Source organism: Alishewanella sp. WH16-1, from assembly GCF_001441695.1.
GTDB lineage: Bacteria > Pseudomonadota > Gammaproteobacteria > Enterobacterales > Alteromonadaceae > Alishewanella > Alishewanella agri.
Genome location: NZ_LCWL01000047.1, coordinates 1 through 45,979 on the forward strand (window position 1 = coordinate 1; position 45,979 = coordinate 45,979).

40 protein-coding genes are annotated in these 45,979 nt (G+C 48.6%); 28 read left to right on the forward strand and 12 right to left on the reverse strand.

Annotated features, from left to right (window positions below):
• Positions 1-296 precede the first annotated feature (296 nt).
• Complete coding sequence (locus AAY72_RS17030) at positions 297-509, reverse strand: antitoxin Xre/MbcA/ParS toxin-binding domain-containing protein (protein ID WP_057785794.1); 213 nt, start codon at positions 507-509, stop codon at positions 297-299.
• 335 nt (positions 510-844) lie between these two features.
• Complete coding sequence (msrA, locus tag AAY72_RS04785) at positions 845-1,975, reverse strand: peptide-methionine (S)-S-oxide reductase MsrA (RefSeq protein ID WP_231728897.1); 1,131 nt, start codon at positions 1,973-1,975, stop codon at positions 845-847.
• 175 nt (positions 1,976-2,150) lie between these two features.
• On the opposite strand from msrA, the gene AAY72_RS04790 reads away from it, so the two are divergent.
• From AAY72_RS04790 to AAY72_RS04800, 3 genes are read left to right on the forward strand one after another with little or no spacing between them, the layout of a single operon-like run.
• Positions 2,151-2,897 carry a hypothetical protein gene (locus tag AAY72_RS04790; protein ID WP_008984962.1) on the forward strand — a complete coding sequence of 249 codons (747 nt, stop codon included), beginning with the start codon at positions 2,151-2,153 and terminating at the stop codon, positions 2,895-2,897.
• 59 nt (positions 2,898-2,956) lie between these two features.
• The gene (locus AAY72_RS04795) at positions 2,957-4,006 is read left to right on the forward strand and encodes a sensor histidine kinase (RefSeq protein ID WP_057785795.1); all 1,050 of its coding nucleotides are present in this window, start codon (positions 2,957-2,959) and stop codon (positions 4,004-4,006) included.
• Positions 3,993-4,781: a LytTR family DNA-binding domain-containing protein gene (locus AAY72_RS04800; protein ID WP_057785796.1), complete on the forward strand. Its 789-nt coding sequence runs from the start codon at positions 3,993-3,995 to the stop codon at positions 4,779-4,781. Before AAY72_RS04795 ends, AAY72_RS04800 begins: the two co-directional genes overlap by 14 nt.
• Positions 4,782-4,785: 4 nt before the next feature.
• Here the strand turns inward: AAY72_RS04800 and AAY72_RS04805 are convergent, their stop codons facing one another.
• Positions 4,786-6,093, reverse strand: a complete 1,308-nt coding sequence (locus tag AAY72_RS04805) for a short-chain fatty acid transporter (RefSeq protein WP_057785797.1) — start codon at positions 6,091-6,093, stop codon at positions 4,786-4,788.
• Positions 6,094-6,271: 178 nt separating this feature from the next.
• On the opposite strand from AAY72_RS04805, the gene AAY72_RS04810 reads away from it, so the two are divergent.
• From AAY72_RS04810 to AAY72_RS04830, 5 genes are all read left to right on the forward strand, one after another.
• A complete protein-coding gene (locus tag AAY72_RS04810; RefSeq protein ID WP_008984958.1) occupies positions 6,272-7,066 on the forward strand; it encodes a peptidylprolyl isomerase in 795 nt (264 codons plus the stop codon).
• A 42-nt stretch (positions 7,067-7,108) separates the two neighbouring features.
• Positions 7,109-7,945, forward strand: coding sequence for a kinase (locus AAY72_RS04815; RefSeq protein WP_057785798.1), 837 nt, complete (start codon positions 7,109-7,111; stop codon positions 7,943-7,945).
• A gap of 11 nt (positions 7,946-7,956) precedes the next feature.
• The gene (locus tag AAY72_RS04820; protein WP_057785823.1) at positions 7,957-8,457 is read left to right on the forward strand and encodes a GNAT family N-acetyltransferase; all 501 of its coding nucleotides are present in this window, start codon (positions 7,957-7,959) and stop codon (positions 8,455-8,457) included.
• Between the two features lie 24 nt (positions 8,458-8,481).
• Positions 8,482-9,585: an SLC13 family permease gene (locus AAY72_RS04825; protein WP_057785799.1), complete on the forward strand. Its 1,104-nt coding sequence runs from the start codon at positions 8,482-8,484 to the stop codon at positions 9,583-9,585.
• A 129-nt stretch (positions 9,586-9,714) separates the two neighbouring features.
• Positions 9,715-10,608, forward strand: a complete 894-nt coding sequence (locus AAY72_RS04830; RefSeq protein ID WP_057785800.1) for a hypothetical protein — start codon at positions 9,715-9,717, stop codon at positions 10,606-10,608.
• Between the two features lie 12 nt (positions 10,609-10,620).
• On the opposite strand, the gene AAY72_RS04835 is transcribed toward AAY72_RS04830, so the two are convergent.
• Positions 10,621-12,366: a hypothetical protein gene (locus AAY72_RS04835; RefSeq protein WP_057785801.1), complete on the reverse strand. Its 1,746-nt coding sequence runs from the start codon at positions 12,364-12,366 to the stop codon at positions 10,621-10,623.
• A 340-nt stretch (positions 12,367-12,706) separates the two neighbouring features.
• Here AAY72_RS04835 and AAY72_RS04840 point away from each other — a divergent pair, with 340 nt between their 5' ends.
• From AAY72_RS04840 to AAY72_RS04850, 3 genes are all read left to right on the forward strand, one after another.
• Positions 12,707-14,686 carry a DNA topoisomerase III gene (locus tag AAY72_RS04840; RefSeq protein WP_057785802.1) on the forward strand — a complete coding sequence of 660 codons (1,980 nt, stop codon included), beginning with the start codon at positions 12,707-12,709 and terminating at the stop codon, positions 14,684-14,686.
• A 165-nt stretch (positions 14,687-14,851) separates the two neighbouring features.
• A complete protein-coding gene (locus tag AAY72_RS04845; protein ID WP_008984952.1) occupies positions 14,852-15,550 on the forward strand; it encodes an AAA family ATPase in 699 nt (232 codons plus the stop codon).
• Positions 15,537-15,854, forward strand: coding sequence for a hypothetical protein (locus tag AAY72_RS04850; protein ID WP_008984951.1), 318 nt, complete (start codon positions 15,537-15,539; stop codon positions 15,852-15,854). The genes AAY72_RS04845 and AAY72_RS04850 overlap by 14 nt, the downstream gene beginning before the upstream one ends.
• Before the next feature lie 12 nt (positions 15,855-15,866).
• Here the strand turns inward: AAY72_RS04850 and AAY72_RS04855 are convergent, their stop codons facing one another.
• Together AAY72_RS04855 and AAY72_RS04860 are read right to left on the reverse strand one after the other, a co-directional pair.
• Positions 15,867-16,289: a DUF3010 family protein gene (locus tag AAY72_RS04855; protein ID WP_008984950.1), complete on the reverse strand. Its 423-nt coding sequence runs from the start codon at positions 16,287-16,289 to the stop codon at positions 15,867-15,869.
• A gap of 12 nt (positions 16,290-16,301) precedes the next feature.
• Entirely contained in the window at positions 16,302-16,664 is a 363-nt protein-coding gene (locus AAY72_RS04860) for a hypothetical protein (RefSeq protein WP_057785803.1), read from the reverse strand.
• Positions 16,665-16,822: 158 nt separating this feature from the next.
• On the opposite strand from AAY72_RS04860, the gene ccoG reads away from it, so the two are divergent.
• Genes ccoG through AAY72_RS04875 form a run of 3 tightly spaced genes read left to right on the forward strand, consistent with a single transcriptional unit; the run spans position 16,823 to position 19,938 of the window.
• Entirely contained in the window at positions 16,823-18,256 is a 1,434-nt protein-coding gene (gene ccoG / locus AAY72_RS04865; RefSeq protein ID WP_057785804.1) for a cytochrome c oxidase accessory protein CcoG, read from the forward strand.
• Positions 18,243-19,256 (forward strand): serine/threonine protein kinase, encoded by a 1,014-nt coding sequence (locus AAY72_RS04870; protein WP_057785805.1) that lies wholly within the window; start codon positions 18,243-18,245, stop codon positions 19,254-19,256. The genes ccoG and AAY72_RS04870 overlap by 14 nt, the downstream gene beginning before the upstream one ends.
• 46 nt (positions 19,257-19,302) lie before the next feature.
• Entirely contained in the window at positions 19,303-19,938 is a 636-nt protein-coding gene (locus AAY72_RS04875) for a thiol:disulfide interchange protein DsbA/DsbL (RefSeq protein ID WP_057785806.1), read from the forward strand.
• A 49-nt stretch (positions 19,939-19,987) separates the two neighbouring features.
• Here the strand turns inward: AAY72_RS04875 and AAY72_RS04880 are convergent, their stop codons facing one another.
• Positions 19,988-20,386: a DUF4920 domain-containing protein gene (locus AAY72_RS04880; RefSeq protein WP_057785807.1), complete on the reverse strand. Its 399-nt coding sequence runs from the start codon at positions 20,384-20,386 to the stop codon at positions 19,988-19,990.
• A gap of 115 nt (positions 20,387-20,501) precedes the next feature.
• On the reverse strand, positions 20,502-22,529 hold the full coding sequence (locus tag AAY72_RS04885; protein ID WP_057785808.1) for a S9 family peptidase: 2,028 nt from the start codon (positions 22,527-22,529) through the stop codon (positions 20,502-20,504).
• 249 nt (positions 22,530-22,778) lie between these two features.
• Between AAY72_RS04885 and AAY72_RS04890 the strand changes: the two genes are divergently transcribed.
• The 5 genes from AAY72_RS04890 (at position 22,779) to AAY72_RS04910 (ending at position 28,077) form a co-directional block, all read left to right on the forward strand.
• Positions 22,779-23,336 carry a hypothetical protein gene (locus AAY72_RS04890; protein WP_057785824.1) on the forward strand — a complete coding sequence of 186 codons (558 nt, stop codon included), beginning with the start codon at positions 22,779-22,781 and terminating at the stop codon, positions 23,334-23,336.
• A complete protein-coding gene (locus tag AAY72_RS04895; protein WP_057785809.1) occupies positions 23,336-23,791 on the forward strand; it encodes a hypothetical protein in 456 nt (151 codons plus the stop codon). The genes AAY72_RS04890 and AAY72_RS04895 overlap by 1 nt, the downstream gene beginning before the upstream one ends.
• Positions 23,792-23,859: 68 nt before the next feature.
• Entirely contained in the window at positions 23,860-24,618 is a 759-nt protein-coding gene (locus tag AAY72_RS04900) for an HNH endonuclease (protein ID WP_057785810.1), read from the forward strand.
• A 236-nt stretch (positions 24,619-24,854) separates the two neighbouring features.
• Positions 24,855-25,328, forward strand: a complete 474-nt coding sequence (locus AAY72_RS04905; protein WP_057785811.1) for an isoprenylcysteine carboxylmethyltransferase family protein — start codon at positions 24,855-24,857, stop codon at positions 25,326-25,328.
• Positions 25,329-25,488: 160 nt separating this feature from the next.
• Complete coding sequence (locus AAY72_RS04910; RefSeq protein WP_057785812.1) at positions 25,489-28,077, forward strand: TonB-dependent receptor; 2,589 nt, start codon at positions 25,489-25,491, stop codon at positions 28,075-28,077.
• Positions 28,078-28,152: 75 nt separating this feature from the next.
• Here the strand turns inward: AAY72_RS04910 and AAY72_RS04915 are convergent, their stop codons facing one another.
• From AAY72_RS04915 to uvrA, 3 genes are all read right to left on the reverse strand, one after another.
• Positions 28,153-28,524, reverse strand: coding sequence for a type II toxin-antitoxin system HigA family antitoxin (locus tag AAY72_RS04915; RefSeq protein WP_008984931.1), 372 nt, complete (start codon positions 28,522-28,524; stop codon positions 28,153-28,155).
• A 17-nt stretch (positions 28,525-28,541) separates the two neighbouring features.
• On the reverse strand, positions 28,542-28,844 hold the full coding sequence (locus tag AAY72_RS04920; protein WP_057785813.1) for a type II toxin-antitoxin system HigB family toxin: 303 nt from the start codon (positions 28,842-28,844) through the stop codon (positions 28,542-28,544).
• Positions 28,845-28,912: 68 nt separating this feature from the next.
• Positions 28,913-31,735, reverse strand: a complete 2,823-nt coding sequence (uvrA, locus tag AAY72_RS04925) for an excinuclease ABC subunit UvrA (protein ID WP_057785814.1) — start codon at positions 31,733-31,735, stop codon at positions 28,913-28,915.
• 232 nt (positions 31,736-31,967) lie between these two features.
• On the opposite strand from uvrA, the gene AAY72_RS04930 reads away from it, so the two are divergent.
• The 9 genes from AAY72_RS04930 to hsdR all read left to right on the forward strand — a co-directional run bounded on the left by AAY72_RS04930 (position 31,968) and on the right by hsdR (position 45,348).
• Positions 31,968-33,332 carry an MFS transporter gene (locus AAY72_RS04930; RefSeq protein ID WP_156411280.1) on the forward strand — a complete coding sequence of 455 codons (1,365 nt, stop codon included), beginning with the start codon at positions 31,968-31,970 and terminating at the stop codon, positions 33,330-33,332.
• A gap of 22 nt (positions 33,333-33,354) precedes the next feature.
• Complete coding sequence (gene ssb / locus AAY72_RS04935) at positions 33,355-33,939, forward strand: single-stranded DNA-binding protein (RefSeq protein ID WP_008606349.1); 585 nt, start codon at positions 33,355-33,357, stop codon at positions 33,937-33,939.
• 162 nt (positions 33,940-34,101) lie between these two features.
• Positions 34,102-35,445, forward strand: coding sequence for a tyrosine-type recombinase/integrase (locus tag AAY72_RS04940; RefSeq protein ID WP_057785815.1), 1,344 nt, complete (start codon positions 34,102-34,104; stop codon positions 35,443-35,445).
• On the forward strand, positions 35,435-37,036 hold the full coding sequence (locus AAY72_RS04945) for a site-specific integrase (RefSeq protein ID WP_057785816.1): 1,602 nt from the start codon (positions 35,435-35,437) through the stop codon (positions 37,034-37,036). Before AAY72_RS04940 ends, AAY72_RS04945 begins: the two co-directional genes overlap by 11 nt.
• Positions 37,029-39,257, forward strand: coding sequence for a hypothetical protein (locus tag AAY72_RS04950; protein ID WP_057785817.1), 2,229 nt, complete (start codon positions 37,029-37,031; stop codon positions 39,255-39,257). The genes AAY72_RS04945 and AAY72_RS04950 overlap by 8 nt, the downstream gene beginning before the upstream one ends.
• Positions 39,257-39,751: a hypothetical protein gene (locus tag AAY72_RS04955; protein WP_057785818.1), complete on the forward strand. Its 495-nt coding sequence runs from the start codon at positions 39,257-39,259 to the stop codon at positions 39,749-39,751. The genes AAY72_RS04950 and AAY72_RS04955 overlap by 1 nt, the downstream gene beginning before the upstream one ends.
• A 451-nt stretch (positions 39,752-40,202) precedes the next feature.
• Positions 40,203-41,669 carry an N-6 DNA methylase gene (locus AAY72_RS04960; protein ID WP_057785819.1) on the forward strand — a complete coding sequence of 489 codons (1,467 nt, stop codon included), beginning with the start codon at positions 40,203-40,205 and terminating at the stop codon, positions 41,667-41,669.
• A complete protein-coding gene (locus AAY72_RS16810) occupies positions 41,669-42,811 on the forward strand; it encodes a restriction endonuclease subunit S (protein WP_057785820.1) in 1,143 nt (380 codons plus the stop codon). The genes AAY72_RS04960 and AAY72_RS16810 overlap by 1 nt, the downstream gene beginning before the upstream one ends.
• Positions 42,808-45,348: an EcoAI/FtnUII family type I restriction enzme subunit R gene (gene hsdR, locus AAY72_RS04970; RefSeq protein ID WP_057785821.1), complete on the forward strand. Its 2,541-nt coding sequence runs from the start codon at positions 42,808-42,810 to the stop codon at positions 45,346-45,348. The genes AAY72_RS16810 and hsdR overlap by 4 nt, the downstream gene beginning before the upstream one ends.
• 9 nt (positions 45,349-45,357) lie before the next feature.
• Here hsdR and AAY72_RS04975 read toward each other — a convergent pair whose 3' ends face one another.
• A complete protein-coding gene (locus AAY72_RS04975; RefSeq protein WP_057785822.1) occupies positions 45,358-45,921 on the reverse strand; it encodes a recombinase family protein in 564 nt (187 codons plus the stop codon).
• Positions 45,922-45,979: the final 58 nt, after the last annotated feature.

Below are 45,979 nucleotides of genomic sequence, written 5' to 3' on the forward strand. Positions count from 1 at the left end.
CTCACAAAGGTCATACGTATGTGGCGTTGCTGCCTCAGCTGCCACAGTTAATAAATAACCAGCCATTATGAGTTTTACAGTTTTTTGTAGCATATCCTACCCTAACTTATTTCATGATTATCTAATTAAATATAGGACATACATTGTAAAAATTGCAAAATAAGTTGTCCAAGTTGGTATAGCCTGCCCAGTTAATGACAAAAGCAACGAATGTCTCATAAAGGTGATAAAGCCGACATTCGCTAACATATTATTGTTTAGTCTTGAAATTCTGGTTTTCGCTCATACCAGTCAAATCAGGCCGTTTCACCAAACCTCATCTCTTGTAGAACGGTTAACAGCTCACTGCGTCCTTCCTCAATGAAAAGTAGGGCTCGAGGGCATTGACCATTAAGCCTCGGGATTGGCGTATCAAGCCATTCATCTAACTGAGCTTTATCATTATTGAAGAACATGTTTAGCTCATGCTCAAGTTGCAATTCTGAACAACAAATATGATTTATTTGCATGCACTTGCCTTAAATGCTTTTGCTGTGATACGTCACATTTAAATGTTTAAAATAAAAATCGATTTATGTATGGTCGTTAATGATCCAACGTTGTTGGGTGTAATGGGTTTCCGAGGCGCCTTTAATCGCATATTGTAAAGAAAATGTACATAGTGAAATAATCGCCGCCTCCTACGGAAGCTTCTCTCCAGCGCCGCACTGTGTAACTTTATTACAGTTTTGAAAGCCGGGTTACAATGAGGAGCTTTGAATTCGTCATGTTGCGATGTTATTGAGCTATGGTTTATAACTTCTAAGATATTGATTTAAAAAAACTTAAATTATTAATCTATGATTTAAACGACACCCGTCACCGGTTTACGAAACGATAACCAGCCGGTACCCGAGTTAAAGCGGTCACGGGTATCAAATAACGGTGCGCCACTTAACGCATCGATAAAAACCCCATCCGGCGTATTACGAAATTGCTCATATTGCTGGCAAAACGGCCTGTCGGTGCCACTGTTAAAGGCCACTTTATAGGCTTCGCTTTGCTCTCCCAGCTGAAAATGCCCCAGCACCCGGTAGAAGTCTGCCGGCGCCAGATAGCCCTGAATACCCAGCGCCTCAACCCCATCCTGCAAAAAGTACAGTGTAGGTGTGGCAAAGGTCGGGGTTTTCAGCTGCAGTTGTTGTAGCTGGCTGGCGCGGCGCAAATGCAGCGGAATGGCGCCCTGATAGTGCTTAACCACATCAGCTTTAAACTTTTCACAGTACGGACAGTCCGGCGCATCTAACAGCACAATATGTTTACCGGTCAGCAGTGCGCTGTTATCTACCGCAGCGATCACAGGCTCAGGGCTATCGGCAAAGCGTACGCCGGTGGCGTGGTCCGGGCAGTAGCCATTCGGGTTTTTCGCCAGATAATCCTGATGATAGTCCTCGGCCGGATAAAACTGCGGTAGCGGGATAATTTGTGTTTGAATGGTTCCGTAGCCGGCCGTAGTGAGTAAGGCCTGATATTCTGCGGTCACCTCACGCGCCAGCGCGGCCTGCGCCTCATTCTGATAAAAAATAACCGAGCGGTATTGAGTGCCAACATCGTTACCCTGGCGGTTTTGCTGGGTTGGGTCGTGCATTTCATAGAATTGTTGCAGCAATTGCCTGGCACTAATCAGCTCTGGCTGAAACTGAATTTGTACCACTTCGGCGTGATTATTCGGGTTAAATTGATGCCGGCGTTGGGTAATTTCACGGTAAACCGGCCTGACTCCTTTACCACCGGCGTAACCGGCCTGCACATCCAACACTCCTGGCATCGCCTCAAAGCGCTTTTCCACCCCCCAAAAACAACCGGCACCCAGCACCAGGGTTTCGGTGTGCAGCGTCAGCTGGGTTTGCTCAGCGGTTGCTTTGGCAACTGCTGCACTGCAGTTAGCGATAGCTGCTAACCAAAGAAGATGGAACAAAAATCGCCGTAACATCATTAGTACCCTCTCGCACCTGGCGTTGTAACACTGTGCTTTGTACGAACAACGTGTTGCTTAAGACCAGTTATCCTTAGTTTAGACGATAATTTCCTTAGCTTATCCAAACTGGCTGGCCGCGTAAAAGCGGGCCAGCAATACTGATTCCCGTACTCAAACATAAGGAATCAGCAACATGAAAATCGAAAAAGAATTAAAGTTACTGCGCGTTGCCGTATTAGCCAGCCTCAGTTTGTCAGCAGTGATCCTGACTACAGGCATGAAAGCCAATAATGACGCCCGGTTTGAAACCCTGTCGGTCGAGCGGTTAAATATTATTGAAGCAGACGGCACCGTGAAAATGCTCCTGACTAACACAGCCCGTTTCCCGACTACTGAAGAGGTAAATGGCCGGGTATTAAATGAAGATCGGAAAAAGCGTGCCGGGATGCTGTTTTTCAATGAAGAGGGGATCGAAGCGGGTGGCTTTATTTATGATGGCAGTAAAAATGAGCAAGGCCATAGCGCCGGTATGTCATTAACCTTTGATAAGTACGACGGTGATCAGGTGATGCAGCTGCTGACCGTGGATGAGAAGCGCGGTGATAAACGTGTTATCCGCTCCGGACTGGCGTTTAATGACCGGCCACAATTCGAAACCCAGCAAGGTACCCGCGACATTATGCGCGAGCTGGCGCAAATTACCGATCGGGCGGAGCGACGGAAAAAAATTAACGAATATCAAGAGCAGGGTTTAATTGGTGGCGCGCCACGGATCCTGATCGGCAAAACTGCGGAACAGAATAATGGTTTGTTTTTGTTCGCAAAAGACGGTTCACCCCGGGCCATGTTTTATGTAGACGAGCATGACCAGGTGCAGTTACAGTTCTTAAATAGCAAAGGCGAGGTGACGCACACCTGGTCGGGTAGCGAGAGCAACTAAAGCTGAAACTGTGCCGGCGCCAGACGCCGGCACCTTACTCTTAACAAGGACGACCTTTTATGTGGCAAGCTTTCCTCAGATATTTACAGGTTGACCGCACTTTTCTGCTACTGGTATTCGTATTCAGTTATCTGCTGGTAATCAGCAACCGGGTGCGGGCCGGTATGATGTCCTGGTATGTGCTGACACCCGAGGGGCCGCTGGCCAGCTTTGCCGCCGCACTGCTGATTTTTGTGCTGTTAAGGTTTTGGTTAAATCGGCAAGCGGAAGTGGCGCCATCCGGTAACCGCCATTCAATATATCTGCGTAGCTTTGCGCTGGGGCTTGGTGCCTACCTGTTGTTTACTAATGCTCTGGGTCTGCTGATTGCCGCGCTGTTTGGTAATCTGGCCCGAAATTTTAATCCAGAAACGCTGCTGCATAGCAATCTCAGTCAGGTCGTGGATTTTTTGTTGTATGCGGGGCTCTATCTCGCCTATCACCATAGTCAGCAGGCCGCAGCGTACCGCCAGCAGCTGGCCGACTATCAGCAGCAGCTGGCCGCTTTACAATTACAGCAATTAAAGGCGCAAATGAACCCGCATTTTGTGTTTAATGCGCTGAATACTCTCGATGAGTTGATTGCGGTGGCGCCGGAGCAGGCCAGCAGTTATTTGCAACACTTTGCCAGTTTATACCGGATGTCATTGCGCTATGCAGAGCAGCAACTGGTGCCACTGAGCGATGAGCTTAATTTCGCCCGTCATTATTTTCAGTTAATGCAGCTGAGGCTGGGTGACGGCTATCAGCTCGAGATTAAGGCTGATGACCAGGCCGCAACCTACTGGTTGCCCCCCTTTAGTTTGCAACTGTTGTTAGAGAATGCGCTGTTGCATAATCAGGGTTCAGCTGCGCAGCCATTACGGGTAGCGGTAGTGGTGCGGGATGGCCGGTTGGAGATCAGTAATCCGCTGCAACCCAAGCCGGTACCGGTAACAGGCAATGGTGTTGGTCTGGCGAATCTGGCGAAGCAGTGGTTATTTTTATCGGGTGAAAATATCCGCATCAGCCGTGATACGCAGCAGTTCAGCGTCAGTCTGCCCTTATTGGAAGAACATGCTCATGTTTAATGTCGTCATTATTGAAGATGAACCGCTGGCGCGCAGTAAGCTAAAGCGTTTACTGCAGCAAATCGCGGAACCGATACAGGTTATCGCAGAGCTTAGCAGCGTCAGCGAAACGCAGGCCTGGCTGAGCAGCGGCGGGCACGCCGATCTGATTTTTTCAGATATTGAATTGCTCGATGGCAATGTTTTTCAATGTTATCAACAGCAGACGCCGCCCTGCCCGGTTATTTTTATCACCGCTTATGATGACTTTATGTTGGCGGCGTTTGACTCACTGGGGATTGCTTATCTGCTAAAGCCATACGATCTGACTAAGCTGCAACAAGCCTGGCAGAAATTCCGGCTGTTAACCGCGAAACCAGAACACGGCAACAACGCCCTGGCGCAGCAGTTACAAACGCTGCTACAACATTTGCCCATTCCCCAGCCGTCCTATGTCACACGGATCCCAATCCGGCAGCAGCAACAGATCTACTTTCTGGAGGTGGCACAGATTCTGTATCTGCAGGCCGATGGCAACCTGGTGATGGCCTTTGATCAGGCTGGGAAACGACATTTTCTGCCCTATGCTTCGTTACAGGCAGCAGAGGCGGCACTGGATCCGGCGCGCTTTTTCCGGATTAACCGCAGTGAGCTGGTGCAGGGGCTACATATTCAGCGCTTAGAGCGTTATTGTAAAAACACTCTGACGCTCTATATGCCGGCTGGTATCCAGCTGAAAACCAGCCAGAGCCGTACCAGCGAATTTAATCGCTGGTTAGGGCTAAGCACCGGTTAAAGCCTTAGGCAAAGGTCAGCACCAGACTGATAATGACACCACTGATCAGTAGTTGCATCAGACAAAAGCCCATAATGTCCTTCGCTTTTAACCCGGCAATTGCCAGTACCGGTAGCGCCCAGAACGGCTGAATCATATTGGTCCAGGCATCGCCCCAGGCCACCGCCATCGCGACCCGATTAACATCGGCGCCCAGCTCTAGTGCTGCAGGCAACATTACCGGTGCCTGCACCGCCCATTGACCACCACCCGAGGGCACAAAGATATTGACGATACCAGCACTGATAAAACTCCAGAACGGTAAGCTGTGGGCACTGGCGAAACTAACAAACCACTCTGACATACTCTGCGCCAGCCCGGATTGAATCATGACTGCCATAATGCCGGCATAAAACGGGAACTGGATTACAATACCGGCACCGCCCTGAATTGCTTGTTGCAAGCTGTGCAGTAAACGGCGCGGCGTGCCGTGTAGCACTATGGCAAGAAAGATAAACAAATAGTTGACGATATTCAGATTTAAACTGCCGCCTTTGACAAAATACTGCACCAGATAGGCGATACCGACAAAGCCTACTAACAGCGCCAGCAACATACTGTTTTCCAGTTTATCGGCCGGCCGCTCATTACTGCCAACTGGCGCGGGTTGGTCCTGCAATTTAGCCGGGTCGACATAGATGCTGTCAGCGGCTTTGGGCAGCATCAAGCGGTTAACCAGCGGCACCGCGATAAACAGAATGGCGACCAACAGCAGATTAAAGTTGGCAAAGATGGTGTCAGTCGTTGGAATCAAACCAATCAGGTTTTCACTAAAGTGTCCGGGTGTGGCAATAGTCAGTGGCACTGAACCGGCTAAGCCGCCATGCCAGACAATAAAGCCAGAATAGGCACTGGCTACCAGCAAGCGGTAATCGACCTGAATTTGCCGTGCCAGCGCTTTCGCAAATAAGGCGCCAACCACCAACCCAAAGCCCCAGTTCAGCCAGCTGGCCAATAGTGAAATCAGTGTCACCAGTATAATGGCCTGGCCCGGACTTTTCGCCAGCGCGGCCAGACGATTCAGTAAGCCGGTCACCAGTGGCGTACTGGCCAGCATATAACCTGCTACCAGCACCAGTAACATCTGCATCGAAAAGCTGAGCAGACCCCAGAAACCATCGCCCCACTGTGTGACAACCGCCAGCGGGCTTTGTTGTTCAAACAGCATGGCGGCAGCAAACACCACCAACGTCAGTAACAACACAAAGATATAAGGGTCTGGCAGATAACGCTCCACCAGCCTCACAAAGGGTTTAGCAGCGGTATTTAGCATAACAGGCTCTTTTTATTACTTATTGTGATTAGGGATACCTTAAAGCATTCACAGCGTTAGCACTAGCTAACAGCAAGGTGCTTGGACCACTTCTGGTTAGCTTTCCACCTTTTATGGCTGGCCTCGGGGCTTGGATCTGCAGTATGCTAGGGGCTTCGGGACAGAAACGGATACCAAGATGCAATTTACAAAAAAACTTATCGCCGGTGCGGCATTATTAGTCGGCAGTGCGCTGTCATTCTCTTCTCAGGCGACGATTGTTGAGTTCAGAACCTCACTCGGTAATTTTGAGGTCAATTTATTTGATGAGACTACACCGGAAACGGTGGCTAACTTTCTGAAATATGTTGAAGCAGAACGTTACAACAATTCAGTTATTCACCGTATGGTGCCAGATTTCGTGGTGCAGGGCGGCGGTTTGTACTACCCCGGTGAATTACCGTTAAAATCGATCCGTACTTTTCCTGCGGTAAAGAATGAGAAAAAATGGTCGAACCGCCGTGGCACTATCGCTATGGCTAAATTAGACGGGCAACCTGACAGTGCAACCAGCCAATGGTTTTTTAATTTAAAAGACAACCATGCTGGTGACGCGCGTCTGGATTCTCAAAACGGTGGTTTTACCGTTTTTGGTCAAATTTCTGCACAAGGCTTAGAAATTCTGGACCAAATTGCCGAATTAAAGCGCTTTAATATGGGCGGAGCGGCAACCAGTATTCCATTACGCGACTACACCGCAGCCGATGCTGCTGCCGGTAAGACTGTTACACCGGATAATCTGGTGATGATAGAGAGTATCGTAGTGGTAGATGATCGGCCAGATACCGCAGCCGGCTTGTCACCTGTTGCCAATGAAGCCCAGGTTGATGCACCAGTACAGGAAGAAGACAACTCCAGCTCTGGTGGTGCCGTCAATTTCCTGTTGTTACTGCTACTACCGCTGGCATGGTTACGCCGTCGCGTTAAAAATTAACTCGCGCAGCCCTGCCAATGGTGCTTGGCAGGGCGTCTGTAAATGCCGCTTTCTACTGATACACTGCAACAATTATCCAAACTGGCGCTGGCTGAGCCGGCCAGTGCAGCCTATCAACAGGTACTCCTTAGTTTAGCCTTGCCCCTGACTGCAATGTCCAAGCCCACTGTAATTGGGATTAGTGGTGCCCAGGGTACGGGTAAAAGTACCTTGGCAGCGCTGTTAGCAACGGAGCTGCAATATCGGGGGATCCGCTGCACCAGTGTCTCACTGGACGATTATTACTTGCCAAAGACAGGGCGCGCAGCGCTGGCTGAGCAAGTGCATCCGCTACTGGCACAACGAGGTGTGCCCGGCACACATGACATTCATAAGGCGCTTGCCGATGTGCAGCAAGTTATGGCCGGGCAGCCAGTCGCGCTGCCGGTATTCGATAAAGCACTGGATGAGCGGCGACCAGACCGACCTGCTGTAACGCTGGATCTATTGCTTGTTGAAGGTTGGTGTCTGGGATTACAAGCGCAATCTGCAGCCGAGTTGGTGCGGCCAGTGAATACACTGGAAGTCGCGGAGGATCCGCAGGCTCACTGGCGCAAATATGTTAATCAGCAGCTGGCAGGTGCCTATCATGACTACTTCTGTTTACTCAAACCGCTGATTTGGTTAAAAGCGCCGGATTGGCAAAGTATTTGTCGCTGGCGCCAGCGGCAAGAACAACAACTGTGGCAGCAACGTGGCGCCGGCATGAGTGATGCACAGTTACAACGTTTTATGTTGTTTTTTCAGCGTCTGACCGAACTGAGTTATCAGCAGTTACCGGCACGGGCAAACTATACTGTGGTGCTGGACGTGCTACAGCAGCCATATCTTAGGAGTTAACCGTGGCAGCTATGATTTATACTCAGCGCTTAATGATGCGGCCGCTGACCCTGACTGATGCCCCCTTTATGTTGCAACTGCTGAATGACAGCGCCTTTATCGCCAATATTGGTGATCGTGGCGTCAGAACGGTCGCAGAAGCAGAGGCGTATCTTAGCAACGGTCCATTAGCCAGTTATCAGCAATACGGTTTTGGTCTCAGAGCGTTGGAATTGCAGCATAATGGCCAATTAATCGGGATCTGCGGTCTTATCCAGCGCGATACTTTGGATGCACCTGATCTGGGCTTCGCCCTGCTACCCGATTTTACGGGGCTGGGTTATGCCTATGAAGCCGCAAAGGCTGCATTGCAGTGGGCTGTGGCATTAAAGATCGCACGGCTTTATGCAATCGTCAGCTTACAGAATGCGCCTTCACAGCGCTTACTGGCTAAACTGGGTTTTAGTAATCAGGGTGTGATTAACTGGCAACAGCACGAAGTTTTGCTGTATCAGCTGGTTTTACCGGGCTAATTACAACAGGAGTTCCGTCAAACGATGCCGATGCTGCGCCTGGTGTTATCCCGTCTGACAGAAGACTACCTGTTGCTAACCTTAGTGTTACTGCTACCGCTTCTGCTCTGGCTGCAGCCTGTTACACCCGGCGTCATGCTGGCGCTGGTAGACTGGCAGACGGTTTCTGCTCTTGCCGGTTTAATGTTGCTCAGCCGCGCTTTAGAGGACAGCGGCTATCTGGCACGTTTTGCCGCCTGGCTGGTGGCGCGCTGTCATGTGGAGTGGCTGTTGGCGGCCCTGTTGTTATTATTTGCTGCCCTGTTGGCTGCCGTGGTAACCAATGATGTGGCCTTGTTTATTTTGGTGCCGATTGCGTTAAGTCTGGGCCGTTTAACCGGCCTGGCCAGTGGCCGGCTAATTATCTTTCTGGCACTGGCGGTCAACGCTGGTTCAGCCTTAACACCGATCGGTAATCCGCAAAATTTATTGTTATGGCAAGCTTCTGGTTACAGTTTCTGGCAGTTTACGCTAATGATGGCACCGCTGGCGTTTAGCTTGCTGCTTTTGATCATACTGCTTAGTTACCCGGCATTTAGTGCTCGCCGCTTGAGTATTAAGGTACCTCACAACACCAGCCTGGATAACCGGCGTTTGCTGTATTGGGCCTTGCCGGGGTATCCGTTGTTTATTCTGGCAATGGAATATCAATTAGCGCCTTATGCTGCCGCTGCGGTGCTGGCTGCATTTCTAATCGCTAAACGCTGTGTCGTCTTCGGGATTGATTGGTTATTACTACTGGTATTCGGCCTGATGTTTATCGATCTCGGTTTATTGGCACAACTACCTTTAATGCAACAGCTGGCAACGGCACTGCTGGCATTACCGCATGGCAGCTACACCGGAGCTGCCATGTTATCGCAACTGATTTCCAATGTACCTGCAGCGATTTTTTTACAGCATTTTACTGATGATTGGCAGGCCTTAAGCTGGGGAGTCAGTGTTGGTGGCTTCGGGCTCGCTATAGGTTCGCTGGCCAACCTGATTGCCCTGCGGCTGAGTAAGCAGCAGGGTTTATGGCGTGAGTTTCATTATTGGTCGCTGCCGGTATTTATACTGAGTCTGGCGTTGGGTTGGGCGCTGATATAGATCGTCGTTATCATTCGTCAGCTTTTATATTCTGCAGCAGCAGTCTAAGATGGTGATAAGAACAGCAGGAGCTGCCCCGAGAGCAGGTGTTAAGCAGGTTCGGCATTAGGTTCGGACAGAGGGATCCGTATGCGTTTATTTTGCTCATGGTTATTAACCTTAAGTTGCCTGGCATTGCAGCATCCAGCGGTAGGCGCCGCTACGCCGATAATTGCCGCCGATTATCTGGAAACCTCACCTCACCGCGAACTAATTGAATATGCGTTAAAAGTGACCGAAGCAGAGTATGGTCCAGCAACGCTGACCTTTAGTGGTGAAATGGTACAGGGGCGGGCCGAGCAACTATTGAAGGATGGCAAGCTGCTGCATTTGGTGGTGTTTGCGCCATCGCCGGAGCGCGAGCGCGACCTGTTACCGGTCTATTTTCCATTGAGTCAGGGCTTATTGGGTTATCGCTTATGTATCATTAATAGCGGACAACAATATAAGTTTGATGCGATTCAAAATCTGCAAGACTGGCAGAAAGCCGACCTGAGTATTGGCCAGGGTACACACTGGCCAGATGTGGCGATACTGCGCCATAATAATCTGACCGTTGTCACCAATCCTTTGTATAGTTTGCTGTTCGAGATGGTGCGACAACAGCGCTTTGATTGTTTCGCCCGCAGCGTCGACGAACTAGTGCGTGATTTGCAAAATGAGCATGCCAGCGGTTTAGTTGCCGAACAGCAGTTACTGCTACATTACCCACAGTTATCGATGATTTTTGTCTCGAAGAGCTTCCCACAGCTGGCTGAGCGGTTACAAAAGGGCCTGGAGCGCGCTCATGCCGAGGGCATGGTGCAACGGCATTTTCGTCGCCACTATGGCGATATCGTTAACCGGCTACGTTGCGAACGGCGCCGGGTGCTGCAGCTGGAAAATCCAAATTTAAGCGAAGCCAGCCGTAAGGCGTTACAGCGTTTTGCTTATACATCGGAGCAGTTGCTGGCTGCTCCGGCTAAAGCTTGCCCGCCGCAATAAACATTACCTGGTTTAACAACATTCCTGCAACTTGCGCTCCAGTTGCTCAATCCGCTCCTGCGCCTGTTCACGATAACGGGTTAAGCGTTCAATAGTGGCAGCAGAGTTAGATTTAACAAAGTTAACCTGCTCTTCTAACTGCAACTTTTGTTTTGACCACTGATAACGCTCAGCCTGGATTTGTATGGCCTGATCGCGCTGCTGCTGCAGTTCGTCCCGCAATTGTTTAATGGTTTCGCGCTGTTCCGCCTGGTGATTCGCGGTCAAAGCGCTCTGATGTTTCAGTAAGGCGATCGCGGCTCTTAACTGCTCAACATTATCCGTGTGCTCATTCGCCGGTGCACTTAACATAGCTTTAAGTTGTTGCAGCTCGTGCTGTAATTCCGCTACCTGATCTGCCTGGCGCGCCGCCGCCGCAATAGCTTCGTCGCGTTCAGCTTCAAGTGCTTCCCGTGTTACTGAATCCTGTTTTACCGCCTGAGCCGCTGCCAGCTGAGCTTGCAGTTGCTGAATTTGCTGTTGCGCCGCCTGCAGGGCTGCTGTGGCTGCGCTTTGCTCTGCCTGCTGGGTGTGCAGCAGCGTACTGTTGTGTTGTTGTAACGATGCAATTTGTTGCTGCAGCTCTGTAACGATAGCCGGATCGGGCTGCGCAGGCTGTTCAGACAAGACAGCTAACTGTTGCTGTAGTTGCTGGTTTTGTTGTTGCAGATTATCTATTTGCTGACTCAGTGCCGTATCGGCGGCGTTAGCACTACCGGTTTTTAAGCTTGCCAGGATCTGATCGCGCTCAGCGGTGAGCTCGGCGCACTGTTCGGCATAATCTGCCAATTGCTGATGGATTTGTTTTTTAGACTCGAAATACTGGCGCTGTTGCTCGGCATTTTTTCTACGCAGGCTCTCGTGTTCTTCAGTCAGCGTCAGAGCTTTTTGTTGCTCCAGTTGCAGTTGTTGCTGCAGCTGCAGCAACTGATCTTGCTGTGCGGTAGCAGCTTCATTCGCCACAGTTAATTGCTGCTGCAACGCGACCAGCTGCTGTTCAGTGTGCAGCAGTTGCTGTTGCGCCTGCTCAGCTGCATTAACCGCGTGCTGCAACTCGCTAATTTGTTGCTGAGCACTTTGATACTGCTGCTGCAGTTGGTTTAACTGCTGCTCTTGTTCGGCCAAATTTTGTTGAGCGGCCAACAGTTGTTGCTGTAACTGTTGCGCTTGTTCAGCATGCTCGCCGCTGGCGGCAACTGCTGCTGTCAGTTCAAGCTGCAGCTGCTGAAAATGCTGTTGTTGGGTGTTCAGCTGTTGTTGCAGCTGTTGCATCTCTTGCGCTAACTGGTCACGCTCGGCACTGACAATAGCAAAATTGTCGGCCTGGGTTGCCAATTGTTGCTGTTGTGCCGTTAGCGCCTGTTCCAGTTCCGTTCTGCGTTGCTCGGTTTGCCGCATTTGCTGTTGCAGTGCCTGCACTTGTTCCACGGCTTTCACTTCGGCTTGTAACGCCTCTGCCAGCTGTTTCGTCAGCTGATCAGTTTGCCACTGCGTTTGTTTTTGTGCTTCGCGCTGAAACGCAGCAATAAAATCTTCACTAAAGCCGGACAGGTTGTCCTGCTGCCGCTGCTGCCCTTGCTCGGTGCGCCACTTTTTATAATGTGACACAACACTGGCTTGAGCATCTGATACTTTAGACAGCAAGTAATCCAGAGATACCGCTTTGCCGGAACTCTCTAAATCATCACAAATCCTTTTCACATCAGTATATTGCGACATGATTATGTACCTTTAACGCTAATAATTGGAGGCGCGGCGATTAACGACTGGCCCGGAATGAAAGCTTACGTAATAGCAGGTAGGACAGCAAACGCTGATTGCACAAAATTTACACAACGCAAGGGCTGTTTGATTGAAATTTACTAAAGCTTTGATAGATATCATTATTAATTTTTTGTTGGTAAATTCTTCAACAGAAAACACCGGCTCTACGCCGATCAAAATAACCCGAAGGTATTAGCACTCAAGGTACACCGTCAGATTGTTTTGCTATCACGGCATTTTCTGGCTAAAGTAACTGATTATTTATACAGTTATCTTAAGGCCTGTTGATCTGGTTATGATTCTCTATATCGCCGAAAAGCCCAGCCTGGCGCGTGCAATAGCCGCCGTTTTACCTAAACCACAGCAGAAGCAAGCGGGGTGCATCAGGCTGGCTAATGGCGATGTCGTCAGCTGGTGTGTCGGCCACTTGCTGGAGCAGGCTGAGCCGGAAGACTATGATCCCCGCTACAAAAAGTGGCAGACAGCGGATTTGCCAATAGTGCCTCAGCAATGGCAACTTAAAGCGCGTCAGGGTTGCGCTACACAATTACGTTTATTGAAACAACTGATCAAAGCAGCGGATACGCTGGTGCATGCCGGCGATCCGGACCGTGAGGGTCAGCTGTTGGTGGATGAAGTGCTGAATTGGGCCGGCACGGCGAAAAGTAAATTGGCCGCGACCCGGCGCTTACTGATTAATGATTTAAACCCGGCTGCCGTGACCAAAGCGTTACAGCAACTCAGAGCTAATAGCGATTTCGCTGCCCTATCGGCTTCTGCCCTGGCTCGCAGCAGAGCCGATTGGTTGTACGGTATTAACCTGACCCGGGCTTACACCCTGCAAGGCCAAAAAAGTGGTTATCGCGGTGTACTCTCGGTGGGGCGGGTACAAACGCCGGTGTTGGGTTTGGTGGTGCGGCGTGATGCCGAGATCGCTAATTTTGTCAGTACCACGCATTATCAGGTGCAGGCTCAACTGCAAACCGCCGCCGGGGAAAGTTTTAGTGCACTGTGGCAACCCAGTGCTGCCTGTGAACCCTATCAGGATAGTGAGGGTAGAGTGTTATCGCGGCAGTTAGCGGAGCTGGTACAGCGCAAAGTCTCTCAGCAGCCGGCAAAGGTGGAACAGCTAACGCGGCGGCAGAAGACATTAGCACCGCCGTTACCTCTGAATTTATCGACCCTACAGATTGAAGCAGCTAAACGTTATGGTTTGAGTGCGCAGCAAGTGTTGGATATCTGCCAGCAACTTTACGAGCAACAGCAGCTGATCACCTATCCACGCTCGGATAACCGCTATTTGCCGCAGACTCACCATCAGGATGCGCCGGCAGTGACGGCGGCTATTTTGCAGCAACTTCCAACGTTGGCAACGGCCGTCCGGCACGCGGATTTAAACTTACGCTCTAAAGCCTGGGATGATACTAAGGTTGAAGCGCATCATGCGATTATTCCTACCGCAAATAAGGTTGCACCAGGCCGCCTGGCGGCCAGTGCGCAAAAAATCTATCAGCTGATTGCCCACTATTATCTGGCGCAGTTTTATCCCGCTGCGCTGCAGGATGAACAAAAGGTCAACATCAGTATCAATGGCGGTCATTTTATCGCCACGGCGACAACCGAGCGGCAAGCAGGTTGGAAACAGTTGTTCCGGGCCGATCCCGACAAAGGTAGAGAAAATCCGCAGGCCGTCGCTGCGGAACCCGTTACGGCAACGGCTTTACCCACGCTCTCTGAGGGCCAGCTATTACACAGTGCCGATGCCCTGGTGTTGGAGAAACAGACGCAGCCACCGGCAGCCTTTACCGATGCCACCTTATTGGCGGCGATGACCGGGATTAGCCGCTATGTAAAAGATCCGGCGGTACGGCAGATCCTGAAAGACACCGATGGTCTTGGCACCGAAGCGACCCGTGCCGGCATTATCGAATTATTATTTAAACGGGGCTATCTGCTGCGGCAGGGTAAAACGATTCTGGCCACCGACACCGGCAAAGCGTTAATCGCGGCGCTACCGGAGCGCCTGACCTTACCGGATTTGACAGCACAATGGGAAGCTGCACTGGCCGGGATAAGTCAGCGCCAGCAGAGCTATCAACAATTTATGCTGCCGCTGCAGCAACAGTTGCAGCAATTGGTACAGGATGCAGCAACAACGGCGCACTTGCAATTAACGGCCAGTGCACCGGTTCGTTCCCGTAAACTAACCCAAAAGAATTATAAAAGGCGTGCAGCAACCAGCGCTAAGGGGCGCCGGACAAGGCCTGCCACTTGAAAATACAAAGCTTCCTTTTTTCTACCCCACTTTGCTTTATGCTGAATATAGGATGGTGAATTTTCGGTCAAAAGCTGGAGATAGCCATAACTTCGCCTACACTTAACGGTGTGTAACATCAGAGCAGACAGCCAGCGCTGTTTTTATCCAGAGAAGGTGCACAAAATGATATTGCTTGTTGGTGGTGAAAAAGGTGGTAGCGGCAAAAGCTGTCTGGCGCAAAATATTGCCGTCTACTTTTCGCGGGAAAAGAATGCCAATGTCATGCTGGTAGACTGCGATCCGCAACGCACAACGTCGGACTGGGTGCAGGAGCGGCATATGAATCCGGAACTGCCCTGGATTAACTGTGTGCAGATGTACGGTAAGATCCGCTATGAACTAAAAAGTCTGGAAATGCATTATGATGTGGTGGTGGTTGACTGCGGTGGTCAGGATAGCGTTGCGTTGCGCTCTGCCATGGTGGTTGCCAGTCATGTGTTATTTCCACTGCGGCCTAAGCGGCGCGACCTGAAAACACTGGAACACTTAGAAGACTTGGTCAGTGCCTGTAATGTGGTTAACCCGGAAATGATAGTGGGTTGTGTATTAACCCAGTGCCCGGCCTTACCCAATCAGGCTAACCGTATTCTGGACGCCAAAGAAGTATGCAAAAGTTTTAATTTGCGGGTATTAGACAATATCACTTATAGTCGTAATATCTATGATGACAGTGAAGAAAAAGGTCTGTCGGTAATGGATGTGGATAACGAGGGCAAAGCCGCCAGCGAAATCCGGGCGATTATTGAAGAACTGCTGTCGATGAAGGCGATACAAGAAGATGGCGCTAAGCGACCTGAAGAAAAAGTCTTTGCAGTCAAATAAACCCAGCTTTACCGTAGATGAGTTTATTGATGATGCACACAATTATGCGCTAGGGCTGCCACAAATTGTCAGCCTTAGACAGTTATTGCCCGACGAAGATGACCAGCCGCGTTTGCCGATGCGTCATGCTACCTTTACGTTGAGTGAAGAAGCCATTAGTGCGCTGAACGAATTAAGTGCGTTAACTGGCGAGCCAAAATCAAAGTTAATTCGCAAATTGATTTTACGTGCCACGCAATCAGTACAATTTGATTTATCAGAGTTGAAAACGGCCAAAGCTAAACTGCCGCCTGGCGGCAGCTAGCATACTGCGGCTTTAGCGGGCTAAAAACGCATAAGCGGTGAGAAAAGCGGTTTCCTGAAATGCTTTTAAACCTGTGGCTTTAAAGTCTACCGGAATGGGGAAACGTTTGATTTTCTCTTTTAGCTCGGTAGCAGACATTAGGGTGGTGTCGCAATTATCCAGTAGCTGCAAAGCGGCTTCGATTTTAAAGCCGACAGCACCACCGGCGAATTTACCTTTCTGCGGTCTTTCTTTAATGATTAATTGTTGAATTTTGTAATCTTCTACCAGTTTACGCATCGCAAACTGAAACTTACGTACGTTCTCTGCCTGCTGATCCTGGCTTAACGCCAGACGGATCTGCCGGCAGTCGGGTAAGTTATACAAACCATTCTGATATTCCATTAAACATAAAATGGCTTCACTGCCTTTAATTTCTACGCCACATACTCGCATGGTTGATCCTGTTTAGTTGCCGGTTAGGCGATCATAGTACTTATCAATAATGCTGCAGCTGCGCTGCAAGGGCTCACCGAACAGTACCGGATTAAAATCTTTATTTACACAGTAATTTTGCCGAAAACTCAGGATACTGTCTTTGTCGGCGGCGGCGGTGGCCAGAAACTCCTGTTGCCGTAAGCCCAGAGTCTGAGCATAAGCATTGAGATCGCGCTGAATGGAGGCAACTGCCTGGCTATCGCTCTGCCACTCAGCCGGCACCAGACTCAAGGCATAATCGATGATTTTATCGCGATACGGTTTCAGAGGTGGTTCCCCGGAAAATGTCAGTAACAACAAAAATAGCACGACAAACCAAAAGATTTTTTTCATTACTGCACTCCGCCAGTTCACTGCAACCTAGTTTAACGGAAATCCACGGTTGTCGCATTAGGCCAGCTTAGTACTTTTCCCGCTGCGCGGTTATTTTATATCAATTATTTGCCAGCGGTTACTGATATACTTAACCCGCTGTAAGTCATAGCTGGGGAATGATGGTGGACAAGCAAAAAATTGATGTAAAAAATATTCCGGCCGAGGTGAAAATTCACCGCCCTCCGGAAAGTAACAACGCTAAATATGCCTCCCGGGATCGGATTTATGTGCGGGCGGTAAAGGGGTTACACCAAAGTCTGCGCCGCAATATTGGTTTTGTGTTTATGGCGCTGTTTTTTGTGTTGCCCTGGATCCAGTACAACGGCCATCAAGCCATTTTACTGGATATTTTCGAGCAAAAATTCAACATCTTCGGTTTAACGCTCTGGCCACAGGATTTTACCTTACTGGCCTGGATCTTTATGATCGCCGCCTATGCGCTGTTCTTTGTTACCACCTTTTATGGCCGGGTTTGGTGTGGCTATCTGTGTCCGCAAACGGTCTGGACCTTTATCTTTATGTGGTTTGAAGAAAAGATCCAAGGCACCCGCAACCAACGGATGAAGCTTGATCAGGAGCCGATGAGCTTTAATAAGTTTTGGCGTAAAGCCCTGACCCATTTTTGCTGGCTGGCCTTTGCGCTGCTTACCGCCCTGATTTTTGTCGGATACTTCACCCCTATAGGCCCGCTGTTTATTGATTTCTTTACCTGGCAAGCCGGGTTTTGGTCAACGCTGTCGGTATTGTTTTTTGCGGCTTGTACCTATGGTAATGCTGGTTGGATGCGCGAAATTATGTGTACCCACATCTGCCCTTACGCCCGCTTCCAATCCGCGATGTTTGATAAAGATACCTACACCGTGACTTACGATGCTGCCCGTGGCGAAAGCCGTGGCCCGCGCGCGCGCAAAGATACAGATTACAAAGAAAAAGGCCTCGGCGATTGTATCGATTGTAACCTCTGCGTACATGTTTGCCCGACCGGGATCGATATTCGTAATGGCTTGCAGTATGAGTGTATCAACTGCGGTGCCTGTATTGATGCCTGTGACGATACCATGGAAAAAATGGGTTATCCGAAAGGTCTGATTAGCTATACCACTGAACATACGCTGCAAGGTCGGCCAGCAAAAGTATTCCGGCCCAAGCTGCTCGGTTACTTTCTGGTATTACTGGTGGTATGTGGTGCCTTTATGGTGAACCTGGCGATCCGTAAACCGCTGGAGCTGGATATTATCCGTGACCGCGGTGCCCTGTATCGGGAAACGCCGGAAGGCCTGATTGAAAACACCTATACCCTGGGGATTATCAATAAATCGCAGCAGGAAAAAACCTTTGTGCTGGAAGTCAGTGGCATTGAAAACCTGAACTGGATTGGCCCAACTGAAGTGACGCTGGCTGGCGGAGAAAGCCGGAATGTCGTCGTCAGTTTGTCTCTCGACCCGTACGAGGTGCGGCGGCCGGTGCTGGATTTGACCTTTAGCATCAGCCATAAAGATGCGCCGGACGTGCGGGTATCACAGGAGAATAAATTCTTTGCCGGCCGTTGATATCGGGCAACGTTTTGATTTCTCGACGCTGCAGCCGGATCTGATTCTGGATGCGCTGCAGCATTATGGCCTGGATGTCAGTTCAGGCCTGCTCGCTTTAAACAGTTATGAAAACCGGGTCTATCAGTTTAATGCTTACCGCGATGCAGCGGTACGCCCGGAAAAAATGGTGGTGAAGTTTTACCGGCCACAGCGCTGGACGTCGGCGCAAATCCAGGAAGAACATCAATTTGCGTTTGAACTGGCGGCGGCGGAGATCCCGGTAGTGGCACCTTTGCTATTTGCCGGTGAGAGCCTACTTGGTTATCAGGGGTTTTATTTTGCGGTCTTTCCCAGTCGTGGTGGCCGCACGCTGGAGATCGATAACGACGATCAACTCGTGATGCTGGGCCGGTTTTTGGGGCGGATGCATCAGGTCGGCCGCAAGCACGTCTTTACGGAACGCCCTGAGCTCAGTGTGCAAAGCCATTTACAGCATAGCCAGCAAGTGCTGGCAGAGCTGGAATTGATTCCGGGCTATCTGCGACCGGCTTTTGATAGTGCGCTGCAGCAAGTTATCGCGGAAGCGACCCGGCAGTATCAACCGAAAAAGCTGATCCGGCTGCATGGCGATTGTCATGCCGGCAACTTGTTTTACACCGGCGAGAGCCCGTTTTTTGTCGACCTGGATGATTGTCGCAGCGGCCCTGCGATGCAGGATATCTGGATGATGTTATCCGGCGATCGGCGACAGCAGCGCGAAACGCTGGAGCTGATGTTGGAAGAGTATGAGCAGTACTGCGATTTTGACCCGGCCGAACTAAAACTGATCGAACCATTACGCGCGATGCGTATGATTCATTATATGGCCTGGTTGGCCAGGCGCTGGCAGGATCAGGCCTTTGTAATGAACTTTCCCTGGTTTGCCACAGACAAATACTGGGAACAGCAATGCCTGGCATTAAAAGAGCAGCTGGCCTTATTGCAACAACCCCCACTCAGTCTGGTGCCAGACTACTGAGAATTTGATAAGCTTGGACAAACTCCGACTAACCAGAGGTTAAAGAATGAAAAAGTGGTTTGTAGCTGCTGCTGCAGCTGTGTTGTTACCCTTATCTGCCATGGCCAGTAATTTTCAGGCCGGCAAACATTATGAAGTGATTGCGGAACAGAAAACTGCCAGCCCGGAAGTAAAAGAATATTTCTCTTTTTACTGTGGTGGTTGTTACGCTTTTGAGCCAATAGCACAAAGTCTGGCGCAAAACCTGCCGCAAGGTGTCGAGTTTAAGAAATCACACGTCGATTTTATTCGTGCAGCAGCGCCAGAAATTCAAAATGCTTTAGCCAGAGCTTATGTCGTGGCTAAAAATTTAGGCAAAGGTGACCAGGTGTCTACGGCGATCTTTAATCAAATCCACCAAAGCCGGGTACCTTTTCGCTCTGAGAACGACATCCGCAGTTTGGTTCTGATTCATGATATCGATGGTGAAACCTATGACAAAGCGATGCGCAGCTTTGGTGTGCGTGGTGCAGTAAACCAAATGATGAAAGAGCAGCAGGAGCTAAGCGAGCGCAAGGCCCTGACGGGCGTTCCAACACTTATCGTAAATGGTAAGTATAAGATTAATAATGAAAGCCTTAGTCAGCGTGCTTACCAACAGGAAATGCAACAACTGATCGAGTATCTGCTAAGCAAAGAGTAAGTCTGAGTTTAGGTTGGGGGCCGGCAATCGCCGGCCTTTTTACATTTTATTATTCAGCAATCTCGACAGCGCTGGGCACTAACTGATAGGCATCCGGTTGCCCTTCACCTTGTGGCCAAACCTTAATCACGCCAGTGGCGTAAGCGGTTTTACCCTTAGCACTTAATGGAAACACCATCTCGCCATCGCGAACCTTGATCCGGAAGCGCGGCTCGTTTTCGGCGGTGGCCAGTGTCATCCAGCAATGTTGTTTGCTGCAAACCCCAGTGACTTCTCCTACTACTGTAACCTGTTGTTCCAGATACGCTGCTGGTTTCGCCAGAATGCTGGCGACAGCCGTCACCTGCTGTTTATTTACTGCGTCACCAAAGGTGACAGCGGTATCGGCCTGCACCACGGCTGAGCTGGCAAAGGCCAGGCTGAGGGCACAAATTAATGGTTTTAACATCGTGATCTCCTATTCAGTTGTCTGATTGTTATGCAGCGGCGGCTGAAAAACAAGCCGTTTGGCAGCATAAAAAAACGCAGCCGAAGCTGCGTCTCTGACAAAAATTACGCTGGGCTTAACGGGCGCCCGGCTCGGCAAAGCGGGTCATCCAGTCTTTCACCTGGTTATACCAATAAATTGAATTATTAGGCTTTAAGATCCAGTGGTTCTCATCCGGGAAATAGATCATGCGTGACTCGACACCACGGCTTTGCAGGGTACGGAACAACTCAAAGCCCTGGCCAACCGGTACCCGGTAATCTAACTGACCGTGGATCACCAGCGTTGGCGTATTAAAGTTGCCGGCAGCATAGTGTGGTGAAATCGATTTATAAATTTCGGGGTTATCCCAGAAATTGCCAAAACGGGTAGAGTGCACCGCAAAGTCAGCTGCCATCTGTGAGTACATATTGTACACCGCAGCATGGATCAGCAAGGCTTTAAACGGATGCTCGGTACCCAGCAAAATGGAAGTCAGATAACCGCCATAGCTGGCGCCACCTGCTACCATACGTTCGGTATCAATCCAGGGCTGATTCTGGAACCAGGCTGTGGCGGCCTGAATATCAGCCAATGGCTTGGTGCGCCAATCCGGGTTAATCGCATCGGCAAAATTCTGGCCAAAACCGCTGGAACCATGGAAGTTAGGCCAGGCGGTAACATAACCCCAGGAAGAGAAGGTTTGCGCATTCCAGCGGTAGCTAAAACTGTCGGTGATCGCATTATGCGGGCCGCCATGGATTAGCAGGAACAGCGGATACTTTTTCGACTTATCAAAGCCGGCCGGGTAATGTACCCACATCTGAATATCATTACCATCAGCACCTTTATAGGTTACGGATTCGTAACTACCGAACTCAGTTTTTGCCAGCAGCTCATCATTAAAGCTGTCCAGACGGGTAGTGCGACCGTTACGGATATCTACCTTCACCAGCCGTGCCGGGTATAGGAAGCTTTCGTTAGTCGCCACCAGCATATTGCCGGCCAGAGCCGGGCTGTTAAAGCTGGTATCTTTGGTAATGGCGCGCTCTTTGCCACTGCGGGCATCAATTTGATACAAACGGCTGGTACCGGCGTCGTCAATACTGGCGAAGAAGCTGCGGCTATCGTTGCTCCAGACAAAATTGCTGACTGAGCGATCCCAGTTGCTGGTCAGTTCGCGGCTGGTTTTTGCTGCCAAATCGTAAACCATCAACCGCGCCGTATCGGCATAAAAACCGTGAATTTTTTGCCGGCTAAAGGCCAGACTCTTGCCATCCGGGCTAAAAGTCGGGCTGCTGTCCGGCGCCTGGTTATCCGGGGTAATATTTTCCGCGTTATCGCTGCCAATTGTGGCCAGGAAAATATCAATTTTCGGATCAACGCTGTTCTCCGAGCCATTGGCATTAAAGGCAATCAAACGCTCTTGCGGGTGCACGTCGTAGCTGCTGGCACTCTGGCTGGAACGCGGCAGCTCGCGGCCAAATTTCTGGGTTACCGGCTCAACATCACCACCCTTGGCCGGGATACGGAACACATGAGCCTGACGGTTTTCATCAATCCAGTGGTCAAATTGCGAATAAGGTAAGGCATTCCACTGCCAGGCCGAGACTTTTTTGTCTTTGTTGGCTTTTAACTCTGCCGCCATTTCTTCCCAGTTTTTACCCGGCCAAACGCGGCTGATAAAATACAGATGCTCACCTACCCATTTAATGCCATAAACCCCGGTTGGCACTTCGGTTAAGCGCTGGGCTTCACCTGGTGTGGTTAGTGGCAGCAGATAAATCTGGCCGGCTTCATCTTTATTACGCTGGCTGATAAAGGCCAGGGTTTTGCCATCCGGTGAAAAAGTCGCTTCGCTGGCACGCATGCCGTCGGCAGTGAGTGGCTGTTGTTGGCCCTTATCATCAAATAACCATAAACGGGTATGGCCCTGATCGGCTTTCACATCAAAGCGGGTAACAGGGGCAACGATAAACTTACCATCAGCAGACGCTACCGGGCTGCCTATGCGCTCCAGTTGCCACATCCGCTCTACACTTAAGCTGTTATCCTGTTCGCTGCTGGCCAATGCCGCCAGCGGTAGCCACAGAAGTAACAGCCAGAGTTGCTGTAGTTTTTTCATTTTGGACTCCGGTTTTTTTTTATTGTCGCAACGATGTTAGCACAAGTGCAGGCCGGCCCAAGCTGTTTTGCCGCAGTGGGTGGCGTGTTAGTCGGAAATGCCGCCTGGCCCTGTTGCTGCTGGCTTTATATTCCGGCTGCGTTGTATAAACACCAACTAAACGGCTGCAATAACAAGCAGCAAACGTCAACACGCCCCGGGGATTTTGCTATACTGCCGGCCGTTGTAACGCCGGATATCAGACAGCCCATAGTGAGCCTGCCCAATCAACTACAGACCAGCCAGTATGGCTTGGGTGATCCCGATGCCCGTTTTCGGGTTTATGTCGCGAACCGACCACCCATGCAGGAATATCAGGCGCTGGCTCAGGTTCAGCAGTTATGCCGCGGCGAAATCGCACTGATCAATCAGGCCTGCGGCAATGGCTGGCGCAAAGTATTTAATGTTTACGCCAAGCTGCTGTTTGCGCTGCCACAAACGCCGTTGTTTACATTCCACCAGCATGCCGCCAGCTGGCAAGATTATCGCGATAGCCGGCTGTTACAAAACGGTAGTGATACCGCGCTATTATTTTCCGCACCCCAGCTTGAGCCGGTGACAGATCGCATCCATATTATTGCCGGCCGCACCTTTGCCAAAGTGCTACTGGAACAGGGGTTAGCGGCACAGTTGCAGTGGCTAAATGCCGAGTTTGCCATTGATAAGCGGCAACGGCTGTTGATTTGCCCGTATTTTGACTACCGGCAGCTTAATAATGAGAAAATTGATTATCTGGTTAGCCTGATTCGGCAGTTGGAGACGTTTTAATGAACCTGCCTGCGCAGTTACAGCAGCTTTCGACTTTACTAAAACCCTACCCCTTTGGCATTGGCGGCAGTTGTTTGCTCTGGCAATTGGGGCTGGAAGCGAACCCGGGTGATATTGACGTGGTCTGCCGGGAGCAGGATTTCGATGCCATTTGCCAGCTGTTAGCTCAGCATTATCAACCAGAAGCGGTGACTTTTAACCCCGACTTTGTTACCCGCCACTTTGCCCGTTTTAGCCAGCCGGGTCAGCGCGATATTGAACTGATGGCCGGCATTGCCGTGCTACAGCAAGGCCAGCTAATCGAATGGACATTCCACCCGGAACGCTGCTACTGGCAAAACCAGATTTGCTTTATGCCCGCCAGCGACTGGCTGGAGCTATACGGCCTGTTTAACCGCCCCAAGCGGGTGGAGACCTTACAGCGGTATTTGGCGGAGCATAGTGCCAACGCCTGAGTGCTTTCCCAAAGGGTTCGAAAGTGTCATGATAAAACGATAGATTCTTTGACTACATGGAGCGTTAGATGTCCGTTTCGAATTGGACTCGAGAGCAATGTCTTATCGCTTTTAGTTTGTACTGGCGTTTACCTTTCGGGCGTTTTCACTCCAATAATCCCGAAATTATAAAATATGCTGCTTTAATTCAGCGCACCCTATCGGCGTTAGCAATGAAGCTCTCCAACATTGCCAGTTTAGATCCTGCCATTTTGATGACCGGTCGCTCGGGATTAAAAGCTGCATCAAAAATGGATAAAGCATTATGGCAAGAAATGCAGCAAGATTGGCCGACCTTTGTGCTTGCTATGGCGCAGGCAGAGGCAAGATTTACGGGTTTCCAATCAGAGCAAAATCAGCAAACCGAAGAAGATAAAATCACCACTAAGCTAAGTGAAGTTCAACAGCGGGTTGGTCAGAGCTTTTTTCGTAATGCCGTATTAAGCGCTTATGACTATCGTTGCTGCATTACCGGCTTAGCAAATCCTCGTTTATTGGTCGCGAGCCATATCGTGCCATGGCGTAGTGACGAGCAAAATCGGCTTAACCCAAGTAATGGTTTGGCGCTATCAGCTCTTCACGATAAAGCTTTTGATTTGGGATTTATTACTATTAGCGAGGATTATCGAGTCATCGTTTCGACAAAGTATAAACCGACAACAGATCCGTTTTTCGATGAAACGATTTTGCGCTTTGATGGTAAGCCGATTCTATTGCCAGAGAAGTTTTTACCAGAGCCGCGATTTCTAGCCTTTCACCGAGAGCAGATTTTTGAGAAGTTAGTGTAAAGGCTGAATTTGTTTTTTGCTATTGTCGCAGAATCGTGACGATTAGACGTTTCCTTGCGCTGTTTTTGCACTTTTATGCGCATAAAAATGTCCAAGCTCCACACTTTTCTGCGCCTAAAAGTGCGATAGAGCGAATAATCACGGCCGAGATGCAAAGATTCGTTACAAAAGATAGCGTGCTGAGCACAGTAAGTTGGTCTTATGCTGTCAGGATGGAGCAGATCAGGAATCTTCAAATGCAAGCCTTAGAACTAAAAATCCCGCCGCTATTGTTGGTGCTGTTATTTGCGCTTGGGATGTGGCTGCTGGCACCACTTACTGCGCCATTCTCTGTGCAATTGGCGCTACCGGCGTTATATCCCACTGTGCTGGCACTTTGTCTGGCAGTAACCGGCATAGCGGTGGCATTGGCCGGGGTATTGGCGTTTCGGCGCGCTAAAACCACGGTGGATCCGCGGCTGCCGCAACAAAGCTCCAGTTTGGTGCTGGTGGGCATTTACCGTTATAGCCGTAACCCAATGTATCTGGGGTTTTTATTGTTGTTGGCAGCCTTTGCCTGTTATTTGCAGAGCCTACTGGCCTTGGCTTTGTTACCGCTGTTTGTATTGTATATGAACCGCTTTCAGATAATGCCGGAAGAGCGCTTTTTGCGGCAAAAATTTGCTGCTGAGTATCAGGTTTATTTACAAAACGTTAGGCGTTGGTTTTAAGCTACTACCTTTGTATTAGTTTATGTTGTTATATAAAATATATTTATATCAGTTATTTATATATATTTCTGTCTCGGTTCCTTGTTGGTTGGTTATTCGTATGCTAATTTTTTGATGGCTAATATGTGGCCATGTTAATAAGCATAAGAAAAGGATATCCATGAAGATCCCATTTAAACTCTCACTGTGCGCTGTGGCAACAGGTTCCCTACTATTACCTTTCGCTTCGGTGGCACAACAGCAAAGCACTGAAAACTCAGAACTGCAGCAAGTTGAACGGATTGAAGTAACCGGTTCCAGGATCAAACGTAATGATTTGGAAGGCGCTGTGCCGATTGCCGTTATTGATCGGGATGCTATTTCAAAATCGGGCTTTTCCAATTTACAACAACTATTAGAGCGGACGCCTGTTGCCGGTGTTGGGACTTTTTCAACCCGCGGCAATAACCAGGATTCCACTGCCAACGGTGGTGCAGCTATTAGTCTGCGCGGCTTTGGTGCTGATGCTACCTTAGTGCTGATTAATGGCCGGCGGGTGGCGGTAAGTGCTTTTGCAGAGAATATTGCTAACTCTTTCGTTGATATCAATAGCATTCCGGTTGCCGCTATTGAACGAGTAGAAATCCTGAAAGACGGAGCATCGGCGGTTTATGGTTCTGACGCTGTGGCGGGTGTAGTAAACGTAATTCTTAGAAAAGACTTTGAAGGTACCGAGGTAGCAATAAGCCATGGCAGTACGACGGGGCCAACTTATGATGAAACCTCTGCCAGCCTGGTTTGGGGTGCTCAGGCAAAAGAAGCAAGCGCGACATTAATTCTGGATTATTTTAAGAATACGACCATTTTGGGGTCAGAGATGGGGCGTTTCGGTACGGCCAATCAGGCACCTTATGGTGGTAATGACTTACGGTCGTCACGTGGCTATCCTGGTAACTTTATTGTCAATGGTGTCACTCGCATTGACCCGGGTTGTCCGGCAGATCAAGCCTTTGGTCAAACCTGTGTTTACGATTATGGTCCAGCGATTATGGCGGTTACACCAGCCGAGCGGGTCGGTGCCGTATTACAGGCGAGTCAGAATATTGGTGCTCATACTCAGGCTTATGTCGAGTTGTCAGTACAGCATAACCGCTCAAAAGCTCAGGGCGCAGCGACGCCGCTGGATGGTGACGCTGGTTTGACAGTTCCCGCTTCTCACCCGAATAACCCCTTTGGCGTGGATGTTGGCATTAACCGCTACCGTACCGTTGATGCCGGACCCCGTACCTGGGATATTGAATCAGACTCGTTACGGTTAGTACTGGGGGTTAAAGGCCAACTGAATGAGTTAGATTGGGATATTTCAGCGCAAAAAGGCCGCAGCGAATCGATGCAGACTGGCAGTAAGTCGCAAGGTTGGGTGCGCACCGATTTTCTGCAGCAACAAATCAATTTAGGTAACTATAACCCTTTTGGTGGCGTGACCAATTCACCTGAAGTGATTGACGCCATTACTACTAGTCTGGTTCGTCGTGGTGAATCCCATCTGACCGCTTTTGATGCCAGTATTAGTGGTGATGCATTCCAGCTGGGTGACCAGATGGTATCTTTTGCTGCCGGTGCTGAGTACCGTAAAGAGGATGCGTTTGACCAACCCGATGATCAATTTCAGCGCGGTTTGATTTTCGGTACTGAGTCGGTATCTGCCCAGGCTGAGCGTGATCAGTATGCAGCTTATATCGAGTTTTTGGTGCCAGTGACAGATCAGTTAGAATTTACGTTGGCTGGCCGTTACGATGACTATAGCGATTTTGGCTCAACCACCAATCCTCAGGTCAGTATGAAATGGCGACCACTGGATAACTTCACAGTTCGTGCGTCTTATGGTCAGGGCTTCCGCGCGCCATCACTGGCCCAAATTGGTTTAGGGCCATCACAGGAGTCAGTATTCTTTACTGATACTTTCCGTTGTCCTACCCCTGATGCCAGTAACCCAGCTTGTGCTGCAACTGACTACACCATCGTCTTTGTTGGTGGTGGCGATCTGGAGCCTGAGGAATCAGAGACCTTTAATGTAGGCTTTGTCTGGCAGGTGACCGACCAGTTTGATATCAGTGCAGATGTCTGGAGTATCACTCAGGATAATAAAATTGACCAGAACGACTATGAAAATGTCTACGCTGCGGAGTGTAACCGTCAAAATAGTACTATCTGTGTGCGGCTAGCGCCGCTGCCTGGTCAGACACTGGGCGAGCTATCCCGCTTGTTCAACAGCTATATCAATATCAGTTCGCAAGAGGCTACGGGGGTGGATTTATCCACCGCGTACCGGATGGATATGCAGCAGTATGGCGCTCTACGGTTAAGCCTCGATTATTCTTACACGCATAAGTTTGAGAAAAATAATATTGATTACGCTGGTGAATATAACTATCCACAACATCGTTGGCTGGCGACAGCTGACTGGAGTTTTGGCGATTGGGGCTTAGTTACCAGTTTGAACTATGTTGGGGCATTCGAGGATTATGCCGCACCAAATGAAGTGATGACGACTAAAACCCGTACTGTGAGTGCTCAGGCGTTACTGGATATTCAGGGCCGTTATAACCTGAACGATAACACTACGCTAATGCTGGGGATGAACAATGCGCTGGATAAGGATCCGCCATTTGCTATCGGTGATGGCGATGCCGACTTGTATGGCTATGCTTCTAAAGTGCACAACCCACGTGGTCGGTTTGTTTACGCAAAAGTGAGTTATCGCTTTTAATTCCGTGCCTGACCGAACTAAGGCAGTGCTTGCCGCCTTAGATTAATGACAAGCCCCGGCTTTTTGGCCGGGGTTTTAGTTTGAAAGGTTTACCGGCGGTTTGATTAGCGACTCTGCCGGAATGCCCAAGCCCTGATGCAGCCGCCATATCATTTTCAGGGTTAATGAGCGTTTGTAATTCAGAATCTCATAAACCCGGTTACTTTTACCAATCATCGGTTCCAGATCTTTTACCGTTAAACCTTGGCGCTCCATTTCAAACTTAATAGCCTCAACCGGATCGGGTAAGTCCATAGGGAAATGTTTTGCTTCGTAGGCTTCGATCAGCGTAACCATCACATCAAGCTTTTCGCCCTCTGCCGTGTCGGGCTGCGCCAGCATAAGCTGCTCAACCTCTTGTAATGCCGCGCGATAGTCGGCTTCATTTTTGATAGGTTTAATATCCATCATTACTACTCCGGCAGTTAAATGGTTTGCACATCAATTTCGTCATACTGACTGTGCGTACCGACAAACCTTACATAAACCACTTTGTAGGCATAATTTATCCACACGACCAGCCGGTACTTATTGCCGGCAATGTTGAATACCACTCTGCCATCTTTGAGAATACTGGCGTGCCTGAAATCCAGTTTTACTTCTGCAGGCGACTGCCAGTTTGCGTTTAGTACGTGACGATGCCAGGCGAGAAGAGGCTCTTTGGCATCACTGTATTCCGGGATATCTTGCCAGAATGCTTTTAACGTAGAGAGTGCAATAATTCTCATAGCACGATCATAGTCCCGATTTGGGACTTTTGCAACAAAGCGCCTTTCGCCGTCACTATCATTGTGGTTTAACCCAACATCGGCTTTAAATATTTCCCCGTGTAAGATTTCTCACAAGCGGCTACCTGCTCCGGCGTGCCGGCAATCAGGATTTCGCCACCGCCGCTGCCACCTTCCGGGCCTAAGTCGACAATCCAGTCGGCGGTTTTAATCACATCCAGATTGTGCTCAATTACCACTATGGTATTGCCGTGATCACGTAGCCGGTGCAAGACATTCAGCAGCTGCTGGATATCGTAAAAATGCAGGCCGGTAGTGGGTTCGTCCAGAATATACAGGGTTTTACCGGTATCGCGTTTACTCAGCTCGCGCGCCAGTTTCACCCGTTGTGCTTCACCGCCGGATAAGGTGGTCGCCGACTGCCCGAGCTTAATATAGGACAGGCCAACATCCATCAGGGTTTGCACCTTACGCTTAATCGCCGGGATGGCGTCAAAGAAATCCAGTGCATCTTCCACCGTCATATCCAGCACTTGGTGGATATTCTTGCCTTTGTATTTAATTTCCAGCGTTTCGCGGTTATAGCGTTTGCCCTTACAAACATCGCAGGGCACATACACATCGGGTAAAAAGTGCATTTCCACTTTAATCACACCGTCGCCCTGACAGGCCTCACAGCGACCGCCTTTGACGTTAAAACTAAAGCGGCCGACCTGATAACCGCGTGATCGCGCTTCCTGGGTACCGGCAAACAGCTCGCGTACGCCGGTAAAAATACCGGTGTAGGTCGCGGCGTTAGAACGCGGCGTGCGGCCAATCGGGCTTTGATCGATATCGATTACTTTATCAAAATGCTCCAGCCCGTTTACCGCCTTATAGGGCGCCGGATCGTCACCTTCGGCCTTATTTAATACCCGGTGGGCAATGCGGAACAGGGTATCGTTGATCAATGTCGACTTCCCGGAGCCGGACACCCCGGTAACACAGGTCATCAGTCCAAAAGGAATGGCGAGATCGACGTTTTTCAGGTTATTGCCTGTGGCGCCGGTTAGCTTTAACCATTTATCATTCAGCGGCGTACGCTTCGCTGGCACCGCGATTTTGCGCGCCCCCGACATATACTGGCCGGTCAGCGACTCTTCTACTGCCATCACTTGCTGCAGCGTGCCCTGCGCTACGATATTGCCGCCATGCACACCGGCGCCGGGGCCGATATCAATAATATAATCCGCGGCCCGCACGGCATCTTCGTCATGCTCAACCACGATCACGGTATTACCCAGATCGCGCAGATGATTCAGCGTCGCCAGTAAGCGGTCGTTATCACGCTGGTGCAGGCCGATAGAGGGCTCATCCAGCACATACATCACGCCAACTAAACCGGCACCGATCTGGCTGGCTAACCGGATGCGCTGTGCTTCGCCGCCAGACAGGGTTTCGGCGCTGCGCGACAGGTTCAGGTAGTTAAGGCCAACATTCACCAGAAACTGCAGCCGATCCTGAATTTCTTTTAATACCTTTTCGGCAATTTTGGCTTTCTGGCCGGTTAAACTTAGTTGCTGGAAAAACGCCAGACAGTCGCCAATCGCCAGTTCTACCACTTGCGGTAAGGTGGTTTTACCAATAAAGACATGGCGGGCTTCGGTACGTAGCCGGGTGCCATGACAGCTGGGGCAAGGCTGGCTGGCCAGATATTTACTTAGCTCTTCGCGCACCGAGTTCGATTCGGTTTCGCGGTAGCGGCGCTCCATGTTCGGCAAAATGCCCTCAAACGGATGACTGCGTAGCACAATATCGCCACGGTCATTCAGGTATTTAAAGTCGATAATGGTATGGCCGCTGCCATACAGGACCACGTCCTGATGTTTTTTGCTCAGGCTGTTAAAGGGCACATCCAGCTGAAAATCGTAGTGTTCAGACAGTGCCTTTAGCATTTGAAAATAATAGAAGTTACGCTTATCCCAACCCCGGATCGCCCCGCCAGCCAGACTCAGCTCATCACTGACCACCACTTTTTTCGGATCGAAGAATTGCTTCACACCCAAACCATCGCAGCTGGGGCAGGCGCCGGCCGGGTTATTAAAAGAAAACAGCCGTGGCTCCAGCTCGGTCATAGAGTAACCGCAAGTCGGGCAGGCATAGTTGGCGGAAAACACCAGCTCTTCAGCATCAGGTTGGTCCATCAGCGCCACCCGCGCCACGCCGCCTGACAGTTGCAGTGCGGTTTCGAACGACTCGGCCAGCCGCAGCTTAATATCATCCCGCACCTTAATGCGGTCTACTACCACTTCAATGGTGTGCTTTTTCTGCAGATCTAACTTTGGCGGATCGGACAGATCGCAAATTTCACCGTCAATCCGCGCCCGCACATAGCCCTGTGCCGCTAGGCTTTCCAGCGTTTTAACATGCTCACCTTTGCGCTCCTGCACCACCGGTGCCAACACCATCAGCTTGGTGCCTTCCGGAAATTCGGTGGCTTTATCCACCATCTCACTAATGGTTTGCGCGGCCAGTGGCAGATCATGCTCCGGGCAGCGCGGCTCGCCGACCCGCGCAAATAATAAGCGCAGATAATCGTAAATTTCGGTAATGGTACCCACAGTAGAGCGCGGGTTATGGGAGGTCGACTTTTGTTCAATCGAGATCGCCGGTGACAAGCCTTCAATATGATCAACATCCGGCTTTTCCATCAGGCTTAAAAATTGCCGGGCATAGGCCGACAGCGATTCGACATAGCGGCGCTGCCCTTCGGCATACAGGGTATCAAAGGCCAGCGACGATTTACCGGAGCCGGATAAACCTGTTACCACGATCAGTTTGTCGCGTGGCAGGGTCAGCGAAATATTCTTCAGGTTGTGGGTGCGGGCGCCGCGGATCTCAATTTTGTCCATGGTGGTTCCATTTAGCTGGATAATGCTGTACAAATATACACTAGGCTGTGCGGTAATTGCCAGCTGCAAGCGGATTAAAGCTGCTTATACGCCGCCAATCCGGCTTTGGCCTGTTATCGGCAAAATTTCACTGTTGTAATGGCAGCCATTGCTGCGGGCGCTGCCGCCGGCCGGCTTTTTTATGCTAAACTGCCGCCCTGTTTATTTTGAACCTCTGGTGTTAGCTGTTCGCATGCATCATTTGAATGCCCTGGAAAAGCGCGCCGCCGTTGCGCTGGCGCTGGTGTTTTCTACCCGTATGCTCGGGCTCTTTATGCTATTGCCGGTGTTTGCCCTGTACGGCGAGCAGCTGGCCGGTTTTTCCCCGCTCTGGATCGGGTTAGCGATTGGCGCCTATGGTTTAACTCAGGCGATTTTACAAATTCCTTTTGGTTGGCTGTCGGACAAAATTGGCCGGCATAGAGTCATGCTGCTGGGCTTAGCTCTGTTTGTGCTGGGTTCGGTGGTGGCAGCGCTGGCAGAGTCCGTTTATCTGGTGACGCTGGGCCGCGTATTGCAAGGTGCCGGGGCGATTTCCGGTGCGGTGTTGGCACTGGCGGCCGATCTAACGCGCGAAGAGCAGCGACCGAAAGTGATGGCGATTATCGGCGCCACCATCGGCTTATCTTTTGCCTTGGCAATGGTACTGGGGCCATTACTGGCGAAGCTGGCCGGTTTAAGTGGCGTGTTCTGGTTTACCGCGGTAATGGCGGTGGCGGCCATGTTATTGGTTGCTTTCGTGGTGCCGAAAAGTGTCAGTAAGGCACCGGCTGCTGAAACCTTGGCCTTACCGCAAAGCCTGACTGCGATGTTCCGGCACCGGCAACTGTTACAGCTGGACTTAGGCGTATTATTGTTGCACCTGATGCTTACGGCGATGTTTGTTGCACTACCGCCGCTACTGGCGTCGCAGCAGTTCGCGGCAGAGCAGCATTGGCAGCTGTATTTACCAGTATTATTGCTGTCGTTTGTATTTATGGTGCCGATGATGCTTATTGCGATGCGCCGGCAGCAGGAAAAACGGTATTTTTTAATAAATATACTATTATTAGTTATTGCGATGTTAATAGCTTGGCAGGCAAACAGCTTCTGGCTGTTGGCACTGGCGCTGCTGGTATTTTTTACCGGCTTTAATTTTCTGGAAGCCAGTTTACCGGCAATGGTGTCGCGGGTGGCACCCGCCGGCCAGCGTGGCAGTGCGATGGGGATTTACTCCAGCAGCCAGTTTTTCGGTGCCTTTTTAGGCGGCTTGCTGGGTGGTGCTATCGCCCAGCAGTTTGGTTTTATGGCGGTGTATGGCGCCCTAGCAGTAATTGGTTTAGTATGGCTTATCATAGCCAGCACCATGCAGGTGCCCGCCCGTGCCCAGCGCTTATCGCTACCGGTTGCTGTCAGCACTGAGCAGCAAGCAGGCCAGCTGGCAGCCAGGCTCAGTAGCCTGGCCGGGGTGCAGGAAGTCACGATTTTATTGGCCGATCAGCGCTGCTACCTGAAAGTCAGTTCGCAGCAGTTTGACATCGCACAGGCTCAGTCTTTGATTGCCGCTGGCAATCAGTAACAATTTTGCAGGAGAAATACGCATGGCGCGTGGAATTAACAAAGTCATTTTAATCGGTAATCTGGGCCAGGATCCGGAAGTCCGTTATATGCCGCAGGGCGGCGCCGTCGCTAACCTGAGCATTGCGACCTCTGAAAGCTGGAAAGATAAAGCTACCGGCGAAATGAAAGAGCAAACCGAATGGCACCGGGTAGTGATTTACCAGCGTCTGGCAGAAATTGCCGGCGAATATCTGCGTAAAGGCTCTAAGGTGTATATCGAAGGCAAGCTGAAAACCCGTAAGTGGCAGGATCAGCAAGGCGTAGAGCGTTACACCACTGAAATCGTGGCCAATGAGCTGCAAATGCTGGACGGTCGTGGCGAAGGCCAGGGTGGCGGCATGGGTGGTGGAATGGGCGGCGGCCAGCAAGGTTATCAACCGCGGGCGCCACAACAAGCCGCACCGCAGCAAGCCGCCTATCAGGGCGCGCCACAACAGAATTTCCAGCCGCAAGGCAATTATCAAAAGCCGGCACAGCCACAAGGTGGCTTCCAGCAACAACCGCCAGCGCAGCAGCGCCCGCCGATGGAACCACCAATCGACTTTGATGACGATATCCCGTTCTGACCTGACATAAATTTTAAAATGTAGAAAAGTATCTACAGAAGCACGCTAAAGCCAGATTTTATCTGGCTTTTCTATTTTTATAGGAAAATAAATGTTGAAAAATGGCCGCACTATCAATATATTACAAATCAACAAATAAAATTGTTGATTTGTAGGTGTTCAATGAGGGTTGCTGTCCAGAAATTTAAAAGTGGTGAGCGCTATGTTTTTTTGTTGGGTGATAACGGATTGCCTGACTTTTGGGTGACTCATTTTGTAACGCAAAAGCTGCGAATGAATCATGCCGCAACGTCAATCGAGCAATACCTAAAATCCATCAAGCATTTGAAGGTTTGGGAGAAAATTAACGGCCGAAATCTGCTGGATGATATCTACAACGGCAGCGTACCGAGCCGTGATGATATTAAAGAAATCAAAGAGCACTGCGCATACCAAGCCAAAGCCCTTATCAACAGACCCGCAAGTAATGTTGTCGACATGGGACAGTTTTATTTATCGAGGGGCGATGACAAGCCCACGGTCGGGAAGTCTCAGTACATATCGCGGATAGCACATATTGCCGAGTTTCTGCATTTCATCGGGCAAGAGCGGGTTAAGCATAAGCCCACTGCGGCAGCGCTCTTTGATGCGCTCGATAACATGAAAAAGAGACTTAAAAGCGATATGCCAAAAGGGAGATTAAAAAAAGGCTCTTTAGATAAATCAGGTATTTCGGACGATGCCTTTCAGGATTTTCTCAATGTTGCCCGACCGGACTCACAACACAATCCCTTCAAAAACCCAGTGATTAAATTTAGAAACTATGTGATTGTTCAAACGTTTTATGAAACCGGATTTCGCTGTTCTGAGTTGCTTGCGCTTCGTATCAGCGATATTGGCACCGACATCGATCAACCTACCTTGTCGGTGGTAAGGCGACATGACAGCAAAGAAGATCCCCGATTAAAAGAGCCCACAGCAAAGACACTTGGCCGGGAGGTTGCTATTTCAAAGGAGCTGAGAGACTTGCTGAATACCTATATTAAAGTTAACCGGAACAATACAACGGTGGCGAAAACCCATCCGTTTATATTTGTCTCTCACAAAGATAGAAATGGTCATTATCAGTCAGGGCAACCGCTCATTCAGCGGACAATTAATCATCTCTTTAACACTATAAAGAGTGTCAATCCGGAGCGGTTCTGGGGTATTTCACCACACTTCCCCCGACACTATTTTAACGATCAACTCTCCGCTCGTATTGATGAAGTAAAGCAAGCGGTTTTAGAGGAGGTGAAACGATTAGAACAGCAAGGTTTGCATCAAGCGGCAAAGCAATATGCCAGGGAAAATACCATCACCGAACAACGAGAGCTTGAAATTCGGGCGGAGCTTAACGGCCATTCGTCCCTTGAGTCAGGACGCATTTATCTGACACGAACCGCGAAAAAGCAAGCACATGAAATACGACAAAAAATGCAAGCCACATTAACGCACAAAGCAGAGAGAGGCGGTTATGTTAGCTAAAACAAACAGATCGCAAGGCGCTAAAAGGGCCAAAGCAAAAACAAAATCGGATAAGCGACGCAGCAAAGCAAACTACGAGTTTGATGTTTATGATGATGTTTGGAGATTAGATGCTAATAACTCTTTAAAGTTTAAATTACTCGCTCCGCTGAACCTGGATTCAAGGTTTGAAATTAATTTCAAGCTGGCCCTGGCTGACTATGCGTGTGAGTTCTCATCTGCTTATGTAAGCGGAATTTTCATCTTCACCAGGGCACTTTTCACTGCTGGCGTTAAAGACACGATAAATGAATCACACATCATCAACTACAAGGCTACTCTTACTAAAAGCACAGAGCATAAGCTTGGTAGCATCCGTGCATTTTTGCTCGATTGGTTCGACAAAGAGATTAAAGGCGTAGATAAGAAGGCAGTAGAGTTACTGGATTCGCTAAAGTTATCTGGTAATGAAAAAGGCAGGGCCGTTGCATTAGGATGTCCTTTCAGTGGTGCGTACACATTTGAAGAGCAAGCGGCTTTTATCAACTGGTATGTCGATGCCTACACACAAAAACAGATATCGTTGACCGACTATGCGTTTATCATGGCGTTGCAGCAAACAGGTGCCCGTCCTGGACAGCTTACTCACCTGTATTGTGGCGATTTAATCACAAGGCATGAGGAAGGCATTGACCATTTTGACCTGCAGCTTCCCAATGCCAAAAAGCGAAATGAGGGATTTAGAGGCTCGTTTCAAATAAAAAAGGATGTGAGTGAAGATTTAATGCTGGTGCTAACTGCGCAAGCCAAGGAATCCATCAAAACGATTGAAACGCACTTTGGCATTGAACTAAATTCACAGCAGAAAAGCCAAATCCCGATTTTTCTCAACGCTCGGGAAATCTCAGAGTTATCAAGCTTCAATGAATTTAGACAATTGCAGAAAAACACGCCTGATGCCGTTTGGATTAGGAAAGCAGATGTTGGTTTTTTGGTGTCGAGAATAGCGAAACTTTGTCCTTTAAAAACAACACGGATTAAACTCGATGGTGAGTTTGGGGACTTGCATATCAATCCCAGACGATTCCGTTATACCCACGCAACCAACATGGCAATGCTGGGTGCAAGCGACTATGCCATCGCTGAGGAGTTGGGTCATTCAGATACCCAGAATGTTAAAGTCTACACAGAGTTCAACGAAGATATGGCAGACAGAATTGATGCGGCATTGGCATCCGATTTAACGCCATTAGCGCAAGCATTTTCGGGCACGTTGATTGATAGTGAAAAAGACGCCATTCGAGCCAATGACCCACGCAGTAGGATTAATAACAACGATGGCAACCCTGTCGGGAACTGCGGAAAATTTGGGTTTTGTGCCAATGGCACCATCCATTGTTATACATGCAATAAATTCCAACCCTGGTTGAACGCACCGCATACTGAAGTCCTGAACACTCTGGTTTCCGAGGTTGATCGCAAGAGACAAATGGGCGCAAGTGAGTTTGTACTGCAAGCCAGTAATCGAACGATTAACGCTATCAAGGTGGTTATTGACAAGTGTGAGGCCAGAAAACAAGAATTGGAAAAAGAAGGCGCATTAAATGGCTGATGTATTAGTATTTACACCAAAGCACGAACTGGATTGCCAGAAGAATTATGCGGACTTCATAGCGTTTGCCAAAAACGAATTAACGCTTTTTGCCGACCATGAATTTGAAAGCTCGGACGGCATTCAGAGAGGATGGAACTGTGATAAATGGTCTTGGGTGACATCGAAAGAGCAGAAATTAACCATCGTATTTGGAAACAGTATAAATAGTTCCGAATATATTCCATTCAAGCAACCATTTGCTGATTTTGCTAAAGCGTATGTTCGTTATGAGCAGTCACTAAATCATAAAGATTCAACCAAATGGGCTTTATCTTTAATATGGATCTATAAAGCGCTAGAAGAAAACGCGACTCTAAATGATAGATCTGATGTTGATATTATGCACCTCAATAACACAGTTATTAATCGTGTTGAGGAGCAGATCAAGAGTAGTGAATTGAGTGCTGCCAGCAAGCTTGCTATTGGACTTTCACTTGAAAAGGTATTGAAGTTTATAAAGAATAAGCGATTCAAACTAGACCTACAAGAGTGGTCAAACCCTTTCCCTCGACCATCTGATCCAACCATTAAACTTGATAAGGATAGTCGTAAACAAGTGGAAGACAAATGCCCCTCTGATTACCAGATGTTGCAGGTGGCAGATACCTTTCATCAAGCTAAAACACCTCGACAACAATATTTTTCCAGTCTTTGTGTAATGCTGATGTGTCAGCCCAGTCGCAGCATTGAACTTAACGGCCTTACCGTTAATTCATTGCAAAAAAGTGATAAGGGCAGATGGTATTTAATGTGGCATCCGGCCAAAGGTGGCGATCCGGTTCGTAAATGGATCCCGAAATTAATGGAAGATGTGGTTCAACAGGCGTTTAAAAGGCTGGTTGACATCTCTGCACCTGCCAGAGCTGCTGCAAAATTTGCTCATGAAAATCCCGACCTGTTTATGTTGCACGAACAGTGCATAACACCTGCTAATTTTCCTCAAGACCAGATGTTAACATATAACCAATTCGCCAAGGCAATGGGGTTTAAGGTTGTTGTGAATAGTAACGGATCTCAAGCGAGTTGGGCTTCTGCAGATACAAAGTGGCTCCATAAACTCATCAGTAAATTAAATTGCGTATCGGACTGGAAAAAAGATTTGTTGAAAGGGCGCGTTGTGTCTCAGGATAATGAAATACTGACCAGAATAGCTCTTAAGTCTACAGGGATTAGTATCAAATTCCCAAGCTATAGAGATCTTCGTACGGTGGTTGACCAAAAATACAAAACTACACACTTTCCCAATTATGGACAGACCAAAGTTTGGGATTGTATAACCTTAGTCAGAGAAAACGAATTTCATAGCGAGTTTACTGTTAAGCCGTTTTCCTGGCTCATGGTTAGACAGACCCCATTGAGTGATGCTTTAGGGAGTGCCAGAGATGGAACTGTATCAATCTTTGATGAGTTGTCGATTACCGATGAAGATGGCTCTCCATTACGTATTACTTCTCACCAACCGAGGCACTGGCTAAATACCAAGTTGAAACTGGCGGGTGAAGAAGATTGGCTAATTGCTAAGTGGTCAGGGAGAGCGGATATAGAGCAAAACAAAGCATACGATGGGAGAACAGAAACACAAAAATTGCGGCTAACCAAGCGTATAGGTCAAGTGACCAAGGGTGAAGGAGTGATGACGGTTGCTAAAACTAATCAACTGCTGGAGCCCTATACATCGGATGCGCCTCCTCCGGCCATTGTGTTGCATGATTTAGGCTTACCTGTTTCCTTAAAATCGCTAGGCGTGGACAGAACAGGCGTTGCCCAGTTTACGGGGTTAGGCTTTTGCGTACATAACTATGCAGACAGCCCTTGTGTTAAAAATGGCGACTGTGCGGTCTGTAGTGACCATGTGTGCATGAAAGGACTCCCTCACACGTTAGATGAGCTCAAACGCCTTGAAAAGCTCTATGAAGAACAGTTAGCGGATGCAAAGCTCAAAACTGAAAAGCAGGTATTCGGTGCTGACCGTTGGGTAACGGCTTCTGGCTTTCGACTATCCAAGATAAGAACCATCATTACCATGATGGAAGATCCAGCCAGTCAGGACGGAACACCTATCAGAATCCCTCACGAGTTAGACCCTTCACCAGTTAAACGCTCACTCAATATTGACGAGCAGAGTGTTATTCCTATTTGGGATCTCACAGCCCTAGCATTGTCAGATTTGGAGGAGTAATGGCTTTTGTAACAGACAACAAAGAAACGATTCTTGCGATTATTGACGGATGGACGGGTAAACTGACGTATGATTTGCTATCTGAAAAATTACAGTCGGAGTTGGGTTTAAAGCGCCTTCCATCTCGCCACACCTACATAAAACATGATGAAATCAAACATGCGTTTGACCTGAAAAAAGAAGAGCTGAGAAACAAAAAGTCTGCCGCAATTGAAGAAGCGAAATCTTTATTCGACAGGGACGTTAAACTGAGTAAGCTCCTTGGGAGTTTAAGCAACGATGATGCAACCATTGCCGAGCTAATAAAACGGGTTGAAAAACTCGAAAACGAGAACGAACGGCTCAATTCAGAAAACAAACGACTAGGCGACCAACGGGAGATATTGCTGGAGCGCTTTGCCCGATGGCAACACAATCTACAAAAGATGGATGGCGTAGATTTGAATAAGCTTGCCGCAACAATCGATAACCCATTGCCGGCTAAAAACCGATAAATGATGTATTCATAAGCCTATCTCACAAAGCCGCATGGATGCGGCGACAACACGGTATTTACTGATAACAATTACTCTTCCAGCTAAACGAATGACGCTAACAACGTTCTCACTCGACGTGTTGGAACAAGTCGCACGCATGGGGTGACATGAGCGCTGAGCAAAAATTCAGGGATGAATTCATTTCTCTCTCCATGAATTGCAAATTACTCTGACTCTCCATAAACCCACGCTCTTCAAACGTTCACATGTTAATTCACGGCTATAAATACTCTTGCCCCAATGTTGAATACACCGTAAATTCATTTATATAGAAAACCCAACCCCTTTTTAGGGTTAAGATGTCATTCAAAATGCGCTGCCGTGCGTTGTGGCAATACTTAGCAGCGCAATCGCTATTACAGTTTTAAAAAGAATTTATAGGCTAAAGCCTATCAGGGACTGACTATCAATGTTTGAACAAACGTTTAAGAATATCGACGACATACTGCGCAAAGATGCTGGATGCTCTAGCGAGCTGGATTACACCGAGCAAACCTCGTGGATGCTGTTTTTAAAGTATCTGGACGACCTAGAGTTTGCCAAATCCCAAGAAGCGGAATTGATGGCGCAGGAGTACCGCTACATCATTGACGATACGCACCGTTGGAGCAAATGGGCTGCACCTAAAAAGGCTGACGGCAGTTTTGACCACGATAACGCCCTAACCGGTGATGACTTAATGGAGTATGTTGACGGTGAGCTATTCCCCTACCTAAAAGGTTTTAAGCAACGGGCTGAACACCCCAATACTATTGAGTACAAGATTGGTGAGATATTCGGTGAGATAAAAAACAAAATCCAGAGCGGTTACTCGCTGCGTGATGCGCTGGAAAAAGTGGATGAACTGCAATTTCGCTCACAAGAAGCCAAGCATGAGCTGTCGCACCTGTACGAAGTAAAAATTAAAAATATGGGTAATGCCGGCCGTAACGGAGGCGAATACTACACGCCCCGCCCATTAATTCGCGCCATGATTGACGTGATAAAGCCCAAAATTGGCGAAACCATTTACGACCCTGCTGCCGGTTCCGCGGGCTTTTTATGTGAAGCTTTTGATTATTTACGCCAAGGCGGTGCAGAGAAACGGCAGCTTAAATCCAGCGACTTAACCGTACTGCAAGAAAGTACCTTCTACGCTAAAGAAAAGAAGTCGCTGGCTTATGTTATTGCCATTATGAATATGATTTTGCATGGTATCGAAGCGCCAAATGTGGTTCACACCAATACCTTGGCGGAGAGCCTGCAAGACATCACACCTAATAAGCAGCATGACATTATCCTGGCTAACCCGCCCTTTGGTGGTAAAGAGCGACCAGAAGTACAGCAAAACTTCCCGATCAAAACCGGTGAAACCGCCTTCCTGTTTTTGCAGCACTTTATTAAGTCACTCAAGCCGGGTGGCCGCGCGGCTATCGTGATTAAAAATACCTTTTTATCCAATACCGATAACGCCGCCATCGCCCTACGCAAAGAGCTTTTGGAAAACTGTAACTTACATACTATTCTCGACTGCCCAAGCGGTACGTTTATTGGTGCTGGCGTTAAAACCGTCGTGTTGTTTTTTACTAAAGGTGAACCCACCCAGAACATCTGGTTTTATCAGCTTAATGTTGGCCGTAACTTGGGTAAAACCAACCCACTAAATGACAATGACTTAAAAGACTTTGTACAGTTACAGGCCACTTTTGCTGATTCAGATAACTCTTGGTCAATAGACACTAGCCAGTTGGATAGCAGCACCTGGGATTTATCAGTTAAAAACCCCAATGCTAAAGAAGAGACTGCACTGCGTGAACCCAAGGATATTATCGAAGAAATCATCGCGCTCGATAAAGAGAGTGAAGCTATTTTAGCTAGCATTCAGGAGCTGTTGTAATGGTGTGGCCAAAAGTACCTTTGTCGACTCTGTGCGATATCCTCGATAATCTCAGAAAGCCGATAACACTGAAAGATAGAGTTGATGGCCCTTATCCATATTATGGTGCAACAGGAATATTGAGTTATGTTAATGACTTTATTTTCGATGAAGAATTAGTTCTAGTAGGTGAAGATGGAGCTAAGTGGGGGGTTGGTGATAATTCAGCATTTAAAATTAGTGGTAAAGCATGGGTTAACAACCATGCTCATGTGCTTCGACCTTTGAGAGATAAGGTTTTAGATGAATGGCTTATTTACTATCTTAACGGCACAGATCTATCTGATTTTATAACAGGATTGACGGTTCCTAAGCTAAATCAAGGAAAGTTAAAAGAAATACCTATCCCATTACCACCTATTGAAGAACAAAAACGCATCGTCGCTATTCTCGACCAAGCATTTGCTGATATCGATCAAGCGCGAGCTACCGCTGAGACCAACCTAAAAAGCGCCCGCGAGTTGTTTGATAGCTACTTGGAACAAGTGTTTAGTCAGCGTGGTGAAGGATGGGTTGAAAAGACCGTCATAGAAGTTGCTGCTTTATCCAGAGGGCAAAACCCACCTAAAAGTGAGTTTGTATATGAACCTAAAGACGGATATGTGCGCTTTTATCAAATACGTGATGGGAAATCTGATAAGGACGCTGTGTATGTACCTGAAAGTCCAAAATTACAATATGTAAAAAAAGAAGATATTTTAATGGTAGCTTACCGGCATGTTGGGCGCGCATTCCGTGGAGTAGAAGGGGCATTTAACGTTGCTCTTTGCAAAATATCGAACCGTAATGCTGAAGTATTACATACCGACTATCTATTTCATCTCATTCCTTCAAGTTTCATTAAAGGCGAGTTATTAAAAGTATCTGAAAGATCGCTTATACCTTCCATGTCTATTAGTCATTTAGCTAGTTTGAACATACCTATTCCACCAAAAGAAGATCAAGATGAAATTGTAAAAAAAATAAATTATCTAAAATTAAAATGTGAGGAGCTTGAATCAATTTACAGGAAAAAAATTGCAAATTTAGATGAGCTCAAAAAATCCATCCTTCAAAAAGCTTTTACTGGCGAACTAACGAAAAGCAAAGGAATTGCTGCATGACATTTATCCCGAAGAACAAAGCTAACCGTAACGAAGCCGATACCCGTGCCGATTTAATTGATCCGCAGTTAAAAAGTGATGGTTGGGGTCAGACCGCTGCGAGCTTTATTCGACGGGAAGTCATTTGTCCGGGGCGCATTCTTACAGGTGGTAAACGCAGCCAACCGGTAAATAGCGATTATGTGCTGGTGTATAAAGGCCGCAAACTGGCAGCAATTGAAGCGAAGAAAGAGACCTTAAGTTATACCGAAGGCGTGCGTCAGGCGAAGGATTACGCCCAGCGCCTGCAATGCCGCTTGGCCTATGCTACCAATGGCCATGAAATTTACCAGATTGATATGGTTACTGGTGAGGAGCAGCTGGTAGAACGGTATTTGTCGCCAGATGAATTGTGGTCGCTTACCTTTAGCGCACAAGATGAAACCGCACCTGATTACAAAAAAGTATGGCGCGAGCGCTTTGCCGCAATACCATTTGAGCTAAAAGGTGACTGGCAACCGCGTTATTATCAGGAAAATGCCATTAATAATGCACTAGAAGCCATAGCAGGTGGCAAACAAAGAATACTGCTTACCTTGGCTACTGGCACCGGCAAAACCTGTATTGCTTTTCAAACCGCCTGGAAGTTATTTCAAAGCCGTTGGAGCTTAACCGCCCAGAAAAACCCAGAATTAGCCAAACGCCGCCCACGTATTTTGTTTTTGGCGGACCGAAACATATTGGCCAATCAAGCATTTAATGACTTCGGCCCCTTTGGCGAAGATGCCCTAGTGCGTATTAATCCGGATGAGATTCGTAAAAAGGGCTCGGTGCCTAAAAATGCCAGTGTGTTTTTCACCATATTCCAGACCTTTATGAGTGGCCCCAAAGATGCTGCGGGTGATGACACTCCTTATTTTGGTGACTACCCACCAGATTTCTTTGACCTGATTATTATTGATGAGTGTCACCGTGGTGGCGCTAACGATGAAGGTAACTGGCGCAATATCCTTAACCACTTTTCACCCGCCGTTCAACTGGGTTTAACCGCCACGCCCAAGCGCACAGACAACGTAGACACCTACCACTATTTTGGTGAACCGGTTTACAGCTATACCTTGAAACAAGGCATTAACGATGGTTTCTTAACGCCATTCAAGGTTTACCCCATTGTGGGAACGATGGACGAATATGTCTATACCCCGGGGGACGGTGTTGTAGTGAGTGGTGAGCCGGAGCCAGGTAAGTTATACAAAGAAGGGGATTTTAACCGCATCATTACCATCCCAGAGCGCGAACAGAAGCGTGTTCATTACTGGATGGATTTGTTTAAACCCCATGAAAAAACCATCGTGTTCTGTGCCACTCAGGAACATGCGGGTATGGTTCGTGATTTCATCAACCAGTACGCCAAACAGAAAGGTTGGACAATTAACACCAACTACTGCGTGCGCGTTACCGCTAACGACGGTGCTGCCGGTGAAAATGACCTTAAAATCTTTCAGGACAACGAAAAAACCATCCCCACAGTGTTAACAACGTCCCGCAAGCTTTCTACAGGCGTGGATGCCCGCAATGTGCGTAACATTGTACTGATGCGCCCTTGTAATAACATGATCGAGTTTAAACAGATTGTCGGCCGCGGCACGCGCATGTATGAAGGCAAAGACTACTTCACCATTTATGATTTTGTAAAAGCGCACCATAACTTTGCTGATCCGGAATGGGACGGCGAGCCATTGCCGCCAGAGAAAAGTTGTGAAGTTTGTGGTGATTCGCCCTGCAGCTGCAAAAAAGTACCATGCAGTGTTTGCGGTTTTAGTCCATGCGGCTGCCCGAAAGCTCCTTGTGCCTTATGTGAAAGCGAGCCCTGTGTGTGCGAAAAGCCGGCTTGTAATGTTTGTGGTACTGCGCCCTGTAGTTGTGAACCGACAGAATGCCAGGTATGCAACAGTACACCTTGTATTTGCCAAAAAACTGAGAAAATCACCATCAAACTCAGTGACGGAAAAACACGGCAAATTAAGCATATCTCATCGGTTATGTACTGGTTCGGCGATAAGCCTATTACGGCGAAAGAGTTTGTCGAACGGCTTTTTGCAGACTTGCCACAGTATTTCGAAAACGAAGACCAGCTGCGCGAGATCTGGAGCGACCCGGCCACCAGAGAAAAACTCCTTAAAAGCCTCTCAGAGGCCGGCTACGACGAAGAAAAGCTCGAAGGCATGAAAGAGCTCATAGACGCCAAAGACAGCGACGTATACGACGTGCTGCGTTATATCGCCTATGCCCGTGAGTCAATGAGCCGTGACCAACGTGCTTCTGTGGCTAAACCAAATATTAAAGCGGCGTTTAGTAACGATAAACAGCAACAATTTATAGATTTCGTTCTTAGTAAATACGTCGAAGACGGTGTCGAAGAGCTTTCTACCAGCAAAATGCGCAGCTTGGTCGAACTTAAATATCACACCATTGGCGATGCTGTAAAAGAGCTAGGCTCTACTGCTGCCATACGTGAGGCGTTCATTGGGTTTCAACGGCATTTGTATGAGAGATAGCGATGAAAGTTAAATTTTAAAACCGTTTCTGGCTAATGATGCATTTAGCGTTGTTCGGCTTACTTTAAAATGAGATGCAACGTCAGTCTTAGTTATCAGAGGGTCTGACAACATTGCCGCTGCTTTTTTCACATCGCCATCCGAAAGCGCAAGTTTTCTGCCACCCTTTCGTCCTCTCGCTCTTGCTGCAGCCAGACCGGCTTTAGTCCTTTCAACAATAAGTGAGTGTTCAAACTCGGCTAAAGCACCAAAAATATGAAAAATCAGTTTCCCGGCAGAATTAGTCGTATCGATTGATTCCGTCAAGGATTTAAATCCAATACTGCGTTTCTGCAGATCATCGATAATTTCGACCAAATCCTTCAAGGATCTTGCTAAACGATCGAGTTTCCAAACCACTAATACATCACCTGCACGAAGTGTACGCAGGCATTGCGACAATATAGGTCGATCACGGTGCTTTCCCGTGAGGGACTCATTGAATATTTCCTCACAACCTGCCGCGTTTAGGGCATCGAGTTGTAAATCTGAATTTTGGTCCTGAGTGCTTACTCTGGCGTAGCCAATTATCATAAGAAATGGTACCTAATCTATTCATAGATTGTTGTACGTGTTCGGCGACAATTAGGAT

What these genes read in the sequence shown, in the direction of transcription:
- AAY72_RS17030 (WP_057785794.1), bottom strand. Translation starts at nt 509, where the DNA reads ATGCAAATAAATCATATTTGTTGTTCAGAATTGCAACTTGAGCATGAG.
- msrA (WP_231728897.1), bottom strand. Translation starts at nt 1,975, where the DNA reads ATGATGTTACGGCGATTTTTGTTCCATCTTCTTTGGTTAGCAGCTATC.
- AAY72_RS04790 (WP_008984962.1), top strand. Translation starts at nt 2,151, where the DNA reads ATGAAAATCGAAAAAGAATTAAAGTTACTGCGCGTTGCCGTATTAGCC.
- AAY72_RS04795 (WP_057785795.1), top strand. Translation starts at nt 2,957, where the DNA reads ATGTGGCAAGCTTTCCTCAGATATTTACAGGTTGACCGCACTTTTCTG.
- AAY72_RS04800 (WP_057785796.1), top strand. Translation starts at nt 3,993, where the DNA reads ATGCTCATGTTTAATGTCGTCATTATTGAAGATGAACCGCTGGCGCGC.
- AAY72_RS04805 (WP_057785797.1), bottom strand. Translation starts at nt 6,093, where the DNA reads ATGCTAAATACCGCTGCTAAACCCTTTGTGAGGCTGGTGGAGCGTTAT.
- AAY72_RS04810 (WP_008984958.1), top strand. Translation starts at nt 6,272, where the DNA reads ATGCAATTTACAAAAAAACTTATCGCCGGTGCGGCATTATTAGTCGGC.
- AAY72_RS04815 (WP_057785798.1), top strand. Translation starts at nt 7,109, where the DNA reads ATGCCGCTTTCTACTGATACACTGCAACAATTATCCAAACTGGCGCTG.
- AAY72_RS04820 (WP_057785823.1), top strand. Translation starts at nt 7,957, where the DNA reads ATGATTTATACTCAGCGCTTAATGATGCGGCCGCTGACCCTGACTGAT.
- AAY72_RS04825 (WP_057785799.1), top strand. Translation starts at nt 8,482, where the DNA reads ATGCCGATGCTGCGCCTGGTGTTATCCCGTCTGACAGAAGACTACCTG.
- AAY72_RS04830 (WP_057785800.1), top strand. Translation starts at nt 9,715, where the DNA reads ATGCGTTTATTTTGCTCATGGTTATTAACCTTAAGTTGCCTGGCATTG.
- AAY72_RS04835 (WP_057785801.1), bottom strand. Translation starts at nt 12,366, where the DNA reads ATGTCGCAATATACTGATGTGAAAAGGATTTGTGATGATTTAGAGAGT.
- AAY72_RS04840 (WP_057785802.1), top strand. Translation starts at nt 12,707, where the DNA reads ATGATTCTCTATATCGCCGAAAAGCCCAGCCTGGCGCGTGCAATAGCC.
- AAY72_RS04845 (WP_008984952.1), top strand. Translation starts at nt 14,852, where the DNA reads ATGATATTGCTTGTTGGTGGTGAAAAAGGTGGTAGCGGCAAAAGCTGT.
- AAY72_RS04855 (WP_008984950.1), bottom strand. Translation starts at nt 16,289, where the DNA reads ATGCGAGTATGTGGCGTAGAAATTAAAGGCAGTGAAGCCATTTTATGT.
- AAY72_RS04860 (WP_057785803.1), bottom strand. Translation starts at nt 16,664, where the DNA reads ATGAAAAAAATCTTTTGGTTTGTCGTGCTATTTTTGTTGTTACTGACA.
- ccoG (WP_057785804.1), top strand. Translation starts at nt 16,823, where the DNA reads ATGATGGTGGACAAGCAAAAAATTGATGTAAAAAATATTCCGGCCGAG.
- AAY72_RS04875 (WP_057785806.1), top strand. Translation starts at nt 19,303, where the DNA reads ATGAAAAAGTGGTTTGTAGCTGCTGCTGCAGCTGTGTTGTTACCCTTA.
- AAY72_RS04880 (WP_057785807.1), bottom strand. Translation starts at nt 20,386, where the DNA reads ATGTTAAAACCATTAATTTGTGCCCTCAGCCTGGCCTTTGCCAGCTCA.
- AAY72_RS04885 (WP_057785808.1), bottom strand. Translation starts at nt 22,529, where the DNA reads ATGAAAAAACTACAGCAACTCTGGCTGTTACTTCTGTGGCTACCGCTG.
- AAY72_RS04895 (WP_057785809.1), top strand. Translation starts at nt 23,336, where the DNA reads ATGAACCTGCCTGCGCAGTTACAGCAGCTTTCGACTTTACTAAAACCC.
- AAY72_RS04900 (WP_057785810.1), top strand. Translation starts at nt 23,860, where the DNA reads ATGTCCGTTTCGAATTGGACTCGAGAGCAATGTCTTATCGCTTTTAGT.
- AAY72_RS04905 (WP_057785811.1), top strand. Translation starts at nt 24,855, where the DNA reads ATGCAAGCCTTAGAACTAAAAATCCCGCCGCTATTGTTGGTGCTGTTA.
- AAY72_RS04910 (WP_057785812.1), top strand. Translation starts at nt 25,489, where the DNA reads ATGAAGATCCCATTTAAACTCTCACTGTGCGCTGTGGCAACAGGTTCC.
- AAY72_RS04915 (WP_008984931.1), bottom strand. Translation starts at nt 28,524, where the DNA reads ATGGATATTAAACCTATCAAAAATGAAGCCGACTATCGCGCGGCATTA.
- AAY72_RS04920 (WP_057785813.1), bottom strand. Translation starts at nt 28,844, where the DNA reads ATGAGAATTATTGCACTCTCTACGTTAAAAGCATTCTGGCAAGATATC.
- uvrA (WP_057785814.1), bottom strand. Translation starts at nt 31,735, where the DNA reads ATGGACAAAATTGAGATCCGCGGCGCCCGCACCCACAACCTGAAGAAT.
- AAY72_RS04930 (WP_156411280.1), top strand. Translation starts at nt 31,968, where the DNA reads ATGCATCATTTGAATGCCCTGGAAAAGCGCGCCGCCGTTGCGCTGGCG.
- ssb (WP_008606349.1), top strand. Translation starts at nt 33,355, where the DNA reads ATGGCGCGTGGAATTAACAAAGTCATTTTAATCGGTAATCTGGGCCAG.
- AAY72_RS04940 (WP_057785815.1), top strand. Translation starts at nt 34,102, where the DNA reads ATGAGGGTTGCTGTCCAGAAATTTAAAAGTGGTGAGCGCTATGTTTTT.
- AAY72_RS04945 (WP_057785816.1), top strand. Translation starts at nt 35,435, where the DNA reads ATGTTAGCTAAAACAAACAGATCGCAAGGCGCTAAAAGGGCCAAAGCA.
- AAY72_RS04950 (WP_057785817.1), top strand. Translation starts at nt 37,029, where the DNA reads ATGGCTGATGTATTAGTATTTACACCAAAGCACGAACTGGATTGCCAG.
- AAY72_RS04955 (WP_057785818.1), top strand. Translation starts at nt 39,257, where the DNA reads ATGGCTTTTGTAACAGACAACAAAGAAACGATTCTTGCGATTATTGAC.
- AAY72_RS04960 (WP_057785819.1), top strand. Translation starts at nt 40,203, where the DNA reads ATGTTTGAACAAACGTTTAAGAATATCGACGACATACTGCGCAAAGAT.
- AAY72_RS16810 (WP_057785820.1), top strand. Translation starts at nt 41,669, where the DNA reads ATGGTGTGGCCAAAAGTACCTTTGTCGACTCTGTGCGATATCCTCGAT.
- hsdR (WP_057785821.1), top strand. Translation starts at nt 42,808, where the DNA reads ATGACATTTATCCCGAAGAACAAAGCTAACCGTAACGAAGCCGATACC.
- AAY72_RS04975 (WP_057785822.1), bottom strand. Translation starts at nt 45,921, where the DNA reads ATGATAATTGGCTACGCCAGAGTAAGCACTCAGGACCAAAATTCAGAT.